Below are 55,478 nucleotides of genomic sequence, written 5' to 3' on the forward strand. Positions count from 1 at the left end.
GCCGCCACCCCCGCCACCGCCGCCGCGTCCACTGCTGCTGAGGATCGCCAGCAGGATCGCGCCCACCGGCAGGCCCAGGCGATTGCACAGCCACAGCACACCGATCAGCAGCACGAACAGGCCAATGGAAAGGCCGGGATTATCCTTGGCAAAATTGCCGTCCGCCACATGGGCCGGCACCGCCAGGGGTTCACCGCCGACCACCTGGACCATCGCGGCCACGCCGTCGCTGATGCCCTGGCTGTAATTGCCGGCCTTGAACTTGGGCGCGATCACCTGGTTGATGATGACCCACGACTGTGCATCTGTGAGCACGCCTTCCAGGCCATAACCCACTTCGATGCGCAACTTGCGTTCATCGCGGGCGACGATCAACAGCGCGCCGTTGTCCTTGCCCTTCTGGCCGATGCCCCACTGGCGCCCCAATTGATAACCGAAGTCCTCGATCGGCACGCCTTGCAGGTCGGGCACGGTGACCACCACGATCTGGGCGCCGCGCGTCTGCTCCAGCGCCTGCAACTGCTGGGTCAACTGCGCGCGCACCGCCGGGTCGATCATTTGGGCGTTGTCCACCACCCGCCCGGTCAGCGCCGGCAAGGTCAACGCTGCCTGGGCCGCGCCCGCGCAGGCCAACAGCCACAGCGTCAAGCCTATCCTTAATAAACGCATCGACACCTCAGTGCAGCCTTATTTGAACTTCACTTGCGGGGCTTTATCGGCATCGGCGCTGGTGGCTTCGAACGTGGCGCGGATCGGTAAATCGCTGTACATCACGCTGTGCCACAGGCGGCCCGGGAAGGTACGGATCTCGGTGTTGTACGCCTGCACGGCCTGGATAAAGTCGCGGCGCGCGACAGCGATGCGATTTTCGGTGCCTTCCAGTTGAGATTGCAGGGCCAGGAAGTTCTGGTTGGCTTTCAGATCCGGGTAGCGTTCGGAGACCACCATCAAGCGATTGAGGGCGCCGCTCAAGCCGTCCTGGGCCTGCTGGAACTGCTTGAGTTTTTCCGGGTTGTCCAGGGTGCTGGCGTCGACCTGGATCGAGGTGGCCTTGGCCCGCGCTTCGATCACGGCGGTCAGGGTGTCCTGCTCATGGGCGGCATAGCCCTTGACCACTTCCACCAGGTTGGGGATCAGGTCGGCACGGCGCTGGTACTGGTTCTGCACCTGGCCCCATGCCGCCTTGGCTTGCTCGTCGAGGGTGGGAATGGTGTTGATGCCGCAACCGCTCAGCACCGCGCTGATCAATAGCAGAGCCGCGGCTTTGAGGCCCCAGCGGTTAACGTGTGCTGCTTGCATGATGTATCTCCTGCCCAAACTGGATGGAATTGGATGACCTGCCCTATAAACCGCGCGCTTGGGGCATAATCCGCCACCACTGGTATGCATCGAGCCAATCAGCTACAAAGATGCCCAGCGCGAATAAGAGTTCAGAAGTGTGCGGTATTTCTCTGAACAACGCCCGAACAACAATAGACGCTCCCCACATTTTGGCCGTCAGCGCGAGCGCTGTGCAGTGAGCCGAAAAAGGATATTCATGAAAAAGCTGTGTTTGCTCGGCCTTGTTGCCACGCTGGCCACTCACCCCGTATGGGCAGAAACAAAGCCTGCTGCGCTTAAGGACAAGGACGCCTTTGTCAGCGACCTGCTCAAGCAGATGACCCTGGATGAAAAGATCGGCCAGTTGCGCCTGATCAGCATCGGCCCCGAAATGCCCCGCGAGCTGATCCGCAAGGAAATCGCCGCCGGCCGCATCGGCGGCACGTTCAACTCCATCACCCGCCCGGAAAACCGTCCGATGCAGGACGCGGCCATGCGCAGTCGCCTGAAGATCCCGATGTTCTTCGCCTACGACGTGATCCACGGCCACCGCACCATTTTCCCGATCAGCCTGGCCCTGGCCTCCAGCTGGGACATGGACGCCATCGGCCGCTCCGGCCGCATCGCCGCCCAGGAAGCTGCGGCCGACAGCCTGGACATCACCTTCGCGCCGATGGTCGACATCTCCCGCGACCCGCGCTGGGGCCGCACCTCCGAAGGCTTCGGCGAAGACACTTACCTGGTCTCGCGCATCGCCGACGTGATGGTCAAGGCGTTTCAGGGCACCAGCCCCGCCAATGCCGACAGCCTGATGGCCAGCGTCAAGCACTTCGCCCTGTATGGCGCGGTGGAAGGCGGGCGCGACTACAACGTGGTCGACATGAGCCCGGTCAAGATGTACCAGGACTACCTGCCGCCGTATCACGCGGCGATCAAGGCCGGTTCCGGCAGCGTCATGGTGGCGCTCAACTCGATCAACGGCGTACCCGCCACCGCCAATACCTGGCTGATGAACGACCTGCTGCGCAGGGACTGGGGCTTCAAAGGCCTGGCCGTGAGCGACCACGGCGCGATCTTCGAGCTGATCAAGCACGGCGTGGCCAAGGACGGGCGTGAAGCCGCCAAATTGGCGATCAAGGCCGGCATCGACATGAGCATGAACGACTCGCTGTACGGCAAGGAACTGCCGGGGCTGCTCAAGTCCGGCGAGATCGAGCAGAGCGACATCGACAACGCCGTGCGCGAAGTCCTCGGCGCCAAATACGACATGGGCCTGTTCAAGGACCCGTACCTGCGTATCGGCAAGGCCGAGGACGACCCGGCCGACACCTACGCCGACAGCCGCCTGCACCGCGCCGAAGCGCGTGATATTGCGCGCCGCAGCCTAGTGCTGTTGAAAAACCAGAACAACACCCTGCCGCTGAAAAAATCCGCGACCATCGCCCTGGTCGGCCCGCTGGCCAAGGCGCCGATCGACATGATGGGCAGTTGGGCGGCTGCCGGTAAACCCGAGCAATCGGTGACCCTGCTCGACGGCCTCAACGCCGTGATCGGTGAAAAAGGCAAAATCCTCTACGCCCGTGGCGCCAACATCACCAACGACAAGGCGGTGGTCGACTACCTCAACTTCCTCAACTTCGATGCGCCGGAAGTGGTGGATGACAAGCGCTCGCCGCAGGTATTGATCGATGAGGCGGTCCAAGCGGCCAAGCAGGCCGACGTGATCGTCGCCGCCGTGGGCGAGTCCCGTGGCATGTCCCACGAGTCCTCCAGCCGCACCGACCTGAACATCCCGCAAAGCCAGCGCGACCTGATCAAGGCGCTCAAGGCCACCGGCAAACCGCTGGTGTTGGTGCTGATGAACGGCCGCCCCTTGTCGATCCTGGACGAGAACCAACAGGCCGACGCCATCCTGGAAACCTGGTTCGCCGGCACCGAAGGCGGCAACGCCATCGCCGATGTGCTGTTCGGCGACTACAACCCGTCGGGCAAACTGCCGATCACCTTCCCGCGTTCGGTGGGGCAGATTCCGACCTACTACAACCACCTGACCATCGGCCGGCCGTTCACCCCAGGCAAGCCGGGCAACTACACCTCGCAGTACTTCGATGACACCACCGGGCCGCTGTTCCCGTTTGGCTACGGCCTGAGCTACACCACGTTCAGCGTGTCGGACATGGCGCTGTCGTCCACGACCCTGAACAAGACCGGCAAGCTCGACGCCAGCGTCACCGTGAAAAACACCGGTAAGGTCGACGGCGAAACCGTGGTGCAGCTGTACATCCAGGACGTGGCCGGTTCGATGATCCGTCCGATCAAGGAGTTGAAGAACTTCCAGAAAGTCATGCTCAAGGCCGGTGAAGAGCGCACGCTGCACTTCACCATCACCGAAGAAGACTTGAAGTTCTACAACACCCAGCTCAAGTACGCGGCCGAACCGGGTGAGTTCAATGTGCAGATCGGGTTGGATTCCCAGGATGTACAGCAGCAGACGTTCGAGTTGCTGTAAGGCCGCTCGGTTAAGGAATGCTGACTTCGAAGCGAAGCAGGTCGAAGGTGGGAGTTGTCCAGCTTTAGCGAGGCTGCGATGGCGTCGGCTCAGTAATATTGAGGTTGACTGACACGACGCTTTCGCGAGCAAGCCCGCTCCCACGGTTTGATCTGCATTGTCTTCACAATAGCGGCATTGGGTCTGGCGCCCTCCCCCCCTCTGAGTCAGCAAAAAGTCACGTTTCACGCACATCTCCAAGTAGTGTCCTATATCCCTCCCCCCGTGCACTCGCACACCCTGTCAGCCCGAAATCAATCTGCAGGTGTGTGGACTATGTCGCCCACGAAAAAACCCCGACAGGCAACTCAACAAGTTCCGGTTCAATCATCGTTCAAGCGCAAGGCGATCGCCCTGTGCCTGCTCGGTGGCTTGCCGAGCGTGGCTGTTGAAGCCGCAAGCTATCGCGAACAAGGCCGATTGAACGACGCCGCCAGTTGGCGCAGCGATGAGTTCAAAAAAAGTTGGGGGCTGGGCGCAGTCGGCGCCGACTACGCCTATGCCAGGGGGTTGAGCGGCGAGGGTGTGCAGGTGGGGGTTTACGACTCCGGCACCGACTTGCGCCATCATGAGTTAGCCGGCAAGCCACATTCCGCTGTACAACTGGCAGATCCCGGTTGTGTGAGCGATGCCGTGCTGTCGGGTGGCTGCTTCTTCAGCGAAGGTGATCGCTCCGAGGTGAATCTGCGCGATTCACTGCCACCCGAAGCCCTGCCCGGTCTGGAGGAGGCCATTGCCGACGGTGATCTCACCCGGGAGGAGGTCGATGACTACCTGAAAAACGTGGGGGCCCGGTACAACCCCCACGGCACTTTCGTTGCCGCCACCGTGCTTGCCAATCGCGATGGCGCGGGCTCCCATGGCGTAGCTTACGCGGCCAACGTGAGCGCGGTGCGCAGGTTCAGTAATACTTACCAGGCGGGTCCCGGGACAACCACAGACAGGGTCGCCAATGCCACGCCGGAGGCAGTCGAAGCCGCCTATGCCCAGTTGCACAAACAAAATGTGCGCGTGGTCAACCACAGCTGGGGCACGCCATCCCCCTTTGCCGATGAAGCCGCGCTGGATCTGGCGCTAAGCCAGACCCATACCCGTCATTATCAAGAGCTTAAAGCCATCGCAGACAGCGCCGTCAAATACGACATGCTGCAAGTATGGGCGGCGGGCAATTCATTAAAACCCAACGAATCGCCTCAAACCGCGCCCTTTACCGAGATCCATGCCAGCCTGCCACGCGCCGTGGCCGAGTTGGAGCGCTATTGGTTGAGCGTGGTCAATGTGAACCAGGCATTGACCCTGAGCGATGGCTCCTACCGCTGCGGCTTCAGCAAAGACTGGTGCCTGGCCGCGCCAGGAACGGATATCAGCTCAGCCTGGGTCGCGGGCTCGATAGACACCCAAACCCACTATGACAACGACGATGAAGCCGATGGCTTCACTGTCACTGGCGACAACCCCGAATTTGGTGACCTGACCGCCTCCGGGACGTCCATCGCCGCCCCTCACGTGAGCGGCGGCCTGGCCTTGCTGATGGAGCGCTTTCCCTACCTCGACAACCCGCAGATCCGTGATGTGTTGCTGACCACCGCCACCGACCTGGGTGAACCCGGGGTGGACGATATCTACGGCTGGGGCCTGATGGACCTGAAAAAAGCCATCGACGGGCCCGGCCAGTTGCGCGTCGACACCCGGGTCAACATGGACCGCCCGGCCGGCGGCGCAGTGGTCTGGCAAGGCGGCGCCTGGGACGATTGGCGCAACGATATCAGCGGGCCGGGGCGCCTGGAAAAAACCGGTGCCGGCTGGCTGCGCTTGAGCGGCAATAACAGCTTTGCCGGGACCACGCTCCACGAAGGCATTCTGGAACTGGACGGCGCCAACACCCTCAAGGGCGACGTGAAACTCGAAGGCGGCGTGCTGCGCCTGAACGGCAACCTGGCGGTCGAGGGCGACTATCAGCACGCATCGGGCGCAACCCTGATGACCGGCCTGGTTGCCCAGGCCGACCCGGCAAAACTGCACGTGAGCAACCAGGCCGCGATCAACGGCGGCACGCTGTACCTGAGCGCACAACCCAACAGTTATCCGTTGGGCCAGCGCTACAATATCCTCCAAGCACAAGGCGACTTGAGCGGTGAGTTTGCCTCGGTCGACCACCGCGAGTTCTCTCCCTTTCTCAGCGCTTTCCAGGTCAAGCAAGACAACCACTTGCTAGTGGAATTCGGCCGGGGCCGCTCGCTCGCTTCAGCGGCAAACACCGCCAACCAGCGCGCCGTCGCCACGGCCGCCGACGCTCAAGCCATGCCGACCCCGCTGCTGCAACGCTTGACCGCACTGTTTCCCGACCAGGCCCCCGCGGCGCTCGACCAGTTGAGTGGCGAGTTGCATGCCAGCACCCAGGCGGTGCTGATCGAAAACAGCCGCGTGCTGCGCCAGTCGGCGCTCGACCGGCAAGGCAACCGCGCAGGTGAGTCCGACGACTTGAACAGCGGCGCCTGGGTCCAACTGCCCCGCCGAAATGGCCAGCTCGAAGGCGATGGCAACACCGCGCGCACCTCCCATAGCAGCATCGGCCTGCTGGTCGGGTTTGATCACCGGCTGGAACAAGGCTCCCGCCTGGGGCTGGTGGCCGGCAGCGGCAGCAGCGAGGCCAAGGCCGGCGCGCGAGGCAAGGCGAGTGTCGACAGCTATCAGTTGGGCCTGCACGCTGGCCACACCTGGGACGCGTTCGGCCTGTATGGCGGCATCGCCTACGCGCAGCATCAGGTCCAGAGCAAACGCCGCGTCAGCTTTGCCGGCGTCGAAAATCGCCTGTCTGCCGACTATGCGAGCCGTACTGTGCAGACGTTTACCGAGGCCAACTATCGGTTCAATCATGGGTTCTGGGATTGGCAGCCGTACCTGCAACTGGCCCATGTACAGCTGCGCAGCGACGGGTTCAGCGAACGAGGCGGCATGGCCGCGCTGCGCGGCAAAAGCGCAAAGCAGAGCGTCAACCTGACCACCGGCGGTGTGCGCTTCAATATCGACCTGGCTCAAGCCCTGGTCGGCCCATCATGGTTGAGCCTGCGCGGTGGCCTGGCCTACACCCATGCCGGCGGAGGCCTGCAACCAGCGGCTCAAGTCGCCTGGGACGGCGGCTCCGCGCTACAGGTCAGCGGCGCTCCACTGGACCGCCTCAGCACCCGACTGGAACTGGGCGCCACTGCGCGCCTGAGCCGCCACAGCGCGCTGGACCTGGGTTTCAACCAGCAGCGCGGTGAGCGTTCACGGGACCAGAACCTCACGGCGCAGTATTCGCTGCAGTTTTAAACAGCGTTCTGAACGAAAGGCGGGGCCCTAACCCCGCCGATCCAACAGGTTGACCACCAACCGATCAATCCAGCCCCACAGCCGCTGCTTCACCCGCCGCCACAACGGCCGCGCCTTCCACGCTTCCAGGCTCACCACCTGGCTCTGGGCAAAATCGCGCTCGAAACTGTCCTTTACCGCGAGCGCCAATGCCGGGTCCAGGGCTTCCAGATTGGCTTCCAGGTTGAAGCGCAAATTCCAGTGATCAAAATTGCATGAGCCAATGCTGACCCAATCGTCCACCAGCACCATTTTCAGGTGCAGAAAGCACGGCTGATACTCAAAAATCTGCACCCCCGAACGCAGCAGGCGCGGGTAATAACGGTGGCCCGCGTAGCGCACTGAAGGGTGATCGGTGCGCGGGCCGGTCAGCAGTAAACGCACATCCACCCCACGCCCTGCTGCCCGGCGCAATGCGCGGCGCACACCCCACGTGGGCAGAAAATACGGCGTGGCGAACCAGATACGTTGCTGACTACTGTTCAGCGCGCGGATCAACGATTGCAGGATGTCGCGGTGCTGTCGGGAATCCGCGTAGGCCACCCGGCCCAGCCCCGGCCCCGTCGCCGGCATCTTGGGCAGACGCGGCAAACCGAAATGCGTGGCGGGTTTCCATGCGCGCCGCGCCGCGTTGGCGTGCCATTGGCGGTCGAACAGCGCCTGCCAGTCCAGCACCAGCGGGCCGCTGACCTGCACCATCACCTCGTGCCACTCGGCCGTGTCCTGGCCCGGCGTCCAGAACTCATCCGTTACGCCCGTGCCGCCGACCACGGCGAGCTGTTGGTCGATCAGTAACAGCTTGCGATGGTCGCGGTACAGGTTACGCATCCAGCGTCGCCAGCTCAGACGATTGTAGAAGCGCAGTTCCACCCCGGCGTCAGTCAGGCGTTTGCGCAGCGACAGGGTAAACGCCAGGCTGCCGTAGTCATCGAACAGGCACCGCACGCGCACACCGCGCTCGGCGGCCAGCACCAGTGCCTGCACCATGGCCTCGGCGCACGCACCGGCCTCCACCAGATACAACTCCAGGTCCACTTGCTGTTCGGCACGGGCAATGCCCACCAGCATCTGCGGGAAAAAAACTGCGGGCCGTCGATCAACAACTCGAAACGGTTGGCGCTGCGCCACGGAAACACCGCGCCGCCCATGTCAGCGCGCCGTGAAGATCAGTACCGCACCCACCGGCACCGACAAACTGATCGACTTCAGCCCGGCCGCCTTGCGCAGCGCGGCCACCCCCGGCGCCAGGTCGAAATCCTCGGCATGCAGCACCACCGGCTCCAGGGTCACCACCTGGAAACGCCGGTCATCCAGGCGCGTGGCCAGCAGCTCGGCGCTGTAGGCCTGGGTTTTGCCGTGCAAGGTCACACTCAGTGGCAGGCGCAACTCCAATTGCGCGCCGGGGGCCAGGTCGTTAATGGGCTGCAGATTGATCTGCGCGCTGATCAACGCCTCGGGGAACGTCTTGATCTCAAACAACTGATTGCGCATGCGCTCATCGCGCAGCGGCACGCCGCTGTTGACCGACTCCAGTTCCACCTGCACCTGCGCCGCGCCCTTGTCGTCGACCTTGCCGTGCAGCACCAGAAAACGATGCACATCGGCAATCTCAGTGTTTTTGGTGGTGACGAAGGACAGGCGCGAGGATTCGTTATCCAAGTACCAGTCGGCATGGGCGGGCACAGCAGCGGCCGCCAGCAAGGCGAAGGCCAGGGGGTTTATCAGAGAAGCATTGAACATAAAGACTCGAGGGGCAAAAAACCTGGACGAACCTTAACTGCGCCGCCTGCCGGGCGCAATGTAACTGACGAAGCAGATCAACTGTGGGAGCTGGATTGCCTGCGATAGCGGCAGGTCAGTCAACATCACTGTCGCCTGTGCCGTCGTCATCGCAGGCAAGCCAGCTCCCGCAGGGCAAGTGTGCCGTGTCAGGGATTCAGGCGGCAGCCTTGACGGTCGCCGAGCCACCTTGCGCTGTGGGTTCGGCCCAGCCCGCTCGCCGTCACTTCACTGCGCTCCGGGTTGTCGCTGAAGGCGCTGGTCGGCACGTACTGCTTCACATACCCCTGGCAGTACTGCGCCGGGTTATTCGCCACATACCGACACGAGCAGTATTCCTTAGCGGTATAGGCCGCAATGATATCGGGGAAGGCTTGCAGGTTGACGCGTTCGTGCCAGACCCACGCCAACAGCGCGAGCAATAACAGCAGAAAAAAACCGGTCAACGGCCGACGACGGATCATGGTTGCACCGCCGCAAGCACGCGTTTGAGCAATTCGTTGTGGCGATAGCTGCCGTCACGGTCGTCGCCGTAGCGCACGATCACCAGGCGTTCATCGGGCAATACGAACAGTGCCTGGCCCCAGTGGCCGAGCGCCGCGAAGGTATCGGCGGGAGCGTCGGGCCAAGGCCTTGGCGTGCCTTGGTTGAGCCACCAATGGCCGCCGGGGACAGCTTCGTCCTGCCCGGTTTGGTATCGGTTGAACGGCTGCCGATTGAAGGCCACCCACTCCTTGGGCAGCAGTTGCTGGTCACCCCAACGCCCCTCCCGCGCCATCAGCAGGCCGACCCGCGCCAGGTCGCGAGCGGTGAGGTAAGCGTAGGACGAGGCGACAAACGTCTCGTCGCCGTCGGTTTCCCACGTGGCATTGCGAATGCCCAGTGGCTTGAACAACGCATCCCACGGGTAACTCATATAGGCCTTGTGACCGAGCATGCCTTTCAGTGCGGCGGATAAAAGATTGCTGTCGCCACTGGAGTAACGGAACGCCTGACCCGGCGCGCTGGAGGCCTCCGTGTTTGCGGCAAACTCAGCCATGTCGGTGCGGCCACGGGTGTAGAGCATGGCCACCACCGAGGATTTGAGCGGGGCGAATTCGTAGTCTTCCTGCCAGTCCAGCCCCGAGGCCCAGTGCAGCAGATCGGCCATTGTGACCGTCGGATGCTGCTTCATCGGCGGGTAAAACCGCGCCACCGGGTCGCTCAATTTGAAGCGGTTGTCGCCGTAGGCCACCCCCAGCACGCAGGCCATCAGGCTTTTGCTGACCGACCAGGTCAAGTGCGGCGTGCTGGCGGTAGTGGGTGCGGCGTAGCGTTCGTAGATGACTTCACCGTCGCGTATCACCAGCAGGGCGTCGGTGCGAATGCCTTGGCGGGTGCTGTCGTCGCGCGGGGGAAAGGCATAGGCGTCCAGGGCTTGGAGCGCGGGACCGGTGAGCAGCGTGCCCTCGGCCCATTGCGGGTCGGGCCAGGTTTCAGCGTGGCCGTTAACGGTGAACAACAACAGCGCAACGCACAACAGGCCTCTGACCATGGACGCGAACTCGACGGGGCATTCAAACCCGCGAGGCTAGCCCAGGTGCATGACAGATTGACGACAAAGGGCCTGTCATCCAAGCGTCACCATAACTTCATGGAGATGACACCGGGCCTCCATAGCCTGACTTCGGACAACAAAGTCGACCGGCCGAAACGTGGCCGGCACTCGGAGACTCGCCATGACTCAGATCGCCCGCATCAGCGACACCGGCAATGAACGCCGTCTGCAAGCCGAACGCCTGATCGGCGCCCAGGCCTTGCAGGAAGCCCAGGCCCTGCGGTTCAACGTATTCAGCGGCGAGTTCAACGCCAAGCTGAAAGGCGCGGAACACGGCCTGGACATGGATGACTATGATGTGCACTGCAGCCATATCGGCGTGCGGGACTTGAACACCGGTCGACTGGTAGCCACCACTCGCTTGCTCGACCACCAGGCCGCCAGCACCCTGGGCCGGTTCTACAGCGAAGAAGAATTCAGCCTGCATGGCCTGCTCCACCTGAAGGGCCCGATCCTGGAAATCGGGCGCACCTGCGTCGACCCGGCCTACCGCAACGGCGGCACCATCGCGGTGTTGTGGGGCGAGTTGGCCGAGGTGCTCAACCAGGGCGGCTACAGCTATTTGATGGGCTGCGCGAGCATTCCGATGCACGACGGCGGCATCCAGGCCCATGCGATCATGCAGCGCCTGCGCGAACGCTACCTGTGCAACGAACACCTGCGCGCCGAGCCGAAAAAGCCGCTGCCGGCCCTGGATCTGCCGTCCAACGTGATCGCCGAAATGCCGCCGCTGCTCAAGGCCTATATGCGCCTGGGCGCGAAGATCTGCGGCGAGCCGTGCTGGGACGAAGACTTCCAGGTCGCCGACGTGTTTATCCTGCTCAAGCGCGACGAGTTGTGCCCGCGCTATGCGCGCCACTTCAAGGCGGCCATGTGATGAGCCGCCTGCGTGTATACGGGCGCATCGCCCGCGTGCTGCTGGTGGTGGCGCTGGGCTTGAGCATGGCCAGCGTGTTTGGCCTTTTCGAACGCTTGGGCGTGGCCAATTCGATGGTGCGCCGCCAGCGCTGGTCGCGGTTCTTCATGGCCCGGCTGACCAACGCCCTGCCCTTTCGCGTGACGGTTCATGGCCAGTTGCCGACGCAACCGATGCTATGGGTGAGCAACCACGTGTCCTGGACCGACATACCGCTGCTGGGCATGGTTGCGCCGATGTCGTTTCTGTCCAAGGCCGAAGTGCGCACCTGGCCGGTCGCCGGCTGGTTGGCGGCGAAGGCCGGCAGCCTGTTTATCCGCAGGGGCTCGGGCGACAGCCAATTGATCCGCAAGCAGATGACCCGGCATCTGGAGCAGCAACATCCACTGTTGATGTTCCCCGAAGGCACCACCACCGACGGCCGCAGCCTGCGCACCTTCCACGGCCGCCTGCTGGCCAGCGCGATCGATGCGGATGTGTCGCTGCAACCGGTGGCGATCCGTTACCTGCGCGATGGGCAGGTGGACCCGCTGGCGCCGTTCATAGGCGATGACGATTTGCTCTCGCACCTGATGCGGTTGTTTGCCAATGATCAGGGCGATGTGGAAATCCACGTACTCACACCGATTGCCTGCGCCGGGCAGGAGCGTGCCGCCCTGGCGTTCCAGGCGCAGCAGGCGGTGCAGAAGGCGTTGTTCGGGCCGATCGCTGAAGTTGAACCGGTAGCGGCGCGACCAGCGTTCGCTGCTTGAAACCATGTGGGAGGGGCAAGCCCCTCCTACATTTAGTTTTACGGCGTCAGTTGAGCCTGTGCGAACACCTGCAATTGAGGGTAGAAGCGCCGGAAGTCTTCACTCAACGGTTCATATAAAAGTCGCAGCTCCTGCATCGCGTGCCCCAACTCCTCGGGTTGCGTCAGCCGCCGCGAAATCCCGCGCAGCACGTGTTCTATCACCGCGAACTCGCGGTATGAGCCCAGCCAATCGTCCGCTGCCATATAAGGCGCAATCTGCGCCAACCGCCCCGGTAACGCCGGTTCGGCCGCCAGTACCCGGTACACCCGCGAAGTGAAGTCTTCCAGCGGCTGGTCGGCATACAACGCCCAATCCCGCGCCAGGCAGTGATCGAAGAACACGTCCAGAACGATCCCGGCATAGCGCCGACGGGTCAGGCTGAAGCGTGACAACGCCTGCCCTACCAACGGATGGCTGTCGGTAAAACGGTCGATCGAACGATGCAACTGGATCGCCGCTTCAATGGATGGGCTGAACTGGCCCTGCAGACGGCCTTTAACGAAGTCGCCATACAGGCTGCCCAGCAGTTGCGCGGGCAACTGGCCGCCCAGGTGCAGATGTGCGAGATAATTCATGGCGCGCAGTCTAGCACTGCGCTTAACGTATCGTTATAACTCGATATACCGATTCAGTCTGACCTCAGAGCAAAATCGTATTGGTATATCGGGATATACCGATTTAAAGTTCGCCTCATCGCGATATAACGCTTTACAACACCGAGCACACTGCCATGTCCATCGACCTCGACGAAATAATAAAAGCCCTGGCGCACCCGGTACGGCGAGACATCCTCACCTGGCTCAAAGACCCGAAGGTGCAATTCCCCGAGCAATTGCACAACCACGAGTACGGCATCTGTGCCGGGCAGATCGACCAACGCTGCGGCTTGTCCCAGTCGACCGTGTCGGCCCACCTGGCCACCTTGCAACGCGCGGGTCTGATCAGCAGCCAGAAGGCCGGGCAGTGGCACTTTTTCAAACGCAATGAGGAAGTGATCCAAGCCTTCCTCACAGCGCTCATCACTGAACTCAGCGCCGAACCGCTGTAAAAGGACCCCGCAAATGCCCCTCTCGCTCCTCATCCTGGCCCTGAGCGCCTTCGCCATCGGCACCACCGAGTTCGTCATCATGGGCCTGCTGCCCGATGTGGCGGCGGACCTCGGCGTATCGATCCCGGGCGCCGGCTGGCTGGTCACCGGTTATGCCCTGGGCGTGGCCATTGGTGCGCCCTTTATGGCGCTGGCCACGGCTAAATTGCCGCGCAAGGCCGCCCTGGTAGCGTTGATGGGGATTTTCATTATTGGCAACCTGCTCTGCGCCCTGGCCAGCGACTACAACGTGCTGATGTTCGCTCGCGTGGTCACCGCGCTGTGCCACGGCGCCTTCTTCGGGATTGGTTCGGTGGTCGCTGCCAACCTGGTGCCGGCCAACAAGCGGGCCTCGGCCGTGGCCTTGATGTTTACCGGCCTGACCCTGGCCAACGTGCTCGGTGTTCCCCTGGGCACTGCGCTGGGCCAGCAAGCCGGCTGGCGCTCGACCTTCTGGGCGGTGACGGTGATCGGCGTGGTGGCGTTGATCGGCCTGATTCGTTTCCTGCCGGCCAAGCGCGACGAAGAAAAGCTCGACATGCGCGCCGAACTGGCCGCCCTCAAAGGCGCCGGTATCTGGTTGTCGCTGAGCATGACCGCCCTGTTCGCGGCGTCCATGTTCACCCTCTTCACCTACGTGGCGCCGCTGTTGGGCGATGTCACCGGTGTATCGCCCAAAGGCGTGACCTGGACCCTGCTGCTGATCGGCCTGGGCCTGACCGTCGGCAATATCATCGGCGGCAAGCTCGCAGATAAACGCCTGGCAGCCACTCTGATCGGCGTGTTTATCAGCATGGCCGTGGTGTCCACCGCGCTGAGCTGGACCAGCGTCGCCGTGATCCCCACCGAAATCACCTTGTTCCTCTGGGCAACCGCCGCGTTCGCCGCCGTACCGGCGCTGCAGATCAACGTGGTGACCTTCGGCAAGGCCGCGCCGAACCTGGTGTCCACCTTGAACATCGGCGCGTTCAACATCGGCAACGCCCTCGGCGCCTGGGTCGGCGGCAGCGTAATCGCCCATGGTTTCGGTCTGACCAGTGTGCCGCTGGCGGCCGCTGCCCTGGCGATCCTTGCCCTTGTGGTGACCTTGATAACTTTCCGTCAGAGCGGCGATGCCGACCTGGCCCCTGCGACCAACTGATCAATGTAATAAAGAAGGTATTGTGCGATGACGACTATTTTCGATCCGATCAAACTGGGTGACGTGGAGCTGTCGAACCGCATCATCATGGCCCCGCTGACCCGCTGCCGCGCCGACGCCGGCCGCGTGCCCAACGCGCTGATGGCCGAGTATTACGTGCAGCGTGCCTCCGCCGGGCTGATCCTCAGCGAAGCCACCTCCGTAACGCCAATGGGCGTAGGCTACCCGGACACCCCGGGCATCTGGTCCAACGACCAGGTGCGTAGCTGGGCCAACGTGACCAAGGCCGTACACGGCGCGGGCGGCAAGATTTTCCTGCAACTGTGGCACGTCGGCCGGATCTCCCACGAGTCCTACCTGAACGGCGAAACCCCCGTGGCACCGAGTGCGATCCAGGCCAAGGGCCACGTCAGCCTGGTGCGTCCGCTGGCCGACTATCCGACCCCGCGCGCCCTGGAAACCGCTGAAATCGCCGACATCGTCGACGCCTACCGCACCGGCGCCGAGAATGCCAAGGCTGCAGGCTTTGACGGCGTGGAAATTCACGGGGCCAATGGCTACCTGCTCGACCAGTTCCTGCAGAGCAGCACCAACCAGCGCACCGATCAGTACGGCGGCTCCCTGGAAAACCGCGCGCGCCTGCTGCTGGAAGTGACCGATGCGGCCATCGACGTGTGGGGCCCTGGCCGCGTGGGCGTGCACCTGGCACCCCGCGCCGATGCGCACGACATGGGCGACGCCAACCTGGCGCAGACCTTTACCTACGTCGCAACTGAGCTGGGCAAACGCGGCATCGCGTTTATCTGCTCGCGCGAGAAAGAAGGCGCCGACAGCCTCGGTCCACAGCTGAAAAAAGCCTTCGGCGGCGCGTATATCGCCAACGAACGCTTCACTAAAGACAGCGCCAACGCGTGGCTGGCCGAGGGTAAGGCGGATGCGGTGGCGTTTGGCGTGCCGTTCATTGCCAACCCGGACCTGCCGGCTCGCCTGAAGGCCGATGCCCCGCTGAACGAAGCGCATCCGGAGACGTTCTATGGCAAAGGCCCGGTGGGTTACATCGACTACCCGACCCTGCCGCTGTAATCGCCTGAGACACAAACCAAATGTGGGAGGGGCCTGTCCCCTCCCACATGTTTGCCCCGTCGTTGCCTGTGTAACATTCCTTCACAGCCCTGCAACAAATTCCCTACAAAATACTTAGGCGGCTACCTATCAAGCGCCGGCCAGCCCGTATATAAAGTCACCCCACGAATAAGTCAGAAGGACGATTGACCGTCCTTAGGCTTTACTGTTGACACAACTGGACGCAATTACGCATTTTGTCTCAATTGCGCAGGCTTGGGCTCAAGCGCAGCATGTCCAGCCCTGCCTCTACCCAGCGTTCGGCTTCCTGCTGCAATTGGAAGCTGTCGGGGACCAGCAGCCATTGGCCGATCAGCCCATTGATGTAGGCATGAATGCACACCGCGCCACGCGTGGTGTCGAGGTTTTCCGGAAGTTGCCCGCGATGGACCGCATTACGCAGTGTCAGGCCGATGCGCAGGTTGCATTCCAGGCTATGCGTTTGGCGCTGGCGGCGCATGTCGCACATTTCGTCGGTGAATTCGCACTTATGAAACAAGATCTCATTGATGCGTCGGGTTTTCGGGTCCAGGGCCACTTGATGGAACAAACGAATCAGCAGCTTGCGCATACAGCCCAGCGGGTCGAGTTCATCCTCGCTTTCACTGGCCCGGGCCAACTCGTCCAAGGGCTCGTGCAGCGTATCGAGCAGCGCCTGGAGCAAATCGGATTTATTACTGAAATGCCAATAGATAGCGCCTCGCGTTACGCCGGCCAGTGCGGCGATGTCCGCCAGCGTGGTCCGCGCGACGCCGCGCTCGTAAAAGGCTTGCTCGGCGGCATCGAGAATCTGGCTGCGCGTTTCCTGAGCTTCCTCTTTGGTGCGACGAACCATGGCAGTAAAACCTCAATCAGAACACTTAGGACTATCGATAATGCTGTCTTAATAGGCGGTATCGATCATCTGAATAATTGTGGGACGACGCCGTCATGGGCACCGAACGTACTAAAATCGAGGCTTTGGCCGCTGCTTTGTCAACAACGCGCGAAACCTGTCAAGAGTTTACAAACAACCATGAACGTAAGTATATTGCGTAGCAAGCTACTTATCTACTCACGGCTCGTTTTTTACCCTTCCACACTTCTTGTGCGCACTCTGCGCGCCTGACCCGAGGATCTTCATGCAACTTAAGCCAGCTGTTACCGCTCTGGTCACTGCCGTCGCCCTGGCATCGCTGCTCAGCGGATGTAAAAAGGAAGAAGCGGCTCCGCCCGCTCAAATCCCTCTGGTCGGCGTGGTCACCCTGCAACCGCAAGCCTTTACCCTGACGTCCGAACTCCCTGGCCGCACTACGGCCTTTCGCATCGCGGAAGTTCGCCCGCAGGTCAACGGCATCATTCTCAAGCGCCTGTTCAAAGAAGGCGCGGACGTGAAGGAAGGCCAGCAGCTTTATCAGATCGACCCGTCGGTCTATGAGGCCACCCTGAAAAGCGCCCAGGCCACCCTGAGCCAGACCAAATCCATCAGCGACCGCTACAAGCAGTTGGTGGATGAGCAGGCCGTGAGCCGCCAGGAATACGACACCGCCGTCGCCAATCGCATGACCGCCGAAGCCAACGTGCAAACCGCCCAGATCAACGTGCGCTACACCAAAGTGTTCGCGCCGATCTCCGGGCGTATCGGCCGTTCTTCGGTGACCGAAGGCGCGCTGGTCAGCAATGGCCAGGCCGATGCCATGGCGGTCATCCAGCAACTGGACCCGATCTACGTCGACGTCACGCAGTCTTCGGCCGAAATGCTGAAGCTGCGCCGCGACCTGGAAAGCGGCCAACTGGAAAAAGCCGGCGCCAATGCGGCTAAGGTCAAGCTGACCCTGGAAGACGGTAGCGACTATCAACACGACGGCAAACTGGAATTTTCCGAAGTGTCGGTCGATCAGACCACCGGCTCCGTGACCCTGCGCGCTGTGTTCCCCAACCCTGACCACACCCTGCTGCCGGGCATGTTCGTACACGCCCAATTGCAAGCCGGCGTGAACAGCAAGGCGATCCTGGCCCCGCAGCAAGGCGTGACCCGCGACCTTAAAGGCACTCCGACGGCGCTGATCGTCAACGCGCAAAACAAGGTCGAGCAACGTGAACTGGTGGCCAACCGTACCGCCGGTGCCTACTGGCTGGTGGAGAAAGGCTTGAACGCCGGTGACCGTGTCATCACAGAAGGCTTGCAGTACGTCAAGCCGGGCGCCGAGGTCAAGGTCAAGGACGCGGACAACGCCAAGCCCGCCGGTACCGCCGCTCCTGCTGCCGCTGCTGGCAAAGGGGAGTAACCCATGTCGAAATTTTTTATCGACCGTCCCATTTTCGCCTGGGTGATTGCCCTGGTGATCATGCTGGTCGGGGCACTGTCGATCCTGAAGTTGCCCATCAACCAATACCCGGCCATCGCGCCGACCGCTATCGATATCCAGGTGACCTACCCAGGCGCGTCCGCACAAACCGTGCAGGACACCGTGGTGCAGGTGATCGAGCAACAGCTCAACGGTATCGACAACCTGCGTTATGTCTCCTCGGACAGTAACTCCGACGGCAGCATGACCATCACCGTGACGTTCAACCAGGGTACCAACCCGGACATCGCCCAGGTTCAGGTGCAGAACAAGCTGAACCTGGCCACCCCGCTGCTGCCGCAAGAAGTACAGCAGCAGGGGATCCGCGTGACCAAGTCGGTGAAGAACTTCCTGATGGTGATCGGTCTGGTGTCCGAAGACGGCAGCATGACCAAGGACGACCTGTCCAACTACATCGTGTCCAACATCCAGGACCCGATCTCGCGGACAGCCGGCGTGGGTGACTTCCAGGTATTCGGTTCCCAGTACGCCATGCGTATCTGGCTCGACCCGGCCAAGCTGAACAACTACCAGTTGACTCCGGTCGACGTCAGCACCGCCATTTCCGCACAGAACGTGCAGGTGGCCACCGGCCAATTGGGCGGCCTGCCTGCCCTGCCCGGCACTCAGCTGAACGCCACCATCATCGGCAAGACACGCCTGCAGACCGCAGAGCAGTTCGGCAACATCCTGATGAAGGTCAACACCGACGGCTCGCAGGTTCGCCTCAAGGACGTCGCGCGCATCGAGCTGGGCGGCCAGACCTACAGCATCAGTGCGCAGTTCAACGGCAAACCGGCCTCCGGCATGGCGATCAAGCTGGCGTCCGGCGCCAACGCCCTGGACACCGCCAAGGCCATCCGCGCCACCGTGGCGTCCCTGGAGCCGTTCTTCCCGCCAGGCATGAAGGCAGTGGTGCCGTATGACACCACCCCGGTAGTGACCGAATCGATCTCCGGTGTGGTGCACACCCTGGTCGAAGCGATCGTGCTGGTGTTCCTGGTGATGTTCCTGTTCCTGCAGAACTTCCGCGCCACCATCATCACCACCATGACCGTTCCGGTGGTACTGCTGGGTACGTTCGGCATCCTCGCGGCGTTCGGTTTCACCATCAACACCCTGACCATGTTCGGCATGATCCTGGCCATCGGCCTGCTGGTGGACGACGCCATCGTGGTGGTGGAGAACGTTGAGCGGGTGATGGCCGAGGAGCACCTGTCGCCTAAAGAAGCGACGGTCAAGTCCATGACTCAGATCCAGGGCGCCCTGGTGGGTATTGCCCTGGTGCTGTCGGCGGTACTGCTGCCAATGGCGTTCTTCGGCGGTTCCACCGGTGTGATCTACAAACAGTTCTCCATCACCATCGTTTCGGCCATGGCGTTGTCGGTACTGGTTGCCCTGATTTTCACCCCGGCGCTGTGCGCCACCATGCTCAAACCGATCGACCCCGAAAAGCACGGCCAACCCAAGCGTGGTTTCTTCGGCTGGTTCAACCGCACCTTCGACCGTAGCGTGGTGAGCTACGAGCGCGGCGTGGGCAACATGATCAAGCACAAGATCCCGGCGTTCCTGGTCTACCTGCTGATCTTCGCCGGCATGATCTGGCTGTTCATGCGCATCCCCGCGGCGTTCCTGCCCGACGAAGACCAGGGCGTAATCTTTGCCCAGGTGCAGACACCGGTCGGCTCCACCGCTGAACGTACGCAGAAAGTCATCGACGACATGCGCATCTTCCTGCTCAACGACAAGGAAGGTGAGCCAGGCGAAGGCAAAGGCGTCAAATCGGTGTTTACCGTGAACGGCTTCAACTTCGCCGGTCGTGGCCAAAGCTCGGGCCTGGCGTTCGTGATGCTCAAGCCGTGGGACGAGCGTGATGCGTCCACTTCGGTGTTCGAGATCGCCAAACGTGCCCAGGGCTACTTCATGCAGACGTTCCAGGACGCCATGGTGTTCGCCATCGTGCCGCCGTCGGTACTGGAATTGGGTAACGCCACCGGTTTCGACGTGTTCCTGCAGGACCAGGGCGGTGTCGGTCATGAGAAGTTGATGGCCGCGCGCAACCAGTTCCTGGGCATGGCGGCACAGAGCAAGATCCTGGCCGGCGTGCGCCCCAACGGCGTGAACGACGAGCCGCAATACGAGCTCACCGTTGACGACGAGAAGGCCAGCGCCCAGGGCATTTCCCTGTCCAACATCAACCAGACCCTGGCGATTGCCCTGGGTGGCAGCTACGTCAACGACTTCATCGACCGTGGTCGTGTGAAGAAGGTGTACGTGCAAGGTGACGCCGCCAGCCGCATGTCTCCAGAAGACCTGAACAAGTGGTACGTGCGCAGCGACTCCGGGAAGATGGTGCCGTTGTCGGCCATCGCCACCGGCAAGTGGATCTACGGCTCGCCGAAGCTCTCGCGTTACAACGGCGTGGCCGCGATGGAAATCCTCGGCACCCCGGCACCGGGCCACAGCACCGGTGAAGCGATGGCCGAAGTCGAGCGCATCGCCAAGCAACTGCCGGCGGGCGTGGGCTATGCGTGGACAGGCCTGTCGTACGAAGAACGCTTGTCCGGCTCGCAGGCACCGGCGTTGTACGCGCTGTCGCTGCTGGTGGTGTTCCTGTGCCTCGCGGCGCTGTACGAAAGCTGGTCGATTCCGATCGCAGTCGTGTTGGTGGTGCCGCTGGGCGTGGTGGGTGCGTTGATCGCCACCAGCATGCGCGGGCTGTCCAACGACGTGTTCTTCCAGGTGGGCCTGTTGGTCACGGTGGGGCTGGCGGCGAAAAACGCCATCCTCATCGTGGAGTTCGCCAAAGAGCTTCACGAACAAGGCAAGGGCATCGTCGAGTCGGCCATCGAAGCCTCTCGCATGCGTCTGCGTCCGATCATCATGACCTCCATGGCGTTCATCCTCGGCGTACTGCCGCTGGCGATCTCCTCGGGTGCCGGTTCAGGCAGCCAGCACGCCATCGGTACCGGCGTGATCGGCGGTATGATCACGGCCACTGTCCTGGCGATCTTCTGGGTGCCGCTGTTCTTCGCCACCGTGTCGGCCATCGGCAACCGCAAAGAACCCGAAACCAAGCAAACTTCTAAAGAGGCTGGCCAATGAGCAAGTCGCTACTTTCCCTGGCCGTCACAGCATTCGTGCTCAGTGGCTGCTCGCTGATCCCTGACTACCAGCGCCCCGAAGCGCCGGTAGCGGCGCAATACCCCCAGGGGCCGGCCTATTCGTCGGCCCAGGCGCCGGGCCAGGCTGCCGCCGAGCAAGGCTGGAAGCAGTTTTTCCATGACCCTGCCCTGCAGCAACTGATCCAGACCGCACTGGTGAACAACCGCGACCTGCGTGTCGCGGCCCTGAACATCGATGCCTACGCCGCGCAATACAACATCCAGCGCGCCGACCTGTTCCCGGCCGTATCGGCCACGGGCAGCGGCGAACGCTCGCGCACCCCGGCTCGCCTGTCGCAGACCGGCGAATCGAGGATCGCCAGCCAGTACTCGGTCGGCCTTGGAATCAGTTCCTATGAGCTGGACCTGTTCGGCCGCGTGCGCAGCCTGAGTGAAGAAGCCCTGCAAAGGTACTTCGCCACGGAAGAAGCGCGGCGCAGCACCCAGATCAGCCTGGTGGCCAGCGTGGCCAACGCCTACCTGACCTGGCAGGCCGACAAGGAACTGCTCAAGCTGACCCAGGACACCCTTGGCGCGTTCGAGCAAAGTTTCAAACTCACCTCGCGCAGCAACGAAGTCGGCGTGGCCTCGGCCCTCGACCTGAGCCAGGCGCGCACCTCGGTGGAGAACGCGCGCGTGCAATTGGCGCGTTACACCCGCCAGGTGGCCCAGGACGAAAACAACCTGACCCTGCTGCTGGGCACCGGCCTGCCGGCCAATCTGGCCAGCCAGCCGCTGTCGGATAACCTGCTCAGCGAAGTACCGGCCGGCCTGCCTTCGGACCTGCTGCAACGTCGCCCCGACATTGTGCAGGCCGAGTACAACCTCAAGGCCGCCAACGCCAATATCGGCGCGGCCCGCGCGGCGTTCTTCCCAAGCATCAGCCTGACCGCCAGCGCCGGCACCGCCAGCCCGAACCTCGGCGGCCTGTTCAAGGGCGGCTCGGGCACCTGGTCGTTCGCCCCGCAGATCAACATCCCGATCTTCAACGCCGGCAGCCTGCGTGCCAGCCTGGACTACTCGAAGATCCAGAAAGAGATCAACGTGGCGAACTACGAGAAGGCGATCCAGACCGGCTTCCAGGAAGTCTCCGATGGCCTCGCCGCGCGGGCGACCTACAAGCAGCAACTGGAAGCCCAGCGCGGTTTCGTCGAGGCCAACCAGGATTACTACCGCCTGGCCGAGCGTCGCTACCGCATCGGTGTCGACAGCAACCTGACGTTCCTCGATGCCCAGCGCCAGCTGTTCAGCGCTCAGCAATCGCTGATCACCGACCGTCTGGCGCAGTTGACCAGCGAGGTCAACCTGTACAAGGCCCTCGGCGGTGGCTGGAATGAGCAGACCGCGAAGAACGAACCGCTGAAAGAAGAAGCGCCGGCGTTCAAGGCGTTCTGATAACGGCGTTGTCATAAAAAACCGCCTCCCTCACAGGAGGCGGTTTTTTTTGGCGACGGCGCTTTGCCCAATCGCCGCATCACTCGCCCCGTCAGCCATCCGCCTTGCATTCCCTTCAACCTTTCGCGGTAAAATCTGTCACAGATTCTTACAGACCACAGAGGGAGCTTGTCGTAATGATCGTAGGAATCGACCTGGGGACAACCAACAGTCTCGCAGCGGTCTGGCGCGGCGATGCCGCCGAATTGGTGCCCAATGCCCTCGGCCAGTTACTCACCCCGAGCGTGGTCGGGCTGGACGACCAGGGCCGCGTGCTGGTCGGTCAGGCCGCCAAGGAGCGCCTGCACACGCACCCGCACCTGACCACGTCGCTGTTCAAGCGCTATATGGGCAGTGCCACCGAGGTGCGCCTGGGCGACCGTTCGTTTCGCCCGGAAGAACTCTCGGCGCTGGTGCTCAAGAGCCTGAAAGAAGACATCGAACGCACCTACGGCCACGCCGTCACCGAAGCCGTGATCAGCGTGCCTGCCTACTTCAGCGACGGCCAACGCAAAGCCACGCGCATTGCCGGTGAACTGGCCGGGCTCAACGTTGAAAAACTGATCAACGAACCCACCGCCGCCGCCCTCGCCTACGGCCTGCATCAACGCGACAAAGAAACCTCGTTCCTGGTGTTCGACCTCGGTGGCGGCACGTTTGACGTGTCGATCATCGAGCTGTTCGACGGGGTGATGGAGGTGCGCGCCAGCGCCGGTGACAACTTTTTGGGCGGCGAAGACTTCGACACGCTGCTGTTGGAGCATTTCGTCGACAGCCAGCGCAACGCCCAGGGTTTTCCACCCACCAGCAGCGTGCTGCAGGCCCTGCGCCGCGAGGCCGAGCGTGTGCGCAAGGCGTTGGGCCAGGATGACAGCGCCGACTTCACCCTGCGCGTCGACGGCCAACAGTGGGTCAAGACCATCAGCCAACAGGAACTGGCCAAGCTCTACACGCCGCTGCTCGAGCGCCTGCGGGCACCGATCGAGCGTGCCCTGCGCGATGCGCGCATCCGTGTCAGTGACCTGGATGAAATCCTGCTGGTGGGCGGTACCACGCGGATGCCGCTGGTGCGCAAACTCGCCGCCGGGCTGTTCGGGCGCTTCCCGTCCATCAGCCTCGACCCCGACCAGGTGGTCGCCCACGGCGCCGCGATCCAGGCCGCGCTCAAGGCGCGTTCCGCCGCGCTGGAAGAAGTCGTGCTGACCGACGTGTGCCCCTACACCCTCGGCATCGAAACCTCAAACCAGTACGGCGGCCACATCGAGAGCGGGCTGTACCTGCCCTTGATCGAACGCAACAGCAGCGTGCCGGTGAGCCGGGTCAAAAGCGTGGTCACCCTGCATGACGACCAGAGCCGCGTCCTGTTGAAGATCTACCAGGGCGAAAGCCGCCTGGTAAAAGACAACATCGAACTGGGCCAGCTGGAAATCGCCGTGCCCAAGCGCAAGGCCGGCGAAGTCTCGCTGGACGTGCGCTTCACCTACGACAACAACGGCCTGCTCGAAGCCCAGGTGAATATCCCGCTGACCGGCGAGCAGCACTCCCTGGTGATCGAGAACAATCCCGGCGTGCTCAGCCCGCAGGAAATCCAGCAACGCCTGCAAGCCCTGGCGCTGCTGAAAATTCATCCGCGCGACCAGCAGGTCAACACCGTCCTGACCGCGCGCCTTGAACGGCTCTATCAGGAAAGCCTGGGTGAGCTGCGCGAACAGCTTGGGCATTGGGCCGCGCAGTTCCAGCAGGTGCTCGATACCCAGGACGAACGCCGCATCCGCGAAGCCCGCAGCGAACTGACCCGGCAACTGGAGCAGCTCGATAACGGGTTCTGGCGCTGAGGAAACCTCCCATGGATTGTTGGACCGTATTGCAGCTGCCGGAAGATGCCGACGAGCGCACCATCAAGCGCAGCTATGCACGCTTGCTCAAAAGCTGCCGCCCGGACGAGGATGCCGTCGGCTTCCAGCGCCTGCGCGAGGCCTATGAAGAGGCACTGAGCGAAGCGCGCTGGCGCGTGGACAACGACGAGCAGATTGCCGTCGAGGCACCGCCGGCCGAAGCGGCCCCCGGCAATCTCAGCGACCTGGCCGAACTGATGGACGTGCGCCCCCTCAGCCCGGCGCCGTTCGACGCCCCCGCGCCAGACCCAGCCGAGGCGCTGATCTGCGGCCTCAATGCCCATAACCTCGATGAACGCTGGGCGCAGGCTCGGCAACAGGGTTGCGCCGACGCGTTCCAGGCCGGCCTGTTGCGCCATTGTTTCACTGCCCCCGGCGAACGCAGCGCCATCGCCCAATGGGCCGCGCAGCACCTGGAATGGCTGACGCCGTGGCAGCAGGTGGCGATGACCGCCTGGCAGTACGAGGCGCTGACCGGCGAACTGTTGCAGGACTACCGCCGCACCTTGCAAGAGCTGCTGGAGCAGCAGGCCGAACGCGAGTTCATCCGCCAATTGACGCAGTACAACAGCCAAGCCTGGTTGCAGGTATTCGACCTGCAGCAACAGTGGCAACGCATCGTTCTGCAATTGCTGCATGACACCCAGTGGAGCGTGCCGCTGTTCGAACGGGTGTGCCAGGCGTTTGGTTGGGATGACCAGAAAGGCGTTTACCCGGAACCGGCATGGATGTGGCGCCAGTTGGTGTCGCGCTGCGAGCAGGAGAGTTTCTTCGCTCATCTGCAGGAAAAAGCCCAGGACACCCGACGCAACTCCGCCGACGCCCTGGCCGCGCGCCTGCTGCTGACGCCGATGTCCGCCACGCAACAAAAACGCATCATTGATACCTTCGGCGACAACGAATGGAACGCCTGCCAGCACCTGGCCGAAACGTTGACCTGGCGCTACCCGCAACTGATCGAGCGGCTGCCTCAACCTGACCTGTTCTTCTGGCGCAAATTCGTGCCACGGCCGATCTACACCCAAGTATTTATCCGGTTGTGGGCCGTGTTCGCCCTGGGTATCGGCCTGAGCATCGCCCACTCCGGGCCCGACAAACTGGACTTGATGTCGGTGTCGATCTTTATGTTCATGGCACTGGTGCCGGCCGGCATCGGCTTTCGCGTCACGCAGCTGTGGGCCGGGATGAGTTCGACCTACAGAGTGCTGGACTTGTGGCTGAGCCAGCGCTTGATCCCCAAGCGACTCAACCCCAACGACTATTGGCTGGTGATCCGCCACGGCGTGCCGCAGGCGATCATGCTGGTGGCCTGCGGCTTGATGCTCGGCGTACTCGGCGCGTTCACCTATGCCGGCATGGTGCTGATCAACCTGTTGCACAAAAAACGCATCGGTCATATGAGCCAACGCTTCAGCGAAGGCTACCCGTGGCTCAACGGCCTGCATTGGGCGTTCTGGAGCCCGTGGCAAGTGGTGTTCCTGGTGGTGATGGTGGCCGTGATCGTCGCGGCCCAGCATTACTTGCCGGCGTTCCCCTGGACCCACATCGACCTGCCCAAACGCTGAGCCTGCCTGCCGGGCCCCAGCGCCCGGCAACTTGCGTTCGATCACCGCCCACAACCCGCCCTCCCCCGATTGAAGCGCGCCCGCAGCCCCGCGCACCATGGCCGCCACCTGCATAACCCCAATAACAACAGGTCCGCCACCATGAGCACTTTCCATCCGCGCCGGCTGCTGCTGGCCATCGCTGTCGCCAGTCTTGCCCTGCCTGCCGTCGCCCAAGAGCACGGTTTTTTCGAAGACGCCGGCGCCAACCTCAATCTGCGTAATTTCTTCTTCAACCGTAACTTCACCAACCCGAGCAAAACCCAGGGCGGCGCCCAGGAATGGACGCAGAGTTTTATTCTCGACGCCAAATCCGGCTTCACTCAGGGCACGGTGGGGTTCGGCGTGGACGTGCTGGGGCTGTATTCGCTCAAGCTCGACGGCGGACGCGGCACCGGCGGCACCCAGCTGTTGCCGTTGGATCACGACGGTCGCCCGGCCGATGACTTCGGGCGTTTGGGCGTGGCGTTCAAGGCACGGCTGTCCAGGACCGAGCTGAAGGTGGGCGAGTGGATGCCGGTGCTGCCGATCCTGCGCGCCGACGATGGCCGCTCCCTGCCGCAAACCTTGCGCGGCGGGCAGATCACGTCGAAGGAAATCGACGGCCTGACCCTGTATGGCGGCCAGTTCCGCGCCAACAGCCCACGCGACGACAGTAGCCTGTCGGACATGTCGATGGTCGGCAAAACCGCGTTCACCTCGGACCGCTTCAACTTCCAGGGCGCTGAATACGCGTTCAACGACAAACGCACCCAGGTCGGCCTGTGGAACGCTCAGCTCAAGGACATTTACCGCCAGCAATTCGTCAACCTGATCCACAGCCAGCCTGTGGGCGACTGGACCCTGAGCGCCAACCTGGGGTTCTTCTACGGCAAGCAAGACGGCAGCGCCCGCGCGGGCGAGCTGGACAATCAAACCTGGTCCGGCCTGTTCTCGGCCAAATACGGCGGCAACACGTTCTATGTGGGCCTGCAAAAGCTCAGCGGCGACAGTGCATGGATGCGCGTCAACGGCACCAGCGGCGGCACCCTGGCCAACGACAGTTACAACTCAAGCTACGACAACGCCCGGGAGAAATCCTGGCAAGTGCGCCACGACTACAACTTCGCCGCCCTCGGCGTGCCAGGCCTGACCCTGATGAACCGCTATATCAGCGGCAGCAATGTGCACAGCGGCACCGTTACCGACGGCAAAGAATGGGGGCGCGAAAGCGAAGTGGGCTACACCGTGCAAAGCGGTGCGGCGAAAAACCTTACAGTACGCTGGCGCAATTCCAGCATGCGCCGCGACTACAGCAACAACGAGTTCGATGAAAACCGGCTGATCGTCAGTTACCCGATCAGTCTGCTGTAAACCGGCGCGGCACTTGCTGTATGGTGCGCGCCTGCCGCTGCTGATTCGCCCAGCAGCGGCCTCTTTGCCGAGCCCGTGCCCACCATGAAACTCTATGCTTTCGCCGCTGCCGTGCTGGCCCTGGCCCTGAGCCTCGGCGGCTGCATCGGCGCGCCCATCGCCCTGACGCCGCAGACTGAGCAACGCCTGCAAGCCCAGGCGCCGATCCGCTTTCTGTTGACGTTCGATGACGGCCCCAGCGCTTCGGGCTACAACAATCCGACCCGCTCGGTGATCGCCGACCTGGCACACAACCCGATATTGCCGGGCATCAAGGCGGTGTTTTTCCTGCAGACCGAATCCGCGCGCGCAGGCGGCAGTTCGCGGGGTCGCAAGACCATGGAACGCGAGTACGCCGGCGGGCATGTGCTGGCGTTTCACACCGCCACCACCTTCCACACCAATCACCGCTGGCTCAACGATGCCGAACTGGAACGCACCCTCACCCAGGGTGCGGCCGATATCGCCGCCATCACCGGCGCACCGCCGCGCCTGGTACGCCCGCCGTTCTGGAACTACGACCGCCGCACCTTCGCCGCCTACCAGCGCCACGGCATGCAGGTACTGCTCACGGACCTGAGCGCCAATGACGGCAAGATCTGGGGCTTCAACGCCAGCCCGAGGCGGCGCGCCAACCTGTACCGGCAACTGTCGGTGGTGCGCGAGCGTATCGCCCTGGGCGAATTGCCCACGGTGGACGGCGTGATCCCGGTGGTGGTGACCTTCCACGACATCAACCGCTACACCGCGCGGCACCTGCAGGAGTACTTGCAGATCCTGCTGGACAGTGCCCGCACCAACGGCATGCACACCGCCGCCGAGCCTTTCTACACCGACCACGCCGCACTGCAACGCGCCGCACTGGCCCGTACCGTCAAGGATGTGAATGAAGCCGTGCACCTGCCGGGTGTGTGGAACTGGGTATGGGACTCGGATTCCCACTGACCCGGCGTGGCGCCCATCTGTCAGCCCTGGCGGGATTCAACGCCCAGCTCGTCCCATACCGACTCGGCCAGGTGAAAAGTCGCATTCGCCGCTGGAATCCCGCAATAGATCGCGCTCTGCATCAACACTTCCTTGATCTCGGCGCGGGTCACGCCGTTGCTGGCGGCGGCGCGCAGGTGCAGCTTGAGTTCTTCGCCGCGGTTCATGCCGATCAGCATGGCGATAGTGATCAAGCTGCGGGTGTGCCGGGGCAGACCGGGACGGGTCCAGATATCGCCCCAGGCATGACGGGTGATCATCTCCTGGAATTCGCTGTTGAACTCGGTGAGGGCATTGAGGCTGCGGTCGACATGGGCGTCCCCCAACACGTCGCGGCGCACCTGCAGACCCTCGGCATAACGTTGTTTCTCGTCCACGAAAAGCTCCTTAGCGGCACAGCAGGAATTTAATCACCCGGTCACTGAACGCAGCACCGGCCTGGACGTTGGACAGGTGCGCGGCATAGAACTCGGCGTATTCGGCGCCCTTGACCTGTTGCTGGATAAAGTGGCCACCGGCAGGCGGGGTGACGGCATCTTCACTGCCGGCGATAACCAGGGTCGGCACCTGGATCGACGCTAACGCCCCGCGCAGGTCCGCATCGCGCACGGCCGCGCAGTTGGCGGCGTAGCCTTGAGGCGAGGTGGCGGCGAGCATATCGGTGATCAGTTTGGCCTGGTGCGGGTTGGCGGCGGCGAAGTCGGGGGTGAACCAGCGCGCGATCGATGCATCGCGCAAGGCCACCATCGCATCCGGGCCATCGCGCAGCACCGTCTCGATGCGTGGGTTCCACACCTCGGGCGTGCCGATCTTGGCGGCGGTGTTGCACACCACCAGCCGCTGCAGGCGCTCGCCGGCGTTGATCCCCAGCCATTGGCCGATCAGGCCGCCCATGGACAGGCCACAGAAATGCGCGCGCGGAATCTGCAGCGCATCCAGCAGCGCGAGCACATCGCGCCCCAACTGCTCGATGCGGTAAGGCCCCTCGGTCACCAGCGACTTGCCATGGCCACGGGTGTCGTAACGCAACACGCGAAAATGCTCGGTGAACGCCGGGATCTGGATATCCCACATACGCAGGTTGGTGCCCAATGAATTGGACAGCACCAGCACCGGCGCATCGACAGGACCTTCCAGTTGGTAATGCAGGTCGCCCTCGGCGAGTTGTACAAAAGCCACAGCAGTCTCCTCAGGCACTCAATGCAAAATGGTCGGTCACGGCGCGGGTAACCCAGGTGTGCGCCTGGCCCAGATAATGGGCCGGGTCGAGCAGGCGATCCAACTCGGTGGCGGACAGTTCGGCGCTCACCTGCGGCTCATCGGCCAATACCGCGCGCAGATGGCGTCCCTCGGCAACCGCGCGCCGGCAGCAGCGCTCGAGCAAATCGTGCGCGGTTTCGCGGCCCAGGCGCTGGGCGAGCACCATGCTCACCGCCTCGGCCAGCACCAGACCCTGGGTCAAATCAAGGTTGTGGGCCATGCGCGCCGGATCGACCTCCAAGCCTCGGCTCAGCAGCAGCGCCTGCTGCAACGCGCCGGAGACCAACCGGCAAATGTCCGGCAGGGTTTCCCACTCGGCATGCCACAGGCCCAGGCTGCGCTCGTGCTCCTGGGGCATGGCGCTGAGCATTGTGGCCACCAGGCCCGGTACGCGGGTGGCGGCGCTGATCAGTACGGCGGCGCCGACCGGGTTGCGTTTGTGCGGCATGGTGGAAGAACCGCCCTTGCCCGGCGCCGCAGGCTCGAACACTTCCGCCGCCTCGGTCTGCATCAGCAGGCTGATATCCCGGCCCAGTTTGCCGAGGCTGCCGGCGATCAGGCCCAGCACACTGGCGAACTCCACCAGGCGATCGCGCTGGGTGTGCCAGGGTTGTTCGGGCAACGTCAGGCGCAATTCGGCGGCCAGGGCTTCGGCTACCGGCATGGCCTGTTCACCCAGGGCGGCCAAGGTGCCGGATGCGCCGCCCAATTGCAGCACCAGCAGGCGCGGTTTGAGTTCGGCCAGACGTTGCCGGGAACGGGTCACCGCACCCAGCCAACCGGCGATTTTCATACCCAGGGTCACCGGCGTCGCATGCTGCAACCAGGTGCGCCCGGCCAACGGCACGGCGGCATAGCGCTGGGCTTGCGCGGCCAGCACTTCACCCAATTGCGCCAGGTCGCTTTCGATCAATACCAGGGCGCGCCGCAGTTGCAGCACCAGGCCGGTGTCCATCACGTCCTGGCTGGTGGCCCCCAGGTGCACATAGCGCTCGGCGTTGGCGTCTTCACTGGCAATCAGTTTGCCCAAGGCCTTGACCAGCGGGATCGCCGAATTGCCCGCCGAGGCGATGGCTACGCCGAGGGCGTCAACGTCGTACAGCGACGCCAGACATGCCTGGGCAATCGGCGCCACCGCCGCTGGCGGAATCAACCCCACGCGAGCCTGCGCCCGGGCCAGGCCGGCTTCAAAGTCGAGCATGCCTTGCAAGCGGCCGTGGTCGCAGAACACCTCAGCCATGCTGTCGGCGGTGAAATAGGCGTCGAACAGTTGGTTGCTCGTGCGCAATGTCATAAGGCTTTCCTACTTCCGATTACAGATCGTGGTGCAAGTACGCCGCCTGCCGGGGCAGGCGCAGGCTGAACAGGAACGCCACCGCCATCATCGCCGTGACATACCAGTAGAACGTGTTTTCCATCCCCATGGATTTCAGGCCCAGCGCGACGAACTCCGCCGAACCGCCAAAGACCGCATTGGCCACCGCATACGCCAGGCCGACACCGAGGGCGCGCACCTGTGGCGGAAACATTTCGGCTTTCACCAGGCCGCTGATCGAGGTGTAGAAACTGACGATGGCCAATGCCAATGTGATCAGCACGAACGCCAGGAACGGGCTGGCGACGGTCTTGAGGGTGAGCAGGATAGGAACGGTGAGTAATGTGCCGAGGCCCGCGAACCACAGCATCGAATTACGCCGGCCGATCTTGTCCGCCAGCATGCCGAACACCGGCTGCATGCACATATAGAGGAACAGCGCGCCGGTCATGATGTAGCTCGACGTCTTGGCGTGCATGCCGACGGTGTTCACCAGGTATTTCTGCATATACGTGGTGAAGGTATAGAAAATCAACGAACCGCCGGCGGTGTACCCCAGCACCGTAATGAACGCCGCCTTATGGTCGCGAAACAATGCGGCGATGCTGCCGGCGTCTTTGTCTTCGCGGATTTCCTTGCTGGTGGTTTCCTTGAGCGTGCGACGCAGCAGCAGCGAGATCACCGCCGCGATGGCACCGATTACAAACGGGATGCGCCAGCCCCAGGCGCGCAGCTCTTCTTCGGTGAGGAACTGTTGGAGAATCACCACCACCAGCACCGCCAGCAACTGGCCGCCGATCAGCGTTACGTATTGGAACGAGGCGAAAAACCCGCGCTGGCCCTTGAGCGCCACTTCGCTCATGTAAGTGGCGGTGGTGCCGTACTCGCCGCCCACCGACAGACCTTGGAACAGGCGCGCCAGCAGCAGCAGGATCGGCGCCCACACACCAATGTCGTTGTAAGTCGGCAGGAACGCGATGACCAGCGAGCCGGCGCACATCATCAGCACCGAGATCATCATTGAGTTCTTGCGCCCGTGCTTGTCCGCCACGCGGCCAAACAGCCAGCCACCGATGGGACGCATCAGGAAACCGGCGGCGAATACCCCGGCGGTGTTGACCAATTGCACGGTGGGGTTGTCCGACGGAAAAAACGCCGGGGCAAAGTAGATGGCGCAGAAGGCATAGACGTAGAAGTCGAACCATTCGACCAGGTTGCCGGAGGACGCCCCCACAATCGCAAAGATCCGTTTGCTGCGTTCTTCTCCGGTGTAATGACTGGTTTTTGTGGTCATGATTTTTTTACTCAATGGGAACGGTTATAGCCTAGACATACTTTGCAACAACCATGTTCCGCAAGCAGACTTTCAGGAAGGCAGGCAGTGCCTGGGCCGGCCTCATCGGGGGCAAGCCCCCTCCCACATTTTGATCGCACCACCTATCAACTGTGGGAGGGGGCTTGCCCCCGATGAGGCCCCAACAAGCAACTCAATAATCGAAGAACACCGTTTCCTTATCGGTCCCCTGCAAAATCACATTCCACTGATACACACCATGCGCATCCGGCTTGGCAACCAAGGTGCTCCGGCGCTCCACGGGCACACAGGCCAGCAACGGGTCATCCCCATTCAGCGCCTCACCGTCGAAGTAAATCCGCGTCAGCAGGTGCTTCACCAACCCACGGGCAAACACCAGCACCACCAGATGCGGCGCCTGGGTGGTGCCCTTCAGTCCGGGCACGCTGCCCGGTTTGATGGTGGTAAACCGGAAGCGCCCTTCGGCGTCCACCGGCACGCGGCCGAAGCCGTCGAAGTTCGGGTCGAGGGCTTTGTCCTGCTCGTCTTCGGGGTGGGCGTACTTGCCGGCGGCATTGGCCTGCCAGACTTCCAGCATGGCGTCGTTGACCACCTCGCCATTGCCATCCAACACCTGCCCGCTGATCGCCACGCGTTCGCCGAGGGTGGCCGCGGTGGTCAGGTCCTCGCGGTTCAGCCAGGTCAGGCCGATGTGGTAATACGGCCCGACGGTGTGGGATGTGGTCGCGTTGAGTGTCATCTTATTTCTCCATCGGCGTGGCGTCGCGGCCGCGCAGGACGATGTCCCAGCGGTAGCCGAGGGCATAGGCAGGGATGGTTTTTTCCAGGTCGAAACGCGCGATCAGACGTTCCTTGGCACGGGTGTCCGGCACGCAGTTGTAGATCGGGTCGTATTCGAGCAGCGGGTCGCCGGGGAAATACATCTGCGTCACCAACCGCGTCAGCACACTGGGGCCGAACAGCGAAAAGTGAATATGCGCCGGGCGCCACGCGTTGTGGTGATTGCCCCACGGATAGGCGCCGGGCTTGATGGTCTGGAACTGGTACCAGCCCTCGGCGTCGGTGACCGTGCGCCCGGTGCCCGTGAAGTTGGGGTCCAGCGGCGCGTCGTGCAGGTCGCGCGGGTGGTGGTAGCGCCCGGCGGCGTTGGCCTGCCAGATCTCCACCAGAATGCCCGGTACCGGCAAGCCATTTTCATCCAGCACGCGGCCGTGAATGATGATGCGTTCGCCCTGGGGCTCGCCGTCGTGCTGGGCGGTGAGGTCGTTGTCCTGCTCGCCGATCCGCTCGGCACCGACGGTCGGGCCGGTGATTTCCGACAAGGAATGAGGCAGAAACACCAACGGCTTGGACGGCGAACGCAGGTTCGTCGACTGGTATGCCGGGTGCAGGTAGTCAGGCTGGGTGCCCGCCTGGGGGCGCCGGTAACCGGGCTTATCACTCATGGAGCCATCCTCTCTTATTAGGCTTAGACGCGTTCGATCGCCAGGGCCAGGCCTTGGCCGACGCCCACGCACAGGGTTGCCAGGCCTTTGCGGCCGCCGGTTTTTTCCAATTGATGCAGGGCCGTCAACACCAGCCGCGCGCCGCTCATGCCCAACGGATGACCAAGGGCGATGGCGCCGCCGTTCGGGTTGACCTGCGGCGCATCGTCGGCCAGGCCCAGTTCACGCAGCACGGCCAGGCCTTGGCTGGCGAAGGCTTCGTTGAGTTCGATCACGTCGAAGTCGCTGACCGCCAGGTCCAGACGCGCCAACAGTTTGCGCACCGCCGGCACCGGGCCAATACCCATCACGCGCGGCGCCACACCGGCACTGGCCATGCCCAATACGCGGGCACGGGCGGTCAAACCGTGTTGTCGCACGGCCTCGGCGGACGCCAGGATCAGCGCCGCCGCGCCGTCGTTGACTCCCGAGGCGTTGCCGGCGGTGACGGTCTTGCCCGGGCCGTTGACGGGTTTGAGCGTGGTCAGGGCTTCCAGGGTGGTGTCCCGTGGATGCTCATCGCGCTCCACCACGGTGTCGCCTTTTTTATGGGCGACCCGCACCGGTACGATTTCCTCGGCAAAGTAGCCGGCGGCTTGCGCGGCAGCCGCACGTTGCTGGCTGCGCAGGGCGAACGCGTCCTGGTCGGCACGGGAGACGTTGTAGTCGTCGGCCACGTTGTCGGCGGTCTGCGGCATCGCATCCACGCCATACTGGGCTTTCATCAACGGGTTGATAAAACGCCAGCCGATAGTGGTGTCTTCCAGCGTCATGTTGCGCGAAAACGCGGCATCGGCTTTGCCCATCACGAAAGGCGCACGGGACATTGACTCGACGCCACCGGCAATCGCCAGCTCCATTTCGCCGCTGGCGATGGCACGAAACGCGGTGCCGATGGCTTCCATGCCCGAAGCGCACAAACGGTTGAGGGTCACACCGGGCACGCTCTGCGGCAGGCCGGCCAGCAGCAGCGCCATGCGCGCGACATTGCGGTTGTCTTCGCCGGCCTGGTTGGCGCAGCCGAGGAATACCTCATCGACCGCGCCCCATTGCACCGACGGGTTGCGCGCCATCAACGCCTTGATCGGCAGCGCCGCCAGGTCATCGGCACGCACGCTGGACAAACCACCGCCAAAGCGGCCAATGGGGGTGCGAACGGCGTCGCAGATAAATACCTCGCGCATCAGGCTTCTCCCGGGGTTTGGCCGTGGGCGGCGGCGGTGCGGGCTTCAAGATCGCGCAACGCGGTCAGCTCGACGACGGTGGGTTCGGGGGTAGTGCCGACCTGCTCGGCGAAGCGAATCGCCCAGCCGGTGGCGGCCACCACCTGTTCGCGGGTCACGCCGGGATGCAGCGTGGTGACCACAAACTCATGGGTGCCCTCCTCCGGCTCCATGATGCACAGGTCGGTAATAATCCCTACGGGACCTGCACCTGGCAGACCCAGGCGTTTGCGCGAGTCGCCACCTTCGCCGTGGCCGACCGAGGTGATGAAGTCCAGTTTGTCGACGAACGAGCGCGCCGATTGTTTGAGGATAATCAACACGCTCTTGGCCGAACCGGCGATCTCCGGCGCGCCCCCGGCCCCCGGCAGGCGCACTTTGGGTTGGTGGTAATCGCCGACCACAGTGGTGTTGATATTGCCGAAGCGGTCTACCTGGGCCGCGCCGAGAAACCCGACGTCAATGCGCCCGCCCTGCAGCCAGTAGCGAAAAATCTCGGCCGTGGGCACCACGGTGTCAGCGGTTTGCGCCAACTCGCCATCACCGATGGACAGCGGCAGCACGGACGGCTTGGCGCCGATCGGGCCGGACTCGTAAATCAACACCACATCCGGCGACGAGGTCAGGCGCGCCAGGTTGGCGGCTTTGGAAGGCAGGCCGATACCGACGAAACACACCGAGCCGTTCTGGAGGCGACGCGCGGCGGCGACGGTCATCATTTCATGGGTCGAATAAGTCATTGCTTGGCCTCCTGGGCGGCGGCCAGTTTGGCCTGGAACTCAGTGAAATCGGCAGTGCCGCGGATGTAGTCGTCGATCCACGCAGTAAACGTCTCACGGTCGCGGGCGATTGGGTCCCACGCCTGATAGAAGCGGTTATCCCGCTCGTTGTAGCCATGGGCGTAGGACGGGTGCGCGCCGCCGGGCACATGGCACACCGCGCTCAGGGCCCAGGTCGGCAGCACGCAGCTGTTCATCGGCGCATTCAGGTCGTCGACGATTTCTTCCACGGTGACGATGCAACGCTTGGCGGCCAGCGCGGCTTCTTTCTGCACACCGAGAATGCCCCAGAGCAGTACGTTGCCCTTGCGGTCGGCCTTCTGCGCGTGAATCACCGTGACGTCCGGGCGCACCGACGGCACGGCCGCCAGCACTTCGCCAGTGAACGGGCACGTCACGCTCTTGATCAGTGGATTGACCTTGGGCAAGTCGGAACCGGCGTAAGCACGCAGCACCGCAAAGGGTAGGCCGGAGGCGCCAGCAACGTAGGCATTGGCCAGGTCGGCGTGGCTGTGTTCTTCGATTTCCAACGGCTGCGGCCACTGCTTCTCGACCGCGTCGCGCAGACGATGCAAGGAACCTACGCCGGGGTTGCCGCCCCAGGAAAAAATCAGCTTGCGGGCGCAACCGGCACCGATCAACTGGTCGTAGATCAGGTCGGGCGTCATGCGGACCAGCGTCAGGTCTTTCTTGCCTTGACGGATGATTTCATGACCCGCTGCCGTAGGTATGAGGTGGGTAAAGCCTTCCAATGCGACGGTATCGCCGTCATTGACGAATTGCTTTACCGCATCACGCAGCGCGAGGATTTCAGCCATGGGGTCGGGCTCCCGGTGTTGATCGAAAGAGGCGCTGAGGGGGCGCCGAAGTGCTTGCAGATTAAGCCGGGCAAATAGGCCAAACAATCCGATAATCGACTAAGCGTTCGATTATCGAACCGATTGTTGGCAGGCTATCGATCAGGTCGCGTCGGCGTGGCTGACCATGCCTTTGATCACCACGGCAGTGGTGGCCAGTGCGGCGGGAATCACCAAGGCGCTGAGCACTTGCTCGAAGTCCCAGCCCAGGCCCAGCAGCGTGGCGCCCATCCAGGCGCCGAGAATCGCGCCGAAACGCCCGATGCCGAGCATCCACGACACGCCTGTGGCGCGGCCCTGGGTCGGGTAGAACCGCGCCGCCAGGGAAGGCATCGCCGATTGCGCGCCGTTGACGCACATGCCGGCGACCAGCACCAGGGTGGCCAGTAGCGTGATATTGCCCAGGCTCTGCCCGACCGCGTAGGCAAATACCCCGGCCAACAGGTAAAACGTGCCGATCACCTTGTGCGGATTGAACCGATCCATCGCCCAACCTACGCCGACCGCGCTCAACACGCCGCCGAACTGGAACAACGCGCCGATAAACGCGGCCTGCTCCATACTTGCGCCGCTGTCGCGCATCAGGGTCGGCAGCCAACTGGTCAACAGGTACACGATTACCAGGCCCATGAAGTACGTCAGCCACAGCAGCAAGGTGCCGGCGCTGTAGGTACCGGAGAAGATCACCGCGAACACGTTGCGGGCCTTCACGGTTTTTTGTTCGGGCACGCTGAAATGAGTGGCCTGGGCGACCAGGTTGGGTTCGATGGGCGAGAGGGTCCGGCGCACTTTGTCGGCGCCACGGTTGCGTACCACCAGATAACGCGCCGATTCCGGCAACCACACCAGCAATACCACGGCCAGGATCAACGGCAGGATGCCGCCGATCAGCAGCAGACTGTGCCAGCCGAATGCCGGAATCAGCTTGGCCGAAATAAACCCGCCGCCGGCCATGCCCAGGTTGAAGCCGCAGAACATGCTGGTCACCAGCAGCGACTTGTGGCGTTCAGGAGTGTATTCGGAGAGCAAGGTGGTGGCGTTGGGCATCCCCGCCCCCAGGCCCAGCCCGGTGAGAAAACGCAGCACCAGCAACTGATCGACGTTGCTGCTGTAGGCCGAAGCCAGGCTGAAGGCACCGAACACCAGCACCGCGCCTACCAGCACGACTTTGCGCCCGAAGCGGTCGGCCAGCGGGCCGGAGCCGAGGGCGCCGAACACCATGCCGATCAACGCGGCGCTCATCACCGGGCCGAGGCTGGCGCGGTCAATGCCCCAGTCCTGGGACAACGCCGGTGCAATAAAGCCCATGGCTGCCGTATCGAGGCCATCGAGGAACACAATCAGGAAACACAGGATAACCACGCGCCACTGATAGCGTGACAGCGGCTGGGCATTAATAAAGGACTGCACGTCCAGGGTGGTACCGACAGAAGGCTGATTCATTATTTTTATTCCACACCGATGGCGGGCGGACGGCCTGGGGCCGTCATTCTTATTAAGTGGCGCTTGAACAGCGCTGCCGCACATTAATAAGCCGGGGGAAACAGCGTCAATTGATCAGCTCGGGATCTGTGCGGTCACCGAACAGCTTACGCAAATAATTGCGCACTCAGCTCGCGGCTGGCGCTGAGCATGCTCGGCAGGAAGCGCTGCTCCAGCTCGCTGCGGCTGACACGTCCGGCGTGGGTGCTGACGTTCAGCGCCGCGAGCACCTGCCCGGAAGCGTCATAGACCGGCACCGCGATGGAACGCAGGCCTTGCTCGAGCTCCTGGTCGACGATGCACCAGCCTTGCTGGCGTACCTGCTGCAGGCATTCGAACAACGCTTCGGGGGTGGTGAGGGTGCGGCTGGTCTTGGTTTGCAGGTCGGCATGATCGAGGTAGTCCTGCAGCGAAGCGTCGTCCAGCGCCGCCAAAAGGATGCGCCCCATGGACGTGCAATAGGCCGGCAAACGCCCGCCGACGGACAGATCGACCGAGATCAGCCGCTGGGTGGTCGCCGAACGCGCAATGTAGAGGATGTCGTCGCCTTCGAGGGTAGCCATGTTGCATGCCTCGTGCAGTTGCTCACTCATGCGGTCCAGATAAGGTTGAGCCGACACCGCCAGTGGCGTGGACGACAGGTACGCATGGCCCAGGGTCAGCACCTTGGGCAATAACGAATAGGTACGCCCGTCGGTGGTGGCGTAGCCGAGCTTGATCAGGGTGTGCAGACAACGGCGCACGGCGGCACGCGGGATTTCGGTGCGGTGGCTGATCTGGGCGATGGTGAGGTGGCGCTTGCGCTCCTGGAACGCCTGCACCACCGCCAGGCCGCGAGCCAGGGAGGTCATGAAGTCGGGGTCACCGGTGAACGCCTGGATGCGCTTGGCCGGCGAGGCAACGATCGGAGGCGCCACGGACGCGAAGGAATTGCGCAATTGATCGTTCATCTCGATGCCTTCTCTTATTGTCAGCCGCTGGGGAGGTTTGCCAGGTATTACAAGCCGCGCCGGCTGCGGGATACAAGATTGCGCCGACATCACTGTGCGATTATCGGACGATGATTCGATAATCGCAATTTAGCGCGAGCACACCGCAGAGTGCTCAGCCGTGAGTGTGCCAAGGGAAAGGAAAGTTGTACAAATGCATTAACAGCGTTTAACCAATTGTGAAGCGCAGGCACTTATTAAATGCTCACACACCGATGTAACAAAAGCCTCATACAAAGTTGAAGCTTTTTAACTCTATGCCGATAGTGTTATACAAATGCGCCGCTATAATGCACCCTGCGCCCGGATCGCGGTCTGCAGGTTCGCCGACCACGCCTGCCGCCACTGCACAGGAGTGCGGGGCAAGCGCACTATCAGCCTGGAATGACCCGCACGTCGCATGCAAAGGCACCTGTGTTTCAAAAGTTGGCGTTGCAAGGGGTCAACTCTGTTCGCCTTGAGACGCCATCCAGGCATAACGCTTTAACTTACTTACACCCAACTCAATTAGGTAACGATGTGACGAAAGATGAACTGCGCGCGGAACTAGAGCGCCAGGAACAACGTTACAAGGACGTTTACGGCGGGGAAGTCACCACCTACGCCGCCCAGCCTGAACCTGAGCGTAAGCCATGGCGCAAGCGCGCCAGCCTGCTGGACCAGGCCTTTGCCCAGGAAATCCAGAAGATTGAAGAGGAACTCAAGACCGAAGAGCCGTAGGCGCAGCACAAAAGGATGGCGCATAGCCAGCTCGAGCCAATCCGCCTCTCTGCGCCCTCGGTAAAATTTCATACAAATGTTTCAGAGATGACGTTTTGGCGACAATCGCCCTCGCAAGAGGGCCGCAGCTATATAAATCAATGACTTGTCAAAGCCCCGGAAACCCTGGGATGCACAGCGCTCCCCGGTGTTTTTCCAGTGAAGATTGTTACCGATGAGCAGCTAGTGCATCGATTACTGAGGTTTTCTGGCATAATCGCGCCCCCTTACGACCGGGTCAGAAAACCTTCATGATCGATTTATTCAGCGGACTGGATGCGTGGGTTCTAGTGAGCCTGTTGCTCGCCCTGGCCTTTGTCCTCGCCTTCGAGTTCATCAATGGCTTTCATGACACCGCTAACGCGGTGGCCACAGTCATCTATACCAAAGCCATGCCGCCGCACCTGGCCGTGTTCTTCTCCGGGGTGTTCAACTTCCTCGGCGTGTTGCTCGGTGGTGTCGGTGTCGCCTACGCCATCGTGCACCTGCTGCCGGTGGAGCTGTTGATCAATGTGAATACCGGTCATGGTCTAGCCATGGTCTTCTCATTGCTGGCGGCGGCGATCACCTGGAACCTGGGCACCTGGTACTTCGGTATCCCCGCGTCCAGCTCCCACACTCTGATCGGCTCGATCCTCGGCGTCGGCCTGGCCAACGCACTGATCAACGATATCCCCCTGGCTGACGGTGTGAACTGGCAGAAGGCAGTCGATATCGGTGCCTCTCTGGTGTTCTCGCCGATGGCCGGTTTCCTGGTGGCAGCCCTGGTGCTGATCGGCCTGAAGTGGTGGCGCCCGCTGTCGAAGATGCACAAGACTCCGGACCAGCGCCGCAAGCTCGACGACAAAAAGCACCCGCCGTTCTGGAACCGTCTGGTGCTGGTGATCTCAGCCATGGCCGTGAGCTTCGTGCACGGTTCAAACGACGGTCAGAAAGGTATCGGCCTGATCATGCTGGTGCTGATCGGTATCGTGCCGGCGCAATTCGTTCTCGACCTGGGCAGCACCACTTACCAGATCGAACGCACCCGCGACGCCACCGTGCATTTGAGTCAGTTCTATGAGCGCAATAACGCAACCCTCGGCGAGTTCCTGGCCCTGGGCAAAAGCGTGAAAGATGACCTGCCGGGCAAGTTCCAGTGCAACCCGCAGCAGACCGAGCCGACGATCAATGCGCTGGTCAACACCTTGAAAGGTGTATCCGACTACCACTCGCTGAGCGCCGATCACCGCATCGAAGTGCGTCGCTACCTGCTCTGCCTGGACGATACCGCGAAGAAAGTCGGCAAGCTGCCAGGCCTGGATGCGCGCGAGAAGTCGGACCTCGACAAGCTGCGCAAAGACCTGACCGCCACGACCGAATACGCACCGTTCTGGGTAATCCTGGCCGTCGCATTGGCCTTGGGCCTGGGCACCATGGTGGGCTGGAAGCGCGTAGTGCTGACCATCGGCGAGAAGATCGGCAAACAGGGCATGACCTACGCACAAGGCATGTCGGCGCAGATCACCACGGCGAGCATGATTGGCCTGGCCAACATCTTCAGCCTGCCGGTATCGACCACCCACGTGCTGTCGTCGGGTGTCGCCGGCACCATGGTTGCCAACAAAAGCGGCCTGCAAGGCGGCACGGTCAAGACCATCCTGATGGCCTGGGTGCTGACCCTGCCGGCGACCGTTGCGCTGTCGGCCGGGTTGTTCTGGCTGGCGTCCAAGGCGCTGGGCAGCTGATCGCCCTACGCTGAAAAAAGAAGGTGCGGCCTCGCAAGAGGACCGCACCTTTTTTTATGACTGGGCATTAACGAAGAGTTCAAATCGCAGATAAAAAAAAGGGCGACCGAAGTCGCCCAAAATGCCTTGCGTGCTCATGTAATCCAGAAAGACCTATGGTTTTTTACGCTTATTCGCGTCTTTCCAGATAAAAAATCCAAACCCTACAAAGAACATCACCATGAGGCTGACGGTCAGCACTCCGGCAAACACCACATTATCGATGAACATGACCGCCCTCCCGTGCTTGCCCTGTTGCGATGGGGCTAAGTTAACGGAGATGGTGCAGGGGAAAATTGACGAGGATCAATGTCGCCCGCAACGGGGCGTAAAGAAGGGCAATAACTGACCTGCATCAATAGATGCAGGGCATTTCAACGCTTTTTGGGTTTGTTTTTCGGTTTTTTCTTGGTTTTCCCAAGCGGCATGGCCTGTTCAAACGCCTGGCGCACTTCGTTCAGACGCTTGTCGTTCAGGTCATGCACGCGCTTGGCACGTTCGGCATTCAGGTCGATCAGCTTGGGTTCATCACTCATGGCTTGGCTTACGTGGTGGCGGGAAGGCCTCAATAATGCGGCCTCGCCCGCCCGACGGCAAATCAGCGGGCGACAAAAGGCAGGCCATCGACCAAAATCGACGCGTCTGTCCAACCTTTTGAGGCGTCCCCAGGTGGCACTGCACAGAGACCTTCCACCGCTGCTGGCCCTGCGCGCTTTCGAAGCCGTGGCACGACATTTGAGCTTTATCAAGGCAGCGTCTGAATTGTCGGTGACCCAGAGCGCGTTGAGCCATCAAGTGCAGAAACTGGAGCAGCATCTGGGTAAATCACTGTTTGTCCGGCGCACACGTGCGATTGATCTGACCGCCGACGGCCAACAGTATTACGACGACATTCGCCCGGCCCTCGACGCGATCGCCGTCGCCACCCGTGCGCAACGGGCGGCGCCCAGTACGACGGTCTTGCGCATCGGTCTGCTGGCCTCGTTCGCCACACTGTGGCTGGCCCCCCGCCTGGCCGGATTTCTCAACCGCTACCCGTCTATTCAGGTTGAGTTGCTGCCGGCCATTCAACTGGCCAATGTCGCCGCCGCCGAAGTCGATCTGGCGATCCGCTATGGCAAAGGCGACTGGCCCGACGTACATGCCACACGATTGATGCCGGAGGTGATTTCCCCGGTGTGCAGTCCTGCGTTCAAGGCCGGCCCATTGCACAAGGGGCCGTTGCTGATGGCCACTTCGCACCGGCCGTTCGAGTGGAGCGATTGGTCCGCGCATTACCAGGTCGATCTGGAGCACCACCCCCGCGTGCTGCTGCACGACTACAACATCGTCGTCGAAACAGCCGTGGCCGGCCAGGGCATTGCCATGGGCCGGCATCGTTTGATCGAAAGGCGTTTGCAGGATGGCAGCCTGGTGCCAGCCTTCGATTGGCCGCCTTATCACAGCGATATCGGTTACTGGCTGATCGCCCCGCCAGGCGGTATCAGCCCAGCGGCCGAATGCTTCGTTGAGTGGCTGAAGGACGCCTGCACTGACGCGTGAGTTATTTCGATACGTCGGGTGAGATCTATCCGTTTGTCGCCGCCGCTCAAGGCCAACATGCTCACGCCTCCCACTCTTAAGAGGTTTGACCATGGACTCCCTCCGCGCCCGCGTAAATGCTCTGGGCCTGACGCTGCCCTCCCCCAGCCAGCCGATTGCCAATTACATCAACCATGTCGCCAGCCACCATCAACTGTTTATCTCCGGGCAAATCCCGCTGGTGGACGGCAAGCCTGCTTATGTGGGCCGATTGGGCGAGACCCTCGGCGATGAAGAAGGCGTTCGGGCCGCGGAGCTGGCGGCCCTGGGATTGCTCGCGCAATTGAGCGATGCCTTGGGCGATGACCTGTCGCGCCTGGTACGAACGCTGCGCCTGGGCGTGTTCATTGCCGCCAGCAGCGATTTTCAACGCCAGGGCATGGTGGCCAACGGCGCATCGAACCTATTGGTCAACGTCCTGGGCGAAAAAGGCCGGCATGTCCGCACTGCGATAGGCGTGGCCAGCCTGCCCGCCGGCGTGGCGGTGGAGGTTGATGCGGTGTTCGAGGTGCAGCCGTGAGCCCGCTGGAGGTTCGGCAATTGCGCGCGGCCACGCCGGGCTGCCAGTCGGGGTTGGTGCATTTCAATCATGCCGGCGCCTCCTTGCCGAGCCAGGCGACCGTCGATGCCATCATCGAGCAACTGCAGCGCGAGGCGTGCGACGGGCCAATGGAAGCCGGCGAGCACGGCGCCGTACTGGCGGACAATGCCAGGCGCGCCGCCGCGCGGTTGCTCAACGCCCCGCCCTCCTCCATCGCCTTCGCCGGCAGCGGTTCGAGCGCCTGGAACCTGGCATTCCAGGCCCTTGGTCCCTGGCAGCCGGGGGACCGGATCCTGGTCGGGCGCCATGAATGGGGCGGCAACCTGGCGAGCATGCAAGTGGCCGTAAAAGCGGGTGCCCGTGTGGAAGTGATCCCCTGCGATGCCAGCGGCGCCGTATGCCCGCTGGCGCTGACGGCGATGATCGACGCGCGGGTCAAGCTTATCGACCTGACCTGGCTGCCCGCCAACGGTGGCCTGATCAACCCGGCCCAGGCCATCGGCGAAGTGGCCAGGCGCCATGGCATTGCCTACTTTATCGATGCCGGCCAAGCCGTCGGCCAGATCCCGGTGGATGTGCAGGCGCTGCACTGCGATGTACTCAAGTGCGCCGGGCGCAAGCACCTGCGCGGGCCACGCGCAACCGCACTGCTGTATGTGCGGCCGGCGTTTCTGCCGCGCCTCGACCCGGCCCAGCGCGATGTGTTTTCCGCACCGTGGAGCGCGCAAGGTTTCGACCTGCGCAATGACGCCCGGCGTTTTGAAACCAGCGAAGTGTCCTACGCCCTATTGGCCGGATTGGGCAATGCATTGCACGAGATCAATCAGCTTGGGATCGAGCGAGTATGGGAAAGGGTTGCGCAGACAAGTGCGAGAATTCGCCAGGCATTGGGTGAGATCGAGGGCATCTCGCTGCATGACCTGGGCGAGCATCGATCGGGCTTGATCGCCTTCAACCTGGAAGGCTGGGACGGGTTCGAACTCAAACGGCAACTGGCCTTGCAACGCATCAATATCGGCGCCAATAACGTGGCCTATACCCCGCTGGACATGCAGGCAAGGAGCCTGCCCGGCATCGCGCGCATCTCCGTCAGCCCGCTTAACGACGAGGGCGATATCGAGGTCTTGCTGAACGCCCTGCGCGCACTGCGTGGCTAGACTTCGACGTCTACCCACAATCCCTGGCGCGGCGCATCTTCAATCAGCGGCACGACCGGCACGGTGTTATCGGCGTTGAGCACATCGCCAGGAATGGCCAGGTGCTGCTCCGGGTCTTCATCCGCCTCCCGCCGACGCTTCTGCTGTTCCTGCTGGCGACGCTGTTCCTCGCGCAACAGAAAGGTGGATTGCTCGGCGTCGCCCTTTTTCAGATCGATCGTACTTTCGTTGGAGCCCTGTTGCACGGGCACCACGGGCGGGATATCCGGCTTCTGGCGCACCGGGTCAAGTTGTGACGTGACCGGCACGACGCTGACGGGCAGCATGGGTGGCAGCATAAGTTTTTCTCTCCTGATCTCAGGCTGTCGGCGCGGCGCAGAGCGACTTGAGCACCAAGGTTGGAACCTGTGACCCAGTCGACACTCGCAAGTGCCCGCCACCCGTCGACTCGACGCGCATCGCTGCCCGCGAACGGCGTAGTTTTTGTCAGAGTCCTTGGGCGGTGGACCTTGTTCCGTTAAGATAGTCGGCTTTTTCACGGCGGGAGTCAGGCAGCATGGCGCAGCAGTATCAACCGGGGCAACGCTGGATTAGTGACAGCGAAGCAGAGCTGGGGTTAGGCACCGTTCTGGCGCAGGACGGCCGCTTGTTGACCGTGCTCTATCCGGCCACTGGCGACACCCGCCAGTATGCGCTACGGAATGCGCCCCTCACCCGCGTGCGGTTCTCGCCGGGCGACTCCATCACCCATTTCGAAGGCTGGAAAATGACCGTGCAGGAAGTCGACGACGTCGACGGCCTGCTGGTGTACCACGGCCTCAATGGGCAGAACGAGCAGGTCACCCTGCCGGAAACCCAACTCTCCAATTTCATCCAGTTCCGTTTGGCCAGCGACCGTCTGTTCGCCGGGCAGATCGACCCATTGGCCTGGTTCTCGCTGCGTTACCACACCCTGGAACACACCAGCCGCCAACTCCAATCCTCGCTGTGGGGCCTGGGTGGCGTGCGTGCGCAACCCATTGCGCACCAACTGCACATCGCCCGTGAAGTCGCTGACCGTATCGCACCGCGCGTATTGCTGGCCGACGAAGTGGGCCTGGGCAAGACCATCGAAGCCGGCCTGGTGATCCATCGCCAACTGCTGTCGGGCCGCGCCAACCGCGTATTGATCCTGGTCCCGGAAAACCTGCAGCACCAGTGGCTGGTGGAAATGCGCCGCCGCTTCAACCTGCAGGTGGCGCTGTTCGACGAAGAGCGCTTTATCGAAAGCGATGCCACCAACCCGTTCGAAGACACTCAACTGGCCCTGGTTGCGCTGGAATGGCTGGTGGACGACGAGAAAGCTCAGGACGCGCTGTTCGCCGCCGGCTGGGACCTGCTGGTGGTCGACGAGGCTCACCACCTGGTCTGGCATGAAGACAAGGCCAGCCCGGAATACGCGCTGGTCGAGCAACTGGCCGAAGTGATTCCGGGCGTATTGCTGCTCACCGCCACCCCGGAGCAATTGGGCCAGGACAGCCATTTCGCGCGTCTGCGCCTGCTTGACCCGAACCGCTTCCACGATCTGCAGGCCTTCCGCGCCGAGAGCGAGAACTATCGCCCCGTCGCCGAAGCCGTGCAGGAACTGCTGGACAAAGGTCGCCTGTCGCCTGCCGCGCACAAGACCATCCAGGGTTTCCTCGGCAACGAAGGTGAAGCGCTGCTCACCGCCGTCAACGATGGCGACACCGAAGCCAGTGCACGCCTGGTGCGCGAGCTGCTCGACCGTCACGGCACCGGCCGCGTGCTGTTTCGCAACACCCGCGCCGCGGTGCAAGGGTTCCCGGAGCGCAAGCTGCACGCTTACCCGCTGCCGAACCCGGACGAATACCTCGAATTGCCGCTGGGCGAGCACGCCGAGTTGTACCCGGAAGTCAGCTTCCAGTCGCAGCCGGACATCGAAGAAGAACATCGCTGGTGGCGTTTCGACCCACGCGTGGAGTGGCTGATCGATCAGCTCAAAATGCTCAAGCGCACCAAGGTCCTGGTGATCTGCGCCCACGCCGAAACCGCCATGGACCTGGAAGATGCACTGCGCGTGCGCTCCGGCATTCCAGCCACGGTGTTCCACGAGGGTATGAATATCCTTGAGCGCGACCGCGCCGCCGCCTACTTCGCCGACGAAGAATTCGGCGCCCAAGTGTTGATCTGCTCGGAAATCGGCAGTGAAGGCCGCAACTTCCAGTTCTCCCACCACCTGGTGTTGTTCGACCTGCCGTCCCACCCGGACCTGCTGGAACAGCGGATCGGCCGCCTGGACCGGATCGGCCAGAAACATGTAATCGAACTGCATGTGCCCTACCTGGAAACCAGCCCGCAGGAGCGCCTGTTCCAGTGGTACCACGAAGCGCTGAACGCTTTTCTCAACACCTGCCCGACCGGTAACGCCTTGCAGCATCAGTTCGGCCCGCGCCTGCTGCCGCTGCTGGAAAACGCCGACGATGGCGAGTGGCAAGCGCTGATCGACGAAGCGCGTGCCGAACGCGAACGCCTGGAAGAGGAACTGCACACAGGTCGCGACCGTCTGCTGGAGCTCAACTCCGGCGGCGCAGGCGAAGGCGATGCGCTGGTGGAGGCCATTTTGGAGCAGGACGATCAGTTCGCGCTGCCGATCTACATGGAAACCCTGTTCGATGCGTTCGGCATCGACAGCGAAGACCATTCGGAAAACGCCCTGATCCTCAAGCCCAGCGAAAAAATGCTCGACGCCAGCTTCCCCCTGGGCGACGACGAAGGCGTGACCATTACCTACGATCGTGACCAGGCGCTGTCGCGTGAAGACATGCAGTTCATCACCTGGGAACACCCGATGGTGCAGGGCGGCATGGACCTGGTGCTGTCCGGCTCCATGGGCAATACCGCCGTGGCGCTGATCAAGAACAAGGCGCTCAAGCCGGGCACCGTGCTGCTTGAACTGCTGTACGTCAGTGAAGTGGTGGCGCCGCGCTCGCTGCAATTGGGCCGCTACCTGCCACCGGCCGCCCTGCGCTGCCTGCTGGACGCCAACGGCAACGACCTGTCCGGCCGCGTGTCGTTCGAAACCCTGAATGATCAGTTGGAAAGCGTGCCACGGGCCAGCGCCAACAAGTTCGTCCAGGCCCAGCGCGATCAACTCACGCCGCGCATCAATGCCGGCGAAGAAAAGATCAGCCCTCGCCATGCCGAACGCGTGGCCGAAGCCAAACGGCGCCTGGCGGCGGACACCGATGAAGAACTGGCTCGCCTGACGGCACTGCAGGCGGTCAACCCGACCGTGCGCGACAGTGAACTGATTGCCTTGCGCCAGCAACGCGAACAGGGCCTGGCCATGCTCGACAAGGCTGCGCTGCGCCTGGAGGCGATTCGGGTGCTGGTGGCGGGTTGATGACCCTCCTGCCCTGCTGACCTTATCGGGGGCAAGCCCCCTCCCACAGTTGACCGAGTTGTCATGTCGATCACTGATCAATGTGGGAGGGGGCTTGCCCCCGATGGCTTCACCCCAGTCTCAAGCGGTCGCGGCAACAGCCGGCACCTCAACCGCACTCAACCCCTCCTTCATGCGCTTGGCATCCCGCACAAAGCTGCGCGAGGCCTGGAACAGAAACAGCATCGTCAAGAACAGCGCCACCGGGATCAGGTACATGGCGTCGTGCAGGCCCACGGCTTTGTAGGCTTCCGTCATCTGTTGCGCACCGTCGGCGTACATCGCCGAATGGGCAAAGTGGTCGGACAAACCGCCCACCACAATCGGCCCCATGCCGCCGCCCAGCAGGTACAACCCGGCAAAAAACAGCGCCATCGCCGTAGCCCGCAGGCGCGGTTCCACTACGTCCTGAATCGCGGTGTAGACGCAGGTGTAGAAGTTGTACGCAAACAGCCAGCCGACACTGAACAGCGCGACAAACACGCCGATCTCGATGCGCCCGGCATGCAGGGCCCAAGCGGTGGTGACGGTGGAAATAATCAGGCTGCACGCGGCAAATAGCAGCCGGCCATTGGCGATCCGCTGATGGATCTTGTCGGCGATCCAGCCGCCCAGTGTCAGGCCGATCAGGCCTGTGACACCGACGATGAAACCGGTGGCCACCGCCGCGTCCTGCAACGGCAACAGGAAATAGCGCTGCAGCATCGGCACCAGGAACGAGTTGCAGGCATAGGTGGCGAAGTTGAAGCACAACCCGGCCAGCACCAGCCATAGGAACGTCGGCACCGCCAGCACGCGGCGGATCGGGCGGTCGACGCGCGCCTGGGACACCTGCACCGCCTCCGCCGCGCCACGCTTGGGTTCTTTGATATAGAACATGAACACCGCCAGGATCAGCCCCGGCACCGCGGCGATAAAGAACGGCGCGCGCCAGCTGTCGAACGCCTTGACCATCGCCCCGATGGTAAAGAACGCCAATAGCAGGCCCAACGGTAGCCCGAGCATGAAAATCCCCATGGCGCGGGCGCGGCGGTGCGCCGGGAACAAGTCGCCGATCAGCGAGTTGGCCGCCGGCGCGTAGCTCGCTTCACCGATGCCGATCCCCATGCGCACCAGCAGAAAACTCCAGAAACTGCCTACCAGGCCGTTGATCGCCGTGAGCCCGCTCCAGGCAAACAGCCCCCAGCCCATCAACTTGCTGCGCGAGCCGGTGTCGGCCAGACGCCCAAGGGGCAGGCCGGCGATGGCATAGACGATGGTAAAGGCGGTGCCGATGATGCCGAGCTGAAAGTCACTCAGGTGCCATTCCATGCGGATGGGTTCGATGATGATTGCCGGAATGGTGCGATCGAAGAAATTGAACAGGTTGGCGAGGAACAGCAGGAACAGAATGCGCCAGGCATTCGCCGCTTGGGTCGAGTTCTGCATGGGTCCGTCTCTTTTATTGTTATGAGAGCTGCGATGCCCGATGCATCCCGCTCAGGTAACTGCAACATAGTCACGCCGGCGGTGGTTGTCTGTAATGATTCGTAAAGCTGATAGGACGTAATTTCACCCGGCACTGCGGGACTTCGCCTACACAAAATATATGTGTGCCCCCCTCTTCCCAATGGCGTTGGCGTGGATAGAATGGCGAGCCTTCCTGCAGTGCCCCTATCCCACTTTTCTTATCGATGACGCCCATGTCCGAAGCCAGTCCGTGTCTGAGTTGCGGTGCCTGCTGTTCCTATTTTCGCGTGTCGTTCTTCTGGGGCGAGTGCGCCTCGTCGGGTGGTACGGTGCCCGATGATCTGGTGGAACAGATCAATCCCACTCGCGTGGCGATGATCGGCACCGACCGCAAACCTGCGCGCTGCTGCAGCCTTGAAGGCACGGTGGGCGAAGGGACGCGCTGCACGATCTATGAGCAGCGCTCCAGTGTATGCCGCGAGTTCGAATCGTCCTGGAGCCAGGGCGTGCAGAACGTCGATTGCGATGCCGCGCGCGCCGCCTTCGGCCTGCCGCCCCTGCAGGCACCGTTTGAATTCGAGCTGCCCATCAGCGCTTAGCATCAAACGCTATGGGCAGCATGCCGAAAAGGTTCTGAGCAAAGTGCCATTATCCCTGGCAAATTCCGCGAGGCTTCTATACTCGACCTCATAGGTCATCGCCTTAGGCCGTGACGTGACGCTATGACAGGACATGCTATGGAATGGCTGGGTCTGCATTTCTTTACCGACCTCCCCACCAACGGGCATTTATTACTCAATTGCAGTCATAACCCGTTTCTGGTGCTGCTGGCTTATCTGGTGGCCTGCGCGGCAGGGTTCGGCACGCTGGACATGGCCGAGCGGGTCGGCCATGTCGAGGACCCCACCGCGCGCCGACATTGGCGCTGGCTGGGGGCCGGCTGCCTGGCTGGGGGCATCTGGTCGACACATTTCATCAGCATGCTGGCCTTCCAGGCGCCCATCGCAATTCACTACGAACTGACGATGACCTTCGTGTCATTGCTGATCGCGCTGATTGCGTCGTTGTTTGCCATGAAAACCCTCAGCCATCCCAAGCTGCGGCTGCTTCAATACCTGCTGGCCTCGGTGTGGATGGGACTTGGCATCGCCTTGATGCATTACGTCGGCATGTCAGCGATACGCTCCCAGGCATGGATGTACTTCGACTCATGGCTGCTGCTGGCCTCGATCGGCATTGCCATCGGTGCCAGCCTCGCCGCGTTGTTGCTGTCGAATTATCTGCGCACCGGGGCCGGGATCTTCCACCAACTGCTTAAATATGCCGCCAGCCTGGTCCTGGGCGCGGGCATTATCAGCATGCATTTCACTGGCATGGCCGCCATGCAGATGGTAGTGCCTACCGGTGCTGACCTCTCGGTTGCGCCCAACAATAACCCCATGCAGCTGGGCCTGTCGGTGGCGGTGATCACCTTGCTGGTAATCGGCAGCAGCATCAGCGCGGCGCTGGCGGACAAGAAACTGCAACACAAGGAACGCGACCTGCGTCGGGTCAACGCCCTGCTCAGCGAATTGGACCAGGCCCGCGCGTCCCTGCAGCAGGTAGCCCATTACGATGCGTTGACCAGCCTGCTCAACCGTCGCGGGTTCAACCAGATTTTTGCGGAAAAAGTCGCGGAAAAGACCGCCACCCACGGCATGATGGCGGTGATCTTCCTCGATATAGACCACTTCAAGCGCATCAATGACAGCCTCGGGCACGACGCCGGCGATCAACTGCTGACCGTACTGGCCAGCCATATCAAAGGCTCGGTGCGCAGTCATGCCGACGTAGTCGCGCGCTTTGGCGGCGATGAATTCTGCATCCTGATCAGCATCCATCACCGCGACGAAGCGCGCCATCTGGCCCAGCGCATCATGCAAAAAATGAAAGAACCCGTGGAACTGGCCGGCCGTCGGATGGTGATGACCACCAGCATTGGCATCAGCCTGTTTCCCGATGACGGCATGACCTGTGAAGAGCTGTTGAAAACCGCCGACCTGGCGCTGTATCAGTCCAAGGATGCGGGACGCAACAGCCTGAATTTTTTCAGCTCCAACTTAAAGACCCGCGCCACCCTCGAACTGCAGTTGGAAGAAGAGCTGCGCAACGCCCTGCGCACCGGCACCCAACTGGTGCTGTTCTATCAACCGATCTTCGACATGAAACTGGGCAAGGTCAGCCGCCTGGAGGCTCTGGTGCGCTGGCAGCACCCACAGCACGGGCTGCTCGCACCCGACCGGTTTATCGAGATCGCCGAAAGCAACGGCCTGATCGCCGAGCTGGACCATTGGGTACTGCGCCAGGCCTGTCATGACCTCAGCCAGCTCACCGACCGAGGCTACACCCAGCTCACGCTATCGGTGAATTGCTCGGCCCTGAACCTGGCGCGCGACGAGCTGGCGGATGAAATCGAAGATGCCCTGCGCTTCAGCGGCCTGGCCGCCAACCGCCTGGAACTGGAAGTGACCGAGAATGCGCTGATGGGCAATATCAGCAGCACCCTGGCGCTGTTGCGGCAAATACGTTCGCTCGGGGTATCGCTGGCCATCGACGATTTCGGCACTGGCTACTCGTCCCTTGCCTACCTCAAGCGCTTGCCGCTCAACACGCTGAAGATCGATCGCTCCTTTATCCAGGACATTCCCAAATCCACCGCCGACCTGGAAATCGTCCAAGCCATCATCGGCATGGCCCATACCCTGCACCTGCAGGTGGTGACAGAAGGCGTGGAAACGCACACCCAGTTCGAACTGCTTCATAGCCTTGATTGCGACTTTATCCAGGGCTACCTGTTGAGCCCGGCGGTGGGCATCGGCGAGATCATCGGCGTAGTACAAGGCATTGAGCGGCATAATCCGCTGCACACCTTCACACCTGCGGCGAACAAAGAGCCTGCACCGTCCAAAGCGGCGTCACCAAACCGCGGCAGCGCTGGCTCAACCGTGAGGCCAATCCGCTGACGTCGAATCCTTGGCAGTTAGCCATCATTTATCTAAAGAAGTCCGACGAACGGCCGATCCATGAACGTCCGGCCAGGTTTTGCCGAGCCCATCAAGCCGAAGGCCAATGGTTCAGGACAAGGACGCACTGCAAAGTCGCGAACAACCCAATCCGTGATGGCCCTTTGATATTTTCCAGCCATCCGCCCAGGCACATGGCGCACAATGACTTCTAAAAATAACTCTGCCACCGTGGTATCCGACGTGTTGCTCACAGCTCCTGCGGAAAAACCCTCAGGTTCCAAGTCATTGAGCTCCACCTCCGCGCTGGCCACCCAGCAATACCTGTACTTCACCGAGACCAATACCGACCGCATCCTCGACAATCTCGACGGTCTGCGTGACATGGTGTTCCCGCGTCCGCCTCACGCCGAGGGCGATGGCGAACAGCACAGCGACCAGGAATTCCCCTCGGTGTGCCTGATCGGCCTGGGTCGTTGCGGTTCGAACATCGCCCTGGATGTGGCAGAGCTGGTGTACAACGCGCGCAAGTTTTACCTGAACGAGTTCAGCACTGAAGACAAGTCGATCGATAAGGGTTACAGCCCGGCCCAGTGGATCCGCAACAACCTGCGCCTGGGCAATGGCAAGGCCAGCAAACCGGTATTCTTGGTGGAGCCGCTGGTCATGCTGGGCGATCTGGACAAGGACATCGCCGGGCGCATCCGCTTCTCGCGCAAGAACGAAAAAAGCGGGTTCCTGCGCGACTACAGCAAAATGAAAATCATGGACCTGTCGGAAGTGCACGCCGGTGGCGCCGGCAACGCGCCAATCCTGGGCCAGTACCTGGCCAAGATCATCCTCAATAAAGACACCCAGCGCTTTTCCAGCCCCGACTGGAAGATGATTCACTCGTACCTCATCGATTCATGCGGCATCAAGGCCAACCAGTCGCGCCTGTATTTTTCGATCTTCAGCGCCGGCGGTGGCACCGGCTCGGGCATGGCTTCGGAGTTCGGCCTGGCCCAGCAGCATTCGTACATGAACAAGACATTCGACACCAAGCCCGCCGACGAGCACGACAGCAAGAGCGGCCACGCCTTCGTGTTCGAGCCGATCTTTACCAGCGGCATTTGCGTGCTGCCGAATATTTCCGACCATCGCAGCGAGATGTCCGAGGCCTTGCACATCAACGCCGGGCGTCTGCTATGCAAATACCTGTCGGAAGAATGGGATTTCTCTTACAACTTCGCCAATGAAGACAGCAGCGAAGCCAGTGTGAAAGGGCGTATCCGGCCCTGGAACGCCATGATGCTGATCTCCAACGACATCATGCGTTATGCCGAAGAAAGCGATGACGGCAACATCCAGAACATTGATGTCAATGCCATGGAAAAACACGCCAACCAATACATCTCACAGCAGATCTTCAACATTCTTACGGCCCAGGCCGTGACCACCGACTACGATCAGAACTACTTCCGACGCGCCGGCATCGACATCGGCGAGACCATTCGCCTGGATGCCAACGACTTGTTTATGAGCCTGGCCGGCCCTGTGGCGATTGCGTACGCTGAATCCGTCGTCCCCGAAACCCCGGCGCCCTCGAATGACAAATTCAAGGTGTTCGAAAAAGAACCTCAGCGCCTGAACATCGACGACCTGTTCTTCCGGTCCATCGACCTGCCGCATTTCAACAAGGTCACCCAGGCCATCGAAGGCATCAGCCTGTTGCCGATCGAGTCCAAGCGGTACAAGGCATCCCTGGAGCAATACAAGAACTCCGGCTATGACGCAGCGGCGCTGCACGACCTGCACTTCTTCAAGAACTGCTCGTCGGTGGTGTCGATCGTCTCATTGCCCAAGGACTACAAGCTGTCCTACATGGACCTGAATCGGCTCAAGACGCACCTCAACAGCCTGTTCCCCAACACCACGCTCAAGCGTTATGCCCTGGTGATCGGCGCGTCGGCCAACCTGTCGCTGACCACCCTGATCGCCAAGAGCCCGTGCCTGTCGGACGACTTCCTGACGCTGATCGTGGCATTTATCAAACGCTGTTTCGCCCGTAACCCCTACCGATTCGATGACACCCTGGACAACTCGATCCTGGACTTCATCATCCACGAGGATTTCGATGAGGAGCGCATCGACGAACTGCTCAACGAGTTCGAGAACCCGGCGAAAATCCTCGATACCAACTGGTACGCGATCAAACCGATGTACGAGAAGAAGTACCGCGAGCTGATCAACGACAAAGAGAAGTTCGTGTCCATCAATGACATTCGCCTGTCACGGGACTGCGTGAAAAAGGCGATCAAGTACCTGCGCGAGATTTACCGTCACCGCATCGGCAAGACCAAGGTGATTTCACTGAACAACCACACCGGCAAGACCGGCTAGGTTGAGGCGCGGCCATCGCGGCCTGGAAATCCATGGGCAGCCCCCTGACGCTGTGGTGAGCGGGCTTGCTGGGTGAACGGGCTTGCCGTGGTGAACGGGCTTGCTGTGGTGAACGGGCTTGCTGTGGTAATGGAATGGACGCCCCCTTCCTAACGGCATCTATGTGCCAAAGTTAAAGTGTTATCCACACTTAGCGGAAGGGAGCGTCCTCATGCAGATTACGACTGTTTCGGTTGACTT

Annotated in this window: 45 protein-coding genes and 1 pseudogene; 23 read left to right on the forward strand and 23 right to left on the reverse strand. The window is 62.2% G+C overall.

Translation table 11 applies throughout. The annotated features are described in order from the left end of the window. Together G7025_RS24095 and G7025_RS24100 are read right to left on the reverse strand one after the other, a co-directional pair. Positions 1 to 669 (reverse strand): TPM domain-containing protein (locus tag G7025_RS24095; RefSeq protein ID WP_181081522.1); only part of this gene is annotated, 669 nt, incomplete at its 3' end. An 18-nt stretch (positions 670 to 687) separates the two neighbouring features. Further along, positions 688 to 1,299, reverse strand: coding sequence for a LemA family protein (locus tag G7025_RS24100; RefSeq protein ID WP_181081523.1), 612 nt, complete (start codon positions 1,297 to 1,299; stop codon positions 688 to 690). Between the two features lie 238 nt (positions 1,300 to 1,537). Between G7025_RS24100 and bglX the strand changes: the two genes are divergently transcribed. Both bglX and G7025_RS24110 read left to right on the forward strand, forming a co-directional pair. After that, positions 1,538 to 3,829: a beta-glucosidase BglX gene (gene bglX, locus G7025_RS24105; protein WP_181081524.1), complete on the forward strand. Its 2,292-nt coding sequence runs from the start codon at positions 1,538 to 1,540 to the stop codon at positions 3,827 to 3,829. 315 nt (positions 3,830 to 4,144) lie between these two features. Beyond that, positions 4,145 to 7,180, forward strand: a complete 3,036-nt coding sequence (locus G7025_RS24110) for an autotransporter domain-containing protein (protein WP_181081525.1) — start codon at positions 4,145 to 4,147, stop codon at positions 7,178 to 7,180. A gap of 27 nt (positions 7,181 to 7,207) precedes the next feature. Here the strand turns inward: G7025_RS24110 and G7025_RS24115 are convergent. The 4 genes and pseudogenes from G7025_RS24115 to G7025_RS24130 form a co-directional block, all read right to left on the reverse strand. After that, positions 7,208 to 8,367, reverse strand: a pseudogene (locus G7025_RS24115) (phospholipase D-like domain-containing protein). A 1-nt stretch (position 8,368) separates the two neighbouring features. Next, a complete protein-coding gene (locus G7025_RS24120; RefSeq protein ID WP_181081526.1) occupies positions 8,369 to 8,959 on the reverse strand; it encodes a YceI family protein in 591 nt (196 codons plus the stop codon). 188 nt (positions 8,960 to 9,147) lie between these two features. After that, positions 9,148 to 9,462, reverse strand: a complete 315-nt coding sequence (locus G7025_RS24125; RefSeq protein ID WP_181081527.1) for an amidase — start codon at positions 9,460 to 9,462, stop codon at positions 9,148 to 9,150. Further along, a complete protein-coding gene (locus G7025_RS24130) occupies positions 9,459 to 10,532 on the reverse strand; it encodes a serine hydrolase domain-containing protein (protein ID WP_181081528.1) in 1,074 nt (357 codons plus the stop codon). The genes G7025_RS24125 and G7025_RS24130 overlap by 4 nt, the downstream gene beginning before the upstream one ends. Positions 10,533 to 10,716: 184 nt before the next feature. Between G7025_RS24130 and olsB the strand changes: the two genes are divergently transcribed. Both olsB and G7025_RS24140 read left to right on the forward strand, forming a co-directional pair. Then, on the forward strand, positions 10,717 to 11,472 hold the full coding sequence (gene olsB, locus G7025_RS24135) for an L-ornithine N(alpha)-acyltransferase (protein ID WP_034096335.1): 756 nt from the start codon (positions 10,717 to 10,719) through the stop codon (positions 11,470 to 11,472). Next, positions 11,472 to 12,263, forward strand: coding sequence for a lysophospholipid acyltransferase family protein (locus G7025_RS24140; RefSeq protein WP_181081529.1), 792 nt, complete (start codon positions 11,472 to 11,474; stop codon positions 12,261 to 12,263). The genes olsB and G7025_RS24140 overlap by 1 nt, the downstream gene beginning before the upstream one ends. 38 nt (positions 12,264 to 12,301) lie before the next feature. On the opposite strand, the gene G7025_RS24145 is transcribed toward G7025_RS24140, so the two are convergent. Beyond that, complete coding sequence (locus G7025_RS24145) at positions 12,302 to 12,880, reverse strand: acyl carrier protein phosphodiesterase (RefSeq protein WP_181081530.1); 579 nt, start codon at positions 12,878 to 12,880, stop codon at positions 12,302 to 12,304. Between the two features lie 155 nt (positions 12,881 to 13,035). Here G7025_RS24145 and G7025_RS24150 point away from each other — a divergent pair, with 155 nt between their 5' ends. From G7025_RS24150 to G7025_RS24160, 3 genes are read left to right on the forward strand one after another with little or no spacing between them, the layout of a single operon-like run. Further along, positions 13,036 to 13,353, forward strand: coding sequence for an ArsR/SmtB family transcription factor (locus G7025_RS24150; RefSeq protein WP_181081531.1), 318 nt, complete (start codon positions 13,036 to 13,038; stop codon positions 13,351 to 13,353). Between the two features lie 13 nt (positions 13,354 to 13,366). Continuing rightward, positions 13,367 to 14,533 (forward strand): MFS transporter, encoded by a 1,167-nt coding sequence (locus G7025_RS24155; RefSeq protein ID WP_181081532.1) that lies wholly within the window; start codon positions 13,367 to 13,369, stop codon positions 14,531 to 14,533. Positions 14,534 to 14,560: 27 nt separating this feature from the next. Next, positions 14,561 to 15,616, forward strand: coding sequence for an alkene reductase (locus tag G7025_RS24160; protein WP_181081533.1), 1,056 nt, complete (start codon positions 14,561 to 14,563; stop codon positions 15,614 to 15,616). 241 nt (positions 15,617 to 15,857) lie between these two features. Here the strand turns inward: G7025_RS24160 and G7025_RS24165 are convergent, their stop codons facing one another. Continuing rightward, complete coding sequence (locus G7025_RS24165; RefSeq protein WP_181081534.1) at positions 15,858 to 16,490, reverse strand: TetR family transcriptional regulator; 633 nt, start codon at positions 16,488 to 16,490, stop codon at positions 15,858 to 15,860. 286 nt (positions 16,491 to 16,776) lie between these two features. On the opposite strand from G7025_RS24165, the gene G7025_RS24170 reads away from it, so the two are divergent. The 7 genes from G7025_RS24170 (at position 16,777) to G7025_RS24200 (ending at position 28,416) form a co-directional block, all read left to right on the forward strand. Continuing rightward, positions 16,777 to 17,922, forward strand: coding sequence for an efflux RND transporter periplasmic adaptor subunit (locus G7025_RS24170; protein ID WP_181081535.1), 1,146 nt, complete (start codon positions 16,777 to 16,779; stop codon positions 17,920 to 17,922). A 3-nt stretch (positions 17,923 to 17,925) separates the two neighbouring features. Next, positions 17,926 to 21,087, forward strand: a complete 3,162-nt coding sequence (locus G7025_RS24175) for an efflux RND transporter permease subunit (protein ID WP_181081536.1) — start codon at positions 17,926 to 17,928, stop codon at positions 21,085 to 21,087. Beyond that, positions 21,084 to 22,541 carry an AdeC/AdeK/OprM family multidrug efflux complex outer membrane factor gene (gene adeC, locus G7025_RS24180; protein WP_181081537.1) on the forward strand — a complete coding sequence of 486 codons (1,458 nt, stop codon included), beginning with the start codon at positions 21,084 to 21,086 and terminating at the stop codon, positions 22,539 to 22,541. Before G7025_RS24175 ends, adeC begins: the two co-directional genes overlap by 4 nt. 176 nt (positions 22,542 to 22,717) lie before the next feature. Continuing rightward, positions 22,718 to 24,415, forward strand: a complete 1,698-nt coding sequence (locus tag G7025_RS24185; RefSeq protein WP_181081538.1) for a molecular chaperone HscC — start codon at positions 22,718 to 22,720, stop codon at positions 24,413 to 24,415. A gap of 11 nt (positions 24,416 to 24,426) precedes the next feature. Next, a complete protein-coding gene (locus tag G7025_RS24190) occupies positions 24,427 to 26,040 on the forward strand; it encodes a J domain-containing protein (protein ID WP_181081539.1) in 1,614 nt (537 codons plus the stop codon). A 141-nt stretch (positions 26,041 to 26,181) separates the two neighbouring features. Further along, the gene (locus G7025_RS24195; RefSeq protein WP_181081540.1) at positions 26,182 to 27,432 is read left to right on the forward strand and encodes an OprD family porin; all 1,251 of its coding nucleotides are present in this window, start codon (positions 26,182 to 26,184) and stop codon (positions 27,430 to 27,432) included. Positions 27,433 to 27,516: 84 nt separating this feature from the next. After that, positions 27,517 to 28,416, forward strand: coding sequence for a polysaccharide deacetylase family protein (locus tag G7025_RS24200; RefSeq protein WP_181081541.1), 900 nt, complete (start codon positions 27,517 to 27,519; stop codon positions 28,414 to 28,416). A 20-nt stretch (positions 28,417 to 28,436) separates the two neighbouring features. On the opposite strand, the gene pcaC is transcribed toward G7025_RS24200, so the two are convergent. The 11 genes from pcaC to pcaR all read right to left on the reverse strand — a co-directional run bounded on the left by pcaC (position 28,437) and on the right by pcaR (position 39,120). Beyond that, the gene (gene pcaC, locus G7025_RS24205; RefSeq protein ID WP_181081542.1) at positions 28,437 to 28,832 is read right to left on the reverse strand and encodes a 4-carboxymuconolactone decarboxylase; all 396 of its coding nucleotides are present in this window, start codon (positions 28,830 to 28,832) and stop codon (positions 28,437 to 28,439) included. A gap of 10 nt (positions 28,833 to 28,842) precedes the next feature. Next, a complete protein-coding gene (gene pcaD / locus G7025_RS24210; protein WP_181081543.1) occupies positions 28,843 to 29,634 on the reverse strand; it encodes a 3-oxoadipate enol-lactonase in 792 nt (263 codons plus the stop codon). A gap of 10 nt (positions 29,635 to 29,644) precedes the next feature. Next, the gene (locus tag G7025_RS24215; protein ID WP_181081544.1) at positions 29,645 to 31,009 is read right to left on the reverse strand and encodes a 3-carboxy-cis,cis-muconate cycloisomerase; all 1,365 of its coding nucleotides are present in this window, start codon (positions 31,007 to 31,009) and stop codon (positions 29,645 to 29,647) included. 19 nt (positions 31,010 to 31,028) lie between these two features. Beyond that, entirely contained in the window at positions 31,029 to 32,324 is a 1,296-nt protein-coding gene (locus G7025_RS24220; RefSeq protein WP_181081545.1) for an MFS family transporter, read from the reverse strand. A gap of 193 nt (positions 32,325 to 32,517) precedes the next feature. After that, the gene (gene pcaG / locus G7025_RS24225) at positions 32,518 to 33,084 is read right to left on the reverse strand and encodes a protocatechuate 3,4-dioxygenase subunit alpha (RefSeq protein ID WP_181081546.1); all 567 of its coding nucleotides are present in this window, start codon (positions 33,082 to 33,084) and stop codon (positions 32,518 to 32,520) included. A gap of 1 nt (position 33,085) precedes the next feature. Beyond that, positions 33,086 to 33,790, reverse strand: a complete 705-nt coding sequence (gene pcaH, locus G7025_RS24230) for a protocatechuate 3,4-dioxygenase subunit beta (RefSeq protein ID WP_181081547.1) — start codon at positions 33,788 to 33,790, stop codon at positions 33,086 to 33,088. A gap of 23 nt (positions 33,791 to 33,813) precedes the next feature. Continuing rightward, the gene (pcaF, locus tag G7025_RS24235; RefSeq protein ID WP_181081561.1) at positions 33,814 to 35,016 is read right to left on the reverse strand and encodes a 3-oxoadipyl-CoA thiolase; all 1,203 of its coding nucleotides are present in this window, start codon (positions 35,014 to 35,016) and stop codon (positions 33,814 to 33,816) included. Continuing rightward, positions 35,013 to 35,792: a CoA-transferase subunit beta gene (locus tag G7025_RS24240; protein ID WP_181081548.1), complete on the reverse strand. Its 780-nt coding sequence runs from the start codon at positions 35,790 to 35,792 to the stop codon at positions 35,013 to 35,015. The genes pcaF and G7025_RS24240 overlap by 4 nt, the downstream gene beginning before the upstream one ends. Then, positions 35,789 to 36,649, reverse strand: coding sequence for a CoA transferase subunit A (locus G7025_RS24245; protein ID WP_181081549.1), 861 nt, complete (start codon positions 36,647 to 36,649; stop codon positions 35,789 to 35,791). The genes G7025_RS24240 and G7025_RS24245 overlap by 4 nt, the downstream gene beginning before the upstream one ends. A 141-nt stretch (positions 36,650 to 36,790) precedes the next feature. Continuing rightward, positions 36,791 to 38,131, reverse strand: a complete 1,341-nt coding sequence (locus G7025_RS24250) for an MFS transporter (RefSeq protein ID WP_181081550.1) — start codon at positions 38,129 to 38,131, stop codon at positions 36,791 to 36,793. A gap of 146 nt (positions 38,132 to 38,277) precedes the next feature. After that, positions 38,278 to 39,120: a pca regulon transcriptional regulator PcaR gene (gene pcaR / locus G7025_RS24255; RefSeq protein ID WP_025855315.1), complete on the reverse strand. Its 843-nt coding sequence runs from the start codon at positions 39,118 to 39,120 to the stop codon at positions 38,278 to 38,280. 558 nt (positions 39,121 to 39,678) lie between these two features. On the opposite strand from pcaR, the gene G7025_RS24260 reads away from it, so the two are divergent. Together G7025_RS24260 and G7025_RS24265 are read left to right on the forward strand one after the other, a co-directional pair. Beyond that, entirely contained in the window at positions 39,679 to 39,879 is a 201-nt protein-coding gene (locus tag G7025_RS24260) for a hypothetical protein (RefSeq protein ID WP_054898413.1), read from the forward strand. Between the two features lie 290 nt (positions 39,880 to 40,169). Then, positions 40,170 to 41,645 carry an inorganic phosphate transporter gene (locus tag G7025_RS24265; RefSeq protein ID WP_181081551.1) on the forward strand — a complete coding sequence of 492 codons (1,476 nt, stop codon included), beginning with the start codon at positions 40,170 to 40,172 and terminating at the stop codon, positions 41,643 to 41,645. A 153-nt stretch (positions 41,646 to 41,798) separates the two neighbouring features. Here G7025_RS24265 and ccoM read toward each other — a convergent pair whose 3' ends face one another. Both ccoM and G7025_RS24270 read right to left on the reverse strand, forming a co-directional pair. Then, positions 41,799 to 41,915, reverse strand: a complete 117-nt coding sequence (gene ccoM / locus G7025_RS26950; RefSeq protein ID WP_277309687.1) for a cytochrome c oxidase subunit CcoM — start codon at positions 41,913 to 41,915, stop codon at positions 41,799 to 41,801. A gap of 143 nt (positions 41,916 to 42,058) precedes the next feature. Then, the gene (locus G7025_RS24270; protein WP_181081552.1) at positions 42,059 to 42,220 is read right to left on the reverse strand and encodes a hypothetical protein; all 162 of its coding nucleotides are present in this window, start codon (positions 42,218 to 42,220) and stop codon (positions 42,059 to 42,061) included. A 133-nt stretch (positions 42,221 to 42,353) separates the two neighbouring features. Between G7025_RS24270 and G7025_RS24275 the strand changes: the two genes are divergently transcribed. The 3 genes from G7025_RS24275 to G7025_RS24285 all read left to right on the forward strand — a co-directional run bounded on the left by G7025_RS24275 (position 42,354) and on the right by G7025_RS24285 (position 44,963). Further along, complete coding sequence (locus G7025_RS24275) at positions 42,354 to 43,226, forward strand: LysR substrate-binding domain-containing protein (protein WP_181081553.1); 873 nt, start codon at positions 42,354 to 42,356, stop codon at positions 43,224 to 43,226. A gap of 91 nt (positions 43,227 to 43,317) precedes the next feature. Beyond that, the gene (locus G7025_RS24280; protein WP_181081554.1) at positions 43,318 to 43,785 is read left to right on the forward strand and encodes a RidA family protein; all 468 of its coding nucleotides are present in this window, start codon (positions 43,318 to 43,320) and stop codon (positions 43,783 to 43,785) included. Next, positions 43,782 to 44,963 (forward strand): aminotransferase class V-fold PLP-dependent enzyme, encoded by a 1,182-nt coding sequence (locus G7025_RS24285; RefSeq protein ID WP_181081555.1) that lies wholly within the window; start codon positions 43,782 to 43,784, stop codon positions 44,961 to 44,963. Before G7025_RS24280 ends, G7025_RS24285 begins: the two co-directional genes overlap by 4 nt. Here the strand turns inward: G7025_RS24285 and G7025_RS24290 are convergent. Further along, positions 44,960 to 45,301: a hypothetical protein gene (locus tag G7025_RS24290; RefSeq protein WP_034137285.1), complete on the reverse strand. Its 342-nt coding sequence runs from the start codon at positions 45,299 to 45,301 to the stop codon at positions 44,960 to 44,962. The genes G7025_RS24285 and G7025_RS24290 overlap by 4 nt on opposite strands. 218 nt (positions 45,302 to 45,519) lie before the next feature. Here G7025_RS24290 and rapA point away from each other — a divergent pair, with 218 nt between their 5' ends. Then, positions 45,520 to 48,366 (forward strand): RNA polymerase-associated protein RapA, encoded by a 2,847-nt coding sequence (gene rapA, locus G7025_RS24295; protein ID WP_181081556.1) that lies wholly within the window; start codon positions 45,520 to 45,522, stop codon positions 48,364 to 48,366. A 120-nt stretch (positions 48,367 to 48,486) separates the two neighbouring features. Here rapA and G7025_RS24300 read toward each other — a convergent pair whose 3' ends face one another. After that, positions 48,487 to 49,833 carry a spinster family MFS transporter gene (locus tag G7025_RS24300; RefSeq protein ID WP_181081557.1) on the reverse strand — a complete coding sequence of 449 codons (1,347 nt, stop codon included), beginning with the start codon at positions 49,831 to 49,833 and terminating at the stop codon, positions 48,487 to 48,489. 254 nt (positions 49,834 to 50,087) lie between these two features. Between G7025_RS24300 and G7025_RS24305 the strand changes: the two genes are divergently transcribed. The 3 genes from G7025_RS24305 (at position 50,088) to G7025_RS24315 (ending at position 55,238) form a co-directional block, all read left to right on the forward strand. Further along, a complete protein-coding gene (locus G7025_RS24305) occupies positions 50,088 to 50,453 on the forward strand; it encodes a YkgJ family cysteine cluster protein (RefSeq protein WP_181081558.1) in 366 nt (121 codons plus the stop codon). Positions 50,454 to 50,591: 138 nt separating this feature from the next. Then, positions 50,592 to 52,856, forward strand: coding sequence for a putative bifunctional diguanylate cyclase/phosphodiesterase (locus tag G7025_RS24310; protein WP_181081559.1), 2,265 nt, complete (start codon positions 50,592 to 50,594; stop codon positions 52,854 to 52,856). Positions 52,857 to 53,060: 204 nt separating this feature from the next. Next, entirely contained in the window at positions 53,061 to 55,238 is a 2,178-nt protein-coding gene (locus G7025_RS24315) for a hypothetical protein (protein ID WP_181081560.1), read from the forward strand. Positions 55,239 to 55,478 lie beyond the last annotated feature (240 nt).

Origin of the sequence: Pseudomonas lurida (assembly GCF_013522705.1) — a bacterium.
Lineage (GTDB): Bacteria > Pseudomonadota > Gammaproteobacteria > Pseudomonadales > Pseudomonadaceae > Aquipseudomonas > Aquipseudomonas quebecensis.

What these genes read in the sequence shown, in the direction of transcription:
- G7025_RS24100 (WP_181081523.1), bottom strand. Translation starts at nt 1,299, where the DNA reads ATGCAAGCAGCACACGTTAACCGCTGGGGCCTCAAAGCCGCGGCTCTG.
- bglX (WP_181081524.1), top strand. Translation starts at nt 1,538, where the DNA reads ATGAAAAAGCTGTGTTTGCTCGGCCTTGTTGCCACGCTGGCCACTCAC.
- G7025_RS24110 (WP_181081525.1), top strand. Translation starts at nt 4,145, where the DNA reads ATGTCGCCCACGAAAAAACCCCGACAGGCAACTCAACAAGTTCCGGTT.
- G7025_RS24120 (WP_181081526.1), bottom strand. Translation starts at nt 8,959, where the DNA reads ATGTTCAATGCTTCTCTGATAAACCCCCTGGCCTTCGCCTTGCTGGCG.
- G7025_RS24125 (WP_181081527.1), bottom strand. Translation starts at nt 9,462, where the DNA reads ATGATCCGTCGTCGGCCGTTGACCGGTTTTTTTCTGCTGTTATTGCTC.
- G7025_RS24130 (WP_181081528.1), bottom strand. Translation starts at nt 10,532, where the DNA reads ATGGTCAGAGGCCTGTTGTGCGTTGCGCTGTTGTTGTTCACCGTTAAC.
- olsB (WP_034096335.1), top strand. Translation starts at nt 10,717, where the DNA reads ATGACTCAGATCGCCCGCATCAGCGACACCGGCAATGAACGCCGTCTG.
- G7025_RS24140 (WP_181081529.1), top strand. Translation starts at nt 11,472, where the DNA reads ATGAGCCGCCTGCGTGTATACGGGCGCATCGCCCGCGTGCTGCTGGTG.
- G7025_RS24145 (WP_181081530.1), bottom strand. Translation starts at nt 12,880, where the DNA reads ATGAATTATCTCGCACATCTGCACCTGGGCGGCCAGTTGCCCGCGCAA.
- G7025_RS24150 (WP_181081531.1), top strand. Translation starts at nt 13,036, where the DNA reads ATGTCCATCGACCTCGACGAAATAATAAAAGCCCTGGCGCACCCGGTA.
- G7025_RS24155 (WP_181081532.1), top strand. Translation starts at nt 13,367, where the DNA reads ATGCCCCTCTCGCTCCTCATCCTGGCCCTGAGCGCCTTCGCCATCGGC.
- G7025_RS24160 (WP_181081533.1), top strand. Translation starts at nt 14,561, where the DNA reads ATGACGACTATTTTCGATCCGATCAAACTGGGTGACGTGGAGCTGTCG.
- G7025_RS24165 (WP_181081534.1), bottom strand. Translation starts at nt 16,490, where the DNA reads ATGGTTCGTCGCACCAAAGAGGAAGCTCAGGAAACGCGCAGCCAGATT.
- G7025_RS24170 (WP_181081535.1), top strand. Translation starts at nt 16,777, where the DNA reads ATGCAACTTAAGCCAGCTGTTACCGCTCTGGTCACTGCCGTCGCCCTG.
- G7025_RS24175 (WP_181081536.1), top strand. Translation starts at nt 17,926, where the DNA reads ATGTCGAAATTTTTTATCGACCGTCCCATTTTCGCCTGGGTGATTGCC.
- adeC (WP_181081537.1), top strand. Translation starts at nt 21,084, where the DNA reads ATGAGCAAGTCGCTACTTTCCCTGGCCGTCACAGCATTCGTGCTCAGT.
- G7025_RS24185 (WP_181081538.1), top strand. Translation starts at nt 22,718, where the DNA reads ATGATCGTAGGAATCGACCTGGGGACAACCAACAGTCTCGCAGCGGTC.
- G7025_RS24190 (WP_181081539.1), top strand. Translation starts at nt 24,427, where the DNA reads ATGGATTGTTGGACCGTATTGCAGCTGCCGGAAGATGCCGACGAGCGC.
- G7025_RS24195 (WP_181081540.1), top strand. Translation starts at nt 26,182, where the DNA reads ATGAGCACTTTCCATCCGCGCCGGCTGCTGCTGGCCATCGCTGTCGCC.
- G7025_RS24200 (WP_181081541.1), top strand. Translation starts at nt 27,517, where the DNA reads ATGAAACTCTATGCTTTCGCCGCTGCCGTGCTGGCCCTGGCCCTGAGC.
- G7025_RS24215 (WP_181081544.1), bottom strand. Translation starts at nt 31,009, where the DNA reads ATGACATTGCGCACGAGCAACCAACTGTTCGACGCCTATTTCACCGCC.
- G7025_RS24220 (WP_181081545.1), bottom strand. Translation starts at nt 32,324, where the DNA reads ATGACCACAAAAACCAGTCATTACACCGGAGAAGAACGCAGCAAACGG.
- pcaG (WP_181081546.1), bottom strand. Translation starts at nt 33,084, where the DNA reads ATGACACTCAACGCGACCACATCCCACACCGTCGGGCCGTATTACCAC.
- pcaH (WP_181081547.1), bottom strand. Translation starts at nt 33,790, where the DNA reads ATGAGTGATAAGCCCGGTTACCGGCGCCCCCAGGCGGGCACCCAGCCT.
- G7025_RS24240 (WP_181081548.1), bottom strand. Translation starts at nt 35,792, where the DNA reads ATGACTTATTCGACCCATGAAATGATGACCGTCGCCGCCGCGCGTCGC.
- G7025_RS24245 (WP_181081549.1), bottom strand. Translation starts at nt 36,649, where the DNA reads ATGGCTGAAATCCTCGCGCTGCGTGATGCGGTAAAGCAATTCGTCAAT.
- G7025_RS24250 (WP_181081550.1), bottom strand. Translation starts at nt 38,131, where the DNA reads ATGAATCAGCCTTCTGTCGGTACCACCCTGGACGTGCAGTCCTTTATT.
- pcaR (WP_025855315.1), bottom strand. Translation starts at nt 39,120, where the DNA reads ATGAACGATCAATTGCGCAATTCCTTCGCGTCCGTGGCGCCTCCGATC.
- G7025_RS24265 (WP_181081551.1), top strand. Translation starts at nt 40,170, where the DNA reads ATGATCGATTTATTCAGCGGACTGGATGCGTGGGTTCTAGTGAGCCTG.
- ccoM (WP_277309687.1), bottom strand. Translation starts at nt 41,915, where the DNA reads ATGTTCATCGATAATGTGGTGTTTGCCGGAGTGCTGACCGTCAGCCTC.
- G7025_RS24270 (WP_181081552.1), bottom strand. Translation starts at nt 42,220, where the DNA reads ATGAGTGATGAACCCAAGCTGATCGACCTGAATGCCGAACGTGCCAAG.
- G7025_RS24280 (WP_181081554.1), top strand. Translation starts at nt 43,318, where the DNA reads ATGGACTCCCTCCGCGCCCGCGTAAATGCTCTGGGCCTGACGCTGCCC.
- G7025_RS24290 (WP_034137285.1), bottom strand. Translation starts at nt 45,301, where the DNA reads ATGCTGCCACCCATGCTGCCCGTCAGCGTCGTGCCGGTCACGTCACAA.
- rapA (WP_181081556.1), top strand. Translation starts at nt 45,520, where the DNA reads ATGGCGCAGCAGTATCAACCGGGGCAACGCTGGATTAGTGACAGCGAA.
- G7025_RS24300 (WP_181081557.1), bottom strand. Translation starts at nt 49,833, where the DNA reads ATGCAGAACTCGACCCAAGCGGCGAATGCCTGGCGCATTCTGTTCCTG.
- G7025_RS24305 (WP_181081558.1), top strand. Translation starts at nt 50,088, where the DNA reads ATGTCCGAAGCCAGTCCGTGTCTGAGTTGCGGTGCCTGCTGTTCCTAT.
- G7025_RS24310 (WP_181081559.1), top strand. Translation starts at nt 50,592, where the DNA reads ATGGAATGGCTGGGTCTGCATTTCTTTACCGACCTCCCCACCAACGGG.
- G7025_RS24315 (WP_181081560.1), top strand. Translation starts at nt 53,061, where the DNA reads ATGACTTCTAAAAATAACTCTGCCACCGTGGTATCCGACGTGTTGCTC.